56 protein-coding genes and 2 other annotated features (1 of these 58 cut by a window edge) are annotated in these 57671 nt (G+C 43.0%); of the genes, 49 read left to right on the top strand and 7 right to left on the bottom strand.

Annotation, left to right across the window (positions count from 1 at the left end):
- The 24 genes from icd to ACQKFG_RS12690 form a co-directional block, all read left to right on the top strand.
- Nucleotides 1-742, top strand: the 3' portion of a protein-coding gene (gene icd, locus ACQKFG_RS12575; protein ID WP_260398060.1) for an NADP-dependent isocitrate dehydrogenase. It extends 575 nt beyond the left edge of the window; the window shows 742 of its 1317 coding nt (coding positions 576-1317); the start codon falls outside the window, past its left edge; its stop codon occupies nucleotides 740-742.
- A gap of 117 nt (nucleotides 743-859) precedes the next feature.
- Entirely contained in the window at nucleotides 860-1795 is a 936-nt protein-coding gene (gene mdh / locus ACQKFG_RS12580; protein WP_192206036.1) for a malate dehydrogenase, read from the top strand.
- Between the two features lie 239 nt (nucleotides 1796-2034).
- A complete protein-coding gene (locus ACQKFG_RS12585; RefSeq protein WP_192206035.1) occupies nucleotides 2035-2754 on the top strand; it encodes a response regulator transcription factor in 720 nt (239 codons plus the stop codon).
- Nucleotides 2751-4526 (top strand): two-component system histidine kinase PnpS, encoded by a 1776-nt coding sequence (gene pnpS, locus ACQKFG_RS12590; protein WP_192206034.1) that lies wholly within the window; start codon nucleotides 2751-2753, stop codon nucleotides 4524-4526. Before ACQKFG_RS12585 ends, pnpS begins: the two co-directional genes overlap by 4 nt.
- Nucleotides 4527-4776: 250 nt before the next feature.
- Nucleotides 4777-5811 (top strand): FtsH protease activity modulator HflK, encoded by a 1035-nt coding sequence (gene hflK / locus ACQKFG_RS12595; protein WP_192207993.1) that lies wholly within the window; start codon nucleotides 4777-4779, stop codon nucleotides 5809-5811.
- Complete coding sequence (gene hflC, locus ACQKFG_RS12600) at nucleotides 5808-6740, top strand: protease modulator HflC (RefSeq protein WP_076364772.1); 933 nt, start codon at nucleotides 5808-5810, stop codon at nucleotides 6738-6740. Before hflK ends, hflC begins: the two co-directional genes overlap by 4 nt.
- A 128-nt stretch (nucleotides 6741-6868) precedes the next feature.
- Nucleotides 6869-9493 carry a DNA polymerase I gene (gene polA / locus ACQKFG_RS12605; RefSeq protein ID WP_427559337.1) on the top strand — a complete coding sequence of 875 codons (2625 nt, stop codon included), beginning with the start codon at nucleotides 6869-6871 and terminating at the stop codon, nucleotides 9491-9493.
- 19 nt (nucleotides 9494-9512) lie between these two features.
- On the top strand, nucleotides 9513-10343 hold the full coding sequence (gene mutM, locus ACQKFG_RS12610; protein WP_342614270.1) for a DNA-formamidopyrimidine glycosylase: 831 nt from the start codon (nucleotides 9513-9515) through the stop codon (nucleotides 10341-10343).
- 79 nt (nucleotides 10344-10422) lie between these two features.
- Complete coding sequence (gene ytaF, locus ACQKFG_RS12615; RefSeq protein ID WP_192206031.1) at nucleotides 10423-11055, top strand: sporulation membrane protein YtaF; 633 nt, start codon at nucleotides 10423-10425, stop codon at nucleotides 11053-11055.
- A 23-nt stretch (nucleotides 11056-11078) separates the two neighbouring features.
- Nucleotides 11079-11678 carry a dephospho-CoA kinase gene (coaE, locus tag ACQKFG_RS12620; RefSeq protein WP_427559340.1) on the top strand — a complete coding sequence of 200 codons (600 nt, stop codon included), beginning with the start codon at nucleotides 11079-11081 and terminating at the stop codon, nucleotides 11676-11678.
- 160 nt (nucleotides 11679-11838) lie between these two features.
- The gene (locus tag ACQKFG_RS12625) at nucleotides 11839-12876 is read left to right on the top strand and encodes a glyceraldehyde-3-phosphate dehydrogenase (protein ID WP_192206029.1); all 1038 of its coding nucleotides are present in this window, start codon (nucleotides 11839-11841) and stop codon (nucleotides 12874-12876) included.
- Between the two features lie 818 nt (nucleotides 12877-13694).
- Nucleotides 13695-14075, top strand: a complete 381-nt coding sequence (gene speD, locus ACQKFG_RS12630) for an adenosylmethionine decarboxylase (RefSeq protein ID WP_034311443.1) — start codon at nucleotides 13695-13697, stop codon at nucleotides 14073-14075.
- A 269-nt stretch (nucleotides 14076-14344) separates the two neighbouring features.
- Nucleotides 14345-14806 (top strand): transcriptional regulator NrdR, encoded by a 462-nt coding sequence (nrdR, locus tag ACQKFG_RS12635; protein ID WP_057911467.1) that lies wholly within the window; start codon nucleotides 14345-14347, stop codon nucleotides 14804-14806.
- Nucleotides 14807-14870: 64 nt separating this feature from the next.
- Nucleotides 14871-16283 (top strand): replication initiation and membrane attachment family protein, encoded by a 1413-nt coding sequence (locus ACQKFG_RS12640; protein WP_349727844.1) that lies wholly within the window; start codon nucleotides 14871-14873, stop codon nucleotides 16281-16283.
- Nucleotides 16270-17208 (top strand): primosomal protein DnaI, encoded by a 939-nt coding sequence (gene dnaI, locus ACQKFG_RS12645; protein ID WP_349727845.1) that lies wholly within the window; start codon nucleotides 16270-16272, stop codon nucleotides 17206-17208. The genes ACQKFG_RS12640 and dnaI overlap by 14 nt, the downstream gene beginning before the upstream one ends.
- Before the next feature lie 120 nt (nucleotides 17209-17328).
- Complete coding sequence (ytxC, locus tag ACQKFG_RS12650; protein ID WP_427559346.1) at nucleotides 17329-18189, top strand: sporulation protein YtxC; 861 nt, start codon at nucleotides 17329-17331, stop codon at nucleotides 18187-18189.
- Between the two features lie 389 nt (nucleotides 18190-18578).
- A complete protein-coding gene (gene thrS / locus ACQKFG_RS12655) occupies nucleotides 18579-20510 on the top strand; it encodes a threonine--tRNA ligase (protein WP_192206025.1) in 1932 nt (643 codons plus the stop codon).
- A gap of 106 nt (nucleotides 20511-20616) precedes the next feature.
- The gene (locus tag ACQKFG_RS12660; protein ID WP_427559349.1) at nucleotides 20617-20787 is read left to right on the top strand and encodes a hypothetical protein; all 171 of its coding nucleotides are present in this window, start codon (nucleotides 20617-20619) and stop codon (nucleotides 20785-20787) included.
- 53 nt (nucleotides 20788-20840) lie between these two features.
- Nucleotides 20841-21335: a GNAT family N-acetyltransferase gene (locus ACQKFG_RS12665; RefSeq protein WP_342614267.1), complete on the top strand. Its 495-nt coding sequence runs from the start codon at nucleotides 20841-20843 to the stop codon at nucleotides 21333-21335.
- 127 nt (nucleotides 21336-21462) lie between these two features.
- Nucleotides 21463-21599 (top strand) — a sequence feature (ribosomal protein L20 leader region).
- 98 nt (nucleotides 21600-21697) lie between these two features.
- A complete protein-coding gene (gene infC / locus ACQKFG_RS12670) occupies nucleotides 21698-22198 on the top strand; it encodes a translation initiation factor IF-3 (RefSeq protein ID WP_034309072.1) in 501 nt (166 codons plus the stop codon).
- A 34-nt stretch (nucleotides 22199-22232) separates the two neighbouring features.
- Nucleotides 22233-22433: a 50S ribosomal protein L35 gene (gene rpmI, locus ACQKFG_RS12675; RefSeq protein WP_034309070.1), complete on the top strand. Its 201-nt coding sequence runs from the start codon at nucleotides 22233-22235 to the stop codon at nucleotides 22431-22433.
- Between the two features lie 35 nt (nucleotides 22434-22468).
- Nucleotides 22469-22828, top strand: coding sequence for a 50S ribosomal protein L20 (gene rplT, locus ACQKFG_RS12680; RefSeq protein ID WP_034309067.1), 360 nt, complete (start codon nucleotides 22469-22471; stop codon nucleotides 22826-22828).
- A gap of 68 nt (nucleotides 22829-22896) precedes the next feature.
- Nucleotides 22897-23172 carry a DUF1294 domain-containing protein gene (locus tag ACQKFG_RS12685; protein ID WP_427559379.1) on the top strand — a complete coding sequence of 92 codons (276 nt, stop codon included), beginning with the start codon at nucleotides 22897-22899 and terminating at the stop codon, nucleotides 23170-23172.
- A gap of 60 nt (nucleotides 23173-23232) precedes the next feature.
- Complete coding sequence (locus tag ACQKFG_RS12690) at nucleotides 23233-23802, top strand: TVP38/TMEM64 family protein (protein WP_192206022.1); 570 nt, start codon at nucleotides 23233-23235, stop codon at nucleotides 23800-23802.
- A 54-nt stretch (nucleotides 23803-23856) separates the two neighbouring features.
- Here ACQKFG_RS12690 and ACQKFG_RS12695 read toward each other — a convergent pair whose 3' ends face one another.
- The gene (locus ACQKFG_RS12695; RefSeq protein WP_427559382.1) at nucleotides 23857-24237 is read right to left on the bottom strand and encodes a sigma-w pathway protein ysdB; all 381 of its coding nucleotides are present in this window, start codon (nucleotides 24235-24237) and stop codon (nucleotides 23857-23859) included.
- A 109-nt stretch (nucleotides 24238-24346) separates the two neighbouring features.
- Here ACQKFG_RS12695 and ACQKFG_RS12700 point away from each other — a divergent pair, with 109 nt between their 5' ends.
- On the top strand, nucleotides 24347-24835 hold the full coding sequence (locus ACQKFG_RS12700; RefSeq protein ID WP_342614265.1) for a dUTP diphosphatase: 489 nt from the start codon (nucleotides 24347-24349) through the stop codon (nucleotides 24833-24835).
- A gap of 64 nt (nucleotides 24836-24899) precedes the next feature.
- Nucleotides 24900-25985: a M42 family metallopeptidase gene (locus tag ACQKFG_RS12705; protein WP_260285379.1), complete on the top strand. Its 1086-nt coding sequence runs from the start codon at nucleotides 24900-24902 to the stop codon at nucleotides 25983-25985.
- Between the two features lie 56 nt (nucleotides 25986-26041).
- On the opposite strand, the gene ACQKFG_RS12710 is transcribed toward ACQKFG_RS12705, so the two are convergent.
- The 4 genes from ACQKFG_RS12710 to ACQKFG_RS12725 form a co-directional block, all read right to left on the bottom strand.
- Nucleotides 26042-26746: a LutC/YkgG family protein gene (locus ACQKFG_RS12710; RefSeq protein ID WP_349728546.1), complete on the bottom strand. Its 705-nt coding sequence runs from the start codon at nucleotides 26744-26746 to the stop codon at nucleotides 26042-26044.
- Complete coding sequence (locus ACQKFG_RS12715; protein WP_098370007.1) at nucleotides 26740-28170, bottom strand: LutB/LldF family L-lactate oxidation iron-sulfur protein; 1431 nt, start codon at nucleotides 28168-28170, stop codon at nucleotides 26740-26742. Before ACQKFG_RS12715 ends, ACQKFG_RS12710 begins: the two co-directional genes overlap by 7 nt.
- Nucleotides 28171-28193: 23 nt before the next feature.
- Nucleotides 28194-28910, bottom strand: a complete 717-nt coding sequence (locus ACQKFG_RS12720) for a (Fe-S)-binding protein (RefSeq protein WP_427559387.1) — start codon at nucleotides 28908-28910, stop codon at nucleotides 28194-28196.
- A gap of 181 nt (nucleotides 28911-29091) precedes the next feature.
- On the bottom strand, nucleotides 29092-29823 hold the full coding sequence (locus ACQKFG_RS12725; RefSeq protein WP_427559390.1) for a FadR/GntR family transcriptional regulator: 732 nt from the start codon (nucleotides 29821-29823) through the stop codon (nucleotides 29092-29094).
- A 255-nt stretch (nucleotides 29824-30078) separates the two neighbouring features.
- On the opposite strand from ACQKFG_RS12725, the gene ACQKFG_RS12730 reads away from it, so the two are divergent.
- From ACQKFG_RS12730 to ACQKFG_RS12760, 7 genes are all read left to right on the top strand, one after another.
- On the top strand, nucleotides 30079-31767 hold the full coding sequence (locus ACQKFG_RS12730; RefSeq protein ID WP_427559393.1) for an L-lactate permease: 1689 nt from the start codon (nucleotides 30079-30081) through the stop codon (nucleotides 31765-31767).
- A gap of 73 nt (nucleotides 31768-31840) precedes the next feature.
- Entirely contained in the window at nucleotides 31841-32953 is a 1113-nt protein-coding gene (locus tag ACQKFG_RS12735; RefSeq protein ID WP_427559396.1) for a PucR family transcriptional regulator, read from the top strand.
- Nucleotides 32954-33071: 118 nt separating this feature from the next.
- Complete coding sequence (gene glcD, locus ACQKFG_RS12740) at nucleotides 33072-34484, top strand: glycolate oxidase subunit GlcD (RefSeq protein WP_427559399.1); 1413 nt, start codon at nucleotides 33072-33074, stop codon at nucleotides 34482-34484.
- Nucleotides 34481-35806 carry a (Fe-S)-binding protein gene (locus ACQKFG_RS12745; protein WP_427559402.1) on the top strand — a complete coding sequence of 442 codons (1326 nt, stop codon included), beginning with the start codon at nucleotides 34481-34483 and terminating at the stop codon, nucleotides 35804-35806. The genes glcD and ACQKFG_RS12745 overlap by 4 nt, the downstream gene beginning before the upstream one ends.
- A gap of 233 nt (nucleotides 35807-36039) precedes the next feature.
- A complete protein-coding gene (locus ACQKFG_RS12750; protein ID WP_427559405.1) occupies nucleotides 36040-36969 on the top strand; it encodes a YsnF/AvaK domain-containing protein in 930 nt (309 codons plus the stop codon).
- A 169-nt stretch (nucleotides 36970-37138) separates the two neighbouring features.
- A complete protein-coding gene (locus ACQKFG_RS12755; RefSeq protein ID WP_427559408.1) occupies nucleotides 37139-37951 on the top strand; it encodes a general stress protein in 813 nt (270 codons plus the stop codon).
- A 337-nt stretch (nucleotides 37952-38288) separates the two neighbouring features.
- Entirely contained in the window at nucleotides 38289-38672 is a 384-nt protein-coding gene (locus ACQKFG_RS12760; RefSeq protein WP_192206010.1) for a general stress protein, read from the top strand.
- Nucleotides 38673-38688: 16 nt separating this feature from the next.
- Here the strand turns inward: ACQKFG_RS12760 and sspI are convergent, their stop codons facing one another.
- Nucleotides 38689-38898 (bottom strand): small acid-soluble spore protein SspI, encoded by a 210-nt coding sequence (gene sspI, locus ACQKFG_RS12765; protein WP_076364828.1) that lies wholly within the window; start codon nucleotides 38896-38898, stop codon nucleotides 38689-38691.
- 122 nt (nucleotides 38899-39020) lie between these two features.
- Between sspI and ACQKFG_RS12770 the strand changes: the two genes are divergently transcribed.
- The 4 genes from ACQKFG_RS12770 (at nucleotide 39021) to ACQKFG_RS12785 (ending at nucleotide 43936) form a co-directional block, all read left to right on the top strand.
- Complete coding sequence (locus ACQKFG_RS12770) at nucleotides 39021-39779, top strand: TrmH family RNA methyltransferase (protein WP_427559412.1); 759 nt, start codon at nucleotides 39021-39023, stop codon at nucleotides 39777-39779.
- A gap of 44 nt (nucleotides 39780-39823) precedes the next feature.
- Nucleotides 39824-40066 (top strand) — a binding site (T-box leader).
- 59 nt (nucleotides 40067-40125) lie between these two features.
- Nucleotides 40126-41166, top strand: coding sequence for a phenylalanine--tRNA ligase subunit alpha (pheS, locus tag ACQKFG_RS12775; RefSeq protein ID WP_377420022.1), 1041 nt, complete (start codon nucleotides 40126-40128; stop codon nucleotides 41164-41166).
- Nucleotides 41167-41194: 28 nt separating this feature from the next.
- On the top strand, nucleotides 41195-43609 hold the full coding sequence (gene pheT / locus ACQKFG_RS12780; RefSeq protein ID WP_427559416.1) for a phenylalanine--tRNA ligase subunit beta: 2415 nt from the start codon (nucleotides 41195-41197) through the stop codon (nucleotides 43607-43609).
- A gap of 63 nt (nucleotides 43610-43672) precedes the next feature.
- Nucleotides 43673-43936, top strand: coding sequence for an alanine-zipper protein (locus tag ACQKFG_RS12785; protein WP_427559721.1), 264 nt, complete (start codon nucleotides 43673-43675; stop codon nucleotides 43934-43936).
- Here ACQKFG_RS12785 and rnhC read toward each other — a convergent pair.
- Complete coding sequence (gene rnhC, locus ACQKFG_RS12790; protein WP_192206006.1) at nucleotides 43927-44886, bottom strand: ribonuclease HIII; 960 nt, start codon at nucleotides 44884-44886, stop codon at nucleotides 43927-43929. The genes ACQKFG_RS12785 and rnhC overlap by 10 nt on opposite strands.
- Nucleotides 44887-45058: 172 nt before the next feature.
- Between rnhC and zapA the strand changes: the two genes are divergently transcribed.
- From zapA to trxA, 12 genes are all read left to right on the top strand, one after another.
- Entirely contained in the window at nucleotides 45059-45319 is a 261-nt protein-coding gene (gene zapA, locus ACQKFG_RS12795; protein WP_048678967.1) for a cell division protein ZapA, read from the top strand.
- A 4-nt stretch (nucleotides 45320-45323) separates the two neighbouring features.
- Entirely contained in the window at nucleotides 45324-45869 is a 546-nt protein-coding gene (locus ACQKFG_RS12800; protein ID WP_192206005.1) for a CvpA family protein, read from the top strand.
- A 210-nt stretch (nucleotides 45870-46079) separates the two neighbouring features.
- Nucleotides 46080-47798 carry a DNA polymerase/3'-5' exonuclease PolX gene (polX, locus tag ACQKFG_RS12805; protein WP_427559421.1) on the top strand — a complete coding sequence of 573 codons (1719 nt, stop codon included), beginning with the start codon at nucleotides 46080-46082 and terminating at the stop codon, nucleotides 47796-47798.
- A 35-nt stretch (nucleotides 47799-47833) separates the two neighbouring features.
- Entirely contained in the window at nucleotides 47834-50188 is a 2355-nt protein-coding gene (locus tag ACQKFG_RS12810; RefSeq protein WP_349727863.1) for an endonuclease MutS2, read from the top strand.
- Between the two features lie 65 nt (nucleotides 50189-50253).
- A complete protein-coding gene (locus ACQKFG_RS12815) occupies nucleotides 50254-50661 on the top strand; it encodes a DUF350 domain-containing protein (RefSeq protein WP_061464317.1) in 408 nt (135 codons plus the stop codon).
- A 216-nt stretch (nucleotides 50662-50877) separates the two neighbouring features.
- Nucleotides 50878-51636 carry a GNAT family N-acetyltransferase gene (locus tag ACQKFG_RS12820; RefSeq protein ID WP_353872307.1) on the top strand — a complete coding sequence of 253 codons (759 nt, stop codon included), beginning with the start codon at nucleotides 50878-50880 and terminating at the stop codon, nucleotides 51634-51636.
- Between the two features lie 173 nt (nucleotides 51637-51809).
- Nucleotides 51810-53507 carry an AMP-binding protein gene (locus ACQKFG_RS12825; protein ID WP_427559426.1) on the top strand — a complete coding sequence of 566 codons (1698 nt, stop codon included), beginning with the start codon at nucleotides 51810-51812 and terminating at the stop codon, nucleotides 53505-53507.
- A gap of 199 nt (nucleotides 53508-53706) precedes the next feature.
- Entirely contained in the window at nucleotides 53707-54294 is a 588-nt protein-coding gene (locus tag ACQKFG_RS12830) for a TetR/AcrR family transcriptional regulator (protein ID WP_192206000.1), read from the top strand.
- Between the two features lie 123 nt (nucleotides 54295-54417).
- Nucleotides 54418-55191 (top strand): enoyl-CoA hydratase, encoded by a 774-nt coding sequence (locus ACQKFG_RS12835; protein WP_353872305.1) that lies wholly within the window; start codon nucleotides 54418-54420, stop codon nucleotides 55189-55191.
- A 123-nt stretch (nucleotides 55192-55314) separates the two neighbouring features.
- Nucleotides 55315-56088 (top strand): electron transfer flavoprotein subunit beta/FixA family protein, encoded by a 774-nt coding sequence (locus ACQKFG_RS12840; RefSeq protein ID WP_076364852.1) that lies wholly within the window; start codon nucleotides 55315-55317, stop codon nucleotides 56086-56088.
- A 70-nt stretch (nucleotides 56089-56158) separates the two neighbouring features.
- Entirely contained in the window at nucleotides 56159-57136 is a 978-nt protein-coding gene (locus ACQKFG_RS12845; protein WP_192205998.1) for an electron transfer flavoprotein subunit alpha/FixB family protein, read from the top strand.
- Between the two features lie 204 nt (nucleotides 57137-57340).
- Nucleotides 57341-57655, top strand: a complete 315-nt coding sequence (gene trxA / locus ACQKFG_RS12850) for a thioredoxin (protein WP_076364856.1) — start codon at nucleotides 57341-57343, stop codon at nucleotides 57653-57655.
- The last annotated feature ends 16 nt before the right edge of the window (nucleotides 57656-57671 follow it).

Genomic DNA, 57671 nt, shown 5'->3' on the forward strand with positions numbered 1-57671 from the left:
AAATATTCGTTTCCCTGAAACTTCTGGTATTGGTATTAAACCAATTTCTGAAGAAGGAACAAAACGTCTTGTTCGCTCTGCACTTAACTATGCGATCAAAGAAGGCCGTAAATCATTAACTCTTGTTCATAAAGGTAACATCATGAAATTTACAGAAGGCGCATTCAAAACTTGGGGTTATGAAGTTGCAGAACAAGAATTCGCCGAGAAAGTGTTCACTTGGAACCAATATGATCAAATTAAAGAAGCTGAAGGCACTGAAGCTGCTAACAAAGCACAATCTGCTGCTGAAGCTGAAGGCAAAATCATCGTTAAAGATTCTATTGCTGATATCTTCTTACAACAAATCCTAACTCGTCCTAAAGAGTTTGATGTTGTTGCAACAATGAACTTAAACGGAGATTACATTTCTGATGCACTTGCTGCACAAGTTGGCGGAATCGGTATCGCTCCAGGAGCAAACATCAACTACGAAACTGGACATGCCATCTTCGAAGCAACTCATGGAACGGCTCCTAAATATGCTGGTCTTGATAAAGTTAACCCATCTTCAGTTCTTCTTTCAGGCGTTCTTTTACTTGAGCACCTTGGCTGGAACGAAGCTGCAGACAGCATCACTAAATCAGTGGAACAAACAATCGCTTCTAAAGTTGTTACATACGACTTTGCCCGCCTAATGGAAGGTGCAACGGAAGTTAAATGTTCTGAGTTCGCAGACGAGCTTATCAAAAACCTTAAATAATTCATTACATGCTTTCTGGAAAAGTGCCTGAATGGGCTGCTTTTCCAGGAAGCTTATATTTCATGAGGATGTTAAAAGTATTCCAAAAGTATTCATATATTTTAAGGAGGAAATAACATGTCTAAACGTAAAAAAATCACAGTTGTAGGTGCTGGATTCACTGGTGCTACAGCAGCATTCTTAGCCGCTCAAAAAGAACTAGGCGATATCGTTTTAGTTGATATCCCGCAAGCTGAAAACCCTACTAAAGGTAAAGCCCTTGATATGGCGGAAGCAGGACCTGTCCTAGGTTTCGATGCTAATATCATCGGTACATCCGACTATGCAGAAACTGCTGATTCCGACGTAGTGATCATCACTGCCGGAATTGCCCGCAAACCCGGCATGAGCCGTGACGACTTAGTTCAAACTAACCAAAAAGTTATGATATCAGTAACAAAAGAAGTCGTTAAATATTCCCCTAACACAACCATCATCGTTTTGACTAACCCTGTAGATGCAATGACTTACACTGTTTACAAAGAATCAGGTTTCCCTAAAGAACGCGTTATCGGACAATCAGGTGTGCTTGATACAGCTCGTTTCCGTACTTTCGTAGCTCAAGAATTAAACTTATCGGTTAAAGATGTAACTGGCTTCGTACTTGGCGGACACGGAGATGATATGGTTCCATTGGTACGTTACTCTTATGCAGGAGGGATTCCTTTGGAAACATTGATCCCTCAAGATCGTCTAGAAGCAATCGTGGCTCGTACCCGAACTGGCGGCGGGGAAATCGTCAACCTTCTTGGAAACGGAAGCGCCTATTATGCACCAGCAGCATCTTTAGTGGAAATGGCTGAAGCGATCCTTAAAGACCAACGTCGCGTCCTTCCGTCCATCGCTTATCTTGAAGGTGAATATGGATTTGAAGGTATCTATCTTGGAGTGCCGACTGTTCTGGGTGCAAAGGGCATTGAACAAATCATCGAACTGGAATTGACTGAAGACGAAAAAGCGGCACTTTCAAAATCAGTTGAATCAGTTAAAGCAGTAATGCAAGTCCTTCAATAAGTGATCATGATCAGACTGTTCGGATATAGGAAGAAAAGGCCATGGTCTTTTTCCGATTCCGGACGGTTTTTTTCGCTTTAAAAGTCATGGAAACTTATGAACTCCCTGCTGAAGATAAGGAATAACTAACTTTCCGTTTTTTTTTATGTGTAAATTTCATATAATATTCTTTATAATGGAATTGGATGAGTAGACCAAGAAGTTGGTCTTTTGGGTAATACATAATTCAGGAGGATCTAATGTCAAAGAAAATTCTCGTAGTGGATGATGAACAATCAATAGTTACCTTACTTCAGTACAATTTAGAACAAGCAGGCTATTCGGTGATCACAGCTTTGGATGGAGAACAAGGGCTGGAGGCTGCCGTGGATATACGCCCTGATTTAGTGGTATTAGATTTGATGCTGCCTAAAATGGACGGGCTTGAAGTATGTAAGCAGCTTCGCCAGCAAAAAATCAATATACCGATCTTGATGCTGACAGCTAAGGACGATGAATTTGACAAGGTGCTGGGACTTGAACTAGGGGCGGATGATTATTTGACCAAGCCATTCAGTCCTAGGGAGGTAGTGGCCCGGATTAAAGCTATTTTAAGAAGATCCCAGTTACAAGCTAACGGCAGTGATTCAAGTCAGGATCTGGAAGATGGCCTCTTGAAATTAGGGGAATTGAAAGTGTTTCCGGAACGTTACGAAGCATTCTTTGATGAACAGCAATTAGAATTGACTCCAAAGGAATTTGAATTACTTTTATATCTGGCGAAGAATAAAGGAAGAGTGCTGACTAGGGATCAACTGCTCAGTGCGGTTTGGAATTATGATTTCGCGGGAGACTCACGAATCGTCGATGTCCATATTAGCCATCTTCGAGAAAAAATAGAAAAAGATACAAAAAAACCTTTATATATTAAAACGATAAGGGGCTTGGGGTATAAGCTTGAGGAGCCTAAAAAAGAATGACGACCTATCGTAAAAAGCTCTTATTTACCCTCATCACACTGGTGATGGTCGTCCTGATGGCCGTGGGCTTTTTATTAGGACACTTGTTTAAAAGCTATTATATTAAAACGTTCAATGACCGTATAAAGAACGAAACATTTTTCATTTCTACATATATTCAGGAGCATGGCGGGATTGACTCCTTTTTGGAAAAAGGGAAGACGGCAAAACTGACACCCCTTTTAGATTCGAATTTAACCATTCTCTCCACGAATGGGGAAATATTATACGATTCGACATCATCCAATGAAATATTTAAAGGCCATGCCAATGTCCTTCGTAAAATAACTTTGCAAAAAGGGCTTAAGCAAGGGGAAGGGTATGAAGTGGTCGAAGGCGAATCGGACCTCCATTATTATTGGAAGACGATTGAAAAGGATGGAAAGATTGAAGGCTTTGTCGTACATAGCAATGAAATCGAGGCCATCAATCAAGTGAATAAACAAATGTGGCAAATATTGATCATTTGTTTAGGGGTTGCCTTGATCATCATTCTCATGCTTGCGAGCAAAATCACTTCATATTATACGCGTCCAATTGAGGAGGCGACGATGGCGGCCATTGAACTGGCAAAAGGGAATTATGGAACCAGGACATTCGGGCGACATTCCGACGAAACGGGAATGCTGACAACTTCCTTGAACATATTGGCGAGGAATCTTCAGGAAACAGAGATAGCGAGGGAAATGAATCAGGATCGTTTGGAAACACTTGTTGAAAACATCGGTAGTGGTGTCTTGCTGATAGACAGTAAAGGGTACACTACATTAATCAACCGGGAATTCAAGAAAAGCTTTCGTGTGAACTCCGCTACGTTTTTGTTTCAGGAATATTATTCGGTCATTAAAGATCAGGAAGTCATAGCCATCATCGAAGAAATCTTTCGAACGGAAAAGACGATTAAACGACAGGTGAAAATACCTCTTGCCATAGAACGTAAGCATTTTGAGATTTATGGGGCTCCCATTATCGGGAATCATGATGAATGGAAGGGGATCCTCCTCATTTTCCATGATATCACCGAATTGAAAAGGCTCGAGCAGATGCGGAAGGATTTCGTGGCTAATGTGTCCCATGAATTGAGAACCCCGATCACTTCTATAAAAGGATTTTCTGAAACATTGTTGGATGGCGCCTTAAAGGACGAAAAGACCTTAAAACACTTTTTATCGATTATCCTGAAAGAAAGTGATCGGCTGCAGGAACTCATTCAGGAGCTTCTGAATTTATCCAAAATGGAGCAACAGGAGTTCGTTTTAAACGCAGGGGTCGTGGATATTACGAAAGTGCTTGGTGAAATACAAGAGATGCTTATAGGCAAGCTGAAAGATAAAGATGTATCCCTTGAAATTAAAACATCACCGGAACCAGTATTCATTGAAGGGGAATCTGACAGGATCAAGCAGGTTTTCATCAATTTGATTACGAACGCATTGACCTATACACCAAATGGCGGCAGGGTCACCGTTGATATCATTGAAAATGAACAGACGGTCGATATAGCAGTGCAAGACAGCGGAATAGGCATTGAAGAAAAAGAACTGCCGAGGATCTTTGAACGATTTTACCGGATCGATAAGGCGAGGAGCCGCGATTCAGGAGGAACGGGCATTGGACTGGCAATCGTCAAGCATATAATAGAAGTCCATAAAGGTAAAATCAATGTGGAAAGCACACCTGGAACCGGGACGACTTTTACAGTCACATTAAATAAAAGCTTAAAAGGAATGTAGCGGGTTTCTTATTTACATGTCCTTTACAATTCCTTAAAACGGACTTCATAATGCAGGGGTACAATGGTTATAACCCCTCATCCAAGGAGTTAAACATTGACAGAGACATAGTCTCTGTCTTTTAATTTTGTCTATATTTCCCAGGAGCGATTCCTCTATCCTATTTTCCTGGAAAAATATTTGATTTTTATGAAACTTTAGGCCCTTCCTTGCGTAAATAAGATATAACTGCAAAGAAGGGGTGATACATATCGTTAGCTTAAAAAGGATATATACGATCACAGGACTTGTCTTTCTTATTTTAATTTTAGGTGTAGTTGCGATATCGACCTGGTACACGGTTGATGAATCCGATCAAGCTGTCATCATGACGTTTGGTAAAGTGGAGCAAACGATAACGGAACCAGGGCTTCACTTTAAACTGCCTTGGCCCATTCAATCCGTCGAGAAATTATCTAAAGAAACATTCAGTCTTAAATTTGGATATAAGGAAGAGGATGGAGAGGTGAAGGATTACCCGAGCGAGACTAAAATGATTACGGGTGATGAAAATATTGTGCTGGCCGACCTGGTGGTCCAGTGGAAAATCACCGACCCTCCAAAATATCTATACAATGCAGAGGATCCAGAAAAAATATTATACGATACGACTTCAGCTGCATTACGGAGCATTATCGGCAGCACGAAAATCGATGATGCCCTTACATCCGGTAAAGCGCAAATCGAAGCGGATGTACGCGATTTATTATCACAGCTAATGGAGAAATATGATGTCGGCATTTCCATATCTGCGGTTAAACTCCAGGACGTGGAGTTACCGAATGAAGAAGTGCGGAAAGCATTTACCAATGTAACGGATGCCCGGGAAACGGCGAATACGAAAATCAACGAAGCGGATAAATATGAAAATAAACGTATGAATGAAGCGGAGGGGGAAAAAGATGCCCTCATTTCACAGGCTAATGGGGATAAAGCTGCCCGTACGGAAGCAGCCCGCGGGGATGTAGCGGTCTTTGAAAAATTACTTAGTGAGTATAAGGGCAATAAGGGGATTACGAAGGACCGCCTTATTATTGAAACCCTTGAGGAAGTAATGCCGAATGCAGAGATTTATATTATGAATGATGATGGAAACACCATGAAGTACTTGCCGCTTCGCTCGCTTGAAAAGGAGGAAACGAAAAAAACTCCTGCCTCCGATGAAGCCGCTATACCTGAAGAAGAAACGAACAAAGCGAATGCATCGGAAGAAAAAGCGACAGGGGAAGGGGGCACTAAACAATGAGCGGAAAAATAATAGATTTCTCTGAGTTGAAAAAAGGGGATTTTCATTGGAGGGGCTATGTGAGAATCGGCATTTTCCTGATTATTTTTATCGCGTTGCTGCTAATCATCCTCACCAATGTCTATATCGTCAAAGAGGGCGAATACAAAGTCGTCCGACAATTCGGTGAGGTGGTAAGAATCGATAAGACACCGGGATTGAAGGCGAAGGTGCCATTCATACAGAGTATCATGACCTTGCCGAAGTATCAGATGACTTCTGATGTTTCCGAAGCGGAAATCAATACGAAAGATAAAAAGCGGATGCTGATCGATAACTATGCAGTTTGGAGAATAGAAGATCCGAAGAAATTGATTACAAATGCAAGGACACTAGAGAATGCCGAAACGAAAATGGAAGAGTTCATCTATTCGGCAGTTCGTTCTGAGCTTGGCCAGCTGAATTATGACGAGATCATCAATGATGAGAAGTCATCAAGGGGAAGTTTAAACGACCGTATAACCGAAAAAGTCAACGATCTGCTGCAAAAGGACAGTTATGGAATCAGCTTGACGGATGTCCGGATAAAGCGGACTGACTTGCCCTCCGAAAACGAAGCATCCGTCTTCAAGAGGATGATTTCCGAGCGGGAATCGAAAGCGCAAGAATACTTATCCAAAGGTGATGCGAAGAAAAACCGTATCATTGCGGATACTGATCGGAAAGTGAAAGAATTGCTCTCTACTGCAGAGGCTGATGCAGAAGTGATCAGGGCTGAAGGTGAAGGGGAAGCAGCGAAAATCTATAATAAGTCGTTTTCCAAAGACCCCGAATTCTATAAACTATACCGGACTCTTGAATCCTACAAAAAAACGATTGGTGATCAAACGGTCATCGTTCTGCCTTCGGATTCCCCTTATGCCAGCCTGTTAATGGGAAATACTAAATAACCTTGATGCCGTCATTTTTCTTTCCGCTTCTACTCATGGTAGAATAGAGAAAGAAAATGAACGGCTTTTTTGCGTTTTTATATAGAAGCTATAATTACATAAACCTGTATGACTGGAGGAAGACGGATTTGGATAAAAAGTTAGTACTTATAGATGGAAACAGCATTGCGTACCGTGCGTTTTTTGCGCTTCCGCTCTTGAATAATGATAAGGGGGTCCATACGAATTCCGTTTACGGATTCACCATGATGCTCAATCGCATTCTTGAAGAAGAAAAGCCAACGCACATACTTGTGGCATTCGATGCGGGTAAAACGACATTCAGACATGCATCATTTAAAGAATATAAGGGTGGACGCCAAAAAACGCCCCCAGAACTGTCGGAGCAATTCCCTTTCATTCGCGAACTGCTTGATTGTTTTCAAATAAAAAGGTATGAACTGGAGAACTACGAAGCCGATGATATTATCGGTACGCTGTCCTTACAAGCGGAAAAAGATGGTTTTGAAGTGAAGGTCATTTCAGGTGATAAGGATTTAACACAATTATCCTCCCCTAGTACGACGGTTTCCATCACGAAAAAGGGGATTACTGAAATCGAGGAATACACTCCAAAGCATATACATGAAAAATACGGCCTGTCCCCTTTACAAATCATTGATTTAAAAGGGTTGATGGGAGATGCTTCCGACAATATTCCCGGTATTCCGGGTGTAGGTGAAAAGACTGCCCTTAAATTATTGCATCAATTCGAAACGGTTGAAAACCTTCTGCAGTCGATTGATGAGGTAAGTGGACAAAAATTGAAAGAGAAAATAGAAGAACATAGAGACCTGGCCCTATTGAGCAAAGAGCTGGCTACGATAACGAGGGAAGCGCCGCTTGAAGTTTCCGTAAACGAGACCGAGTACACTGGCATGGATCAGGATCGAGTCATCTCATTTTATAAGGAGCTTGGGTTTTCGACTTTGCTCGATAAATTGGATGTAACGGAAAGTGCACCGCTTGAACAGGAGAAGATAGAAGTGCACACGTCCGAAATGACAGAAGCAATGTTTGCCGATGAAAGTGCCTTATATGTTGAGATTTTAGAAGATAATTATCATCATGCCGATATAAGGGGAATCGCCATCAGTAATGAACAAGGTAATTTTTACTTCAATGGGGATGATGCTCTGAGTTCCGGGGCATTTAAATCCTGGGCAGAGGATGAAACAAAAAAGAAAACGGTTTTCGATGCGAAGCGTACGGTTGTGGCACTGCGTCATCGGGGAGTCGAAATAAAAGGCATCGATTTTGATGTATTTTTGGCATCCTATATCCTGAATCCCGCAGAGTCAGTGGACGAAGTGGCAGAAATTACGAAAACTCAAGGTACGACCCGTCTTGAAACAGATGATGTTTTTTATGGAAAAGGTGCAAAACGCAAAATACCTGAGGAAGCGGAAGTGAGGGAGCATATCGCCAGAAAATCGAAGGCAATCCTTTCTCTGAAAGAACCGATGATCGATAAGCTGCAAGAGTTCGAGCAATTTCACCTATTTACGGAACTGGAGCTGCCACTGTCGATCATTCTGGCCAATATGGAATGGCAGGGAATCAAGGTGGATATAGGCCGATTGAAAAACATGGGACAGGAGTTAGCCATTCGCTTAAGAAGCATCGAAGCCCGAATTTTTGATTTGGCTGGAGAGGCGTTCAATATCAATTCACCTAAACAGCTCGGGGCCATCCTGTTTGAAAAGCTGGAGCTTCCAGTCATGAAGAAAACCAAAACAGGATATTCGACTTCAGCCGATGTGCTGGAAAAACTGGAGAACAAGCATGATATCGTTAAGGAGATATTGCTGTATCGCCAGCTTGGTAAGTTGCAATCAACTTATATTGAAGGGCTGCTTAAAGTGGTCAATGGCAAAACGGACAAGGTGCACACCCGGTTCAACCAAGCGTTGACCCAGACCGGCCGGTTAAGTTCTACAGATCCCAATCTGCAGAATATCCCGATCAGACTGGAAGAAGGCAGGAAAATCAGGCAGGCCTTCATTCCTTCCGAAAAGGATTGGATCATTTTTGCTGCCGATTACTCACAGATCGAGTTACGCGTCCTGGCGCATATCGCCAATGACAGCGGATTGGTGGAAGCATTCCAGGCCGGGATGGACATCCATACAAGGACAGCCATGGATGTATTCCACGTACCGGCAGAGCAAGTCACGGCGAACATGAGGCGCCATGCCAAAGCGGTCAATTTCGGAATCGTTTATGGTATAAGTGACTACGGGCTATCGCAAAGTCTCGGCATCACGAGAAAAGAAGCGGGAGAGTTCATCGAGAAGTATTTAAGAAGCTTTCCTGGTGTTCAGGAATATATGGAAGAAAGCATACATGAGGCCCGTCAAAAAGGATATAGCACGACTCTGATGCAAAGAAGGCGCTATATACCTGAGATAACAAGCAGGAATTTCAACATCAGGAGCTTTGCCGAACGGACAGCGATGAACACGCCGATTCAAGGCAGTGCCGCAGATATCATCAAGCTAGCCATGATAAACATGAATAAGCGCCTGAAACGGGAAGGTCTTAAAACGAGAATGCTTCTTCAGGTGCATGATGAATTGATTTTTGAAACGCCTCCCGAGGAACTCGAAATCCTTAAAGTGATCGTTCCGGAGGAAATGGAAAATGCCATTGAACTGAACGTGCCTCTTAAAGTGGATTATGCTTTTGGGCCAACATGGTTTGATGCCAAATAATAAAAGATAGGTGATTGCAATGCCAGAACTTCCAGAAGTGGAAACAGTCAGAAGAACGTTAGAGCAGCTCGTGCTCGGAAAAGAAATCAAGGAAGTGTCAGTCTTCTGGCCAAAGATCATAAAAGCGCCTGAACCTGTCGAACAGTTTCAGGATGCTTTAAGGGGACAGACGATTACGGGAATAGGTCGTCGGGGCAAGTTCCTCATTTTCACCTTGGATGATTATTCGTTGGTTTCGCATTTAAGAATGGAAGGAAAATACGGCGTGCATCCAAAAGAAGAGCCTTATGATAAGCATACCCATGTGATCTTCACTTTCACGGATGGCAGTGAACTCAGGTACAGGGATGTCCGGAAATTCGGAACGATGCATCTATTTGCCAAAGGGGAAGAACTTGAGCGGCTGCCACTGTTGCATTTAGGGCCTGAACCGTTGTCTGAAGATTTTACTGTCGAGGGGCTAAGTAGCAAGTTGGCAAGAACCAACAGGAAAATCAAACCCGTTCTCCTTGATCAAACGGTTGTCGTCGGGATTGGGAATATATATGTAGACGAGTCGTTATTCCGTTCCGGTATCCATCCGGAGAGAATCGCTTCTTCACTCTCGTTGCAGGAAATCAAAACGTTGCATGCAGAAATCATCGCGACGTTAGGTGAAGCTGTGGAAAAAGGCGGGAGTACGATTCGTTCATACATTAATTCCCAAGGGCAAATCGGCATGTTTCAGTTGGAACTTAATGTTTATGGACGAAAAGGCGAGAACTGCAAAACATGCGGCACGCCACTTGAAAAACTGGTCGTTGCAGGACGCGGCACACATATTTGCCCGTCATGCCAGCCGTTAAAATAGGGAATGTTTTTTCAAACACATCGGATGGGCTCCATCCATATACTAGGGTAGCAACGAGTAGGGAAGGAGTATTATTCCGATGTGGCTACAAATTATTTTTCTCGCTTTTGCAGTTAGTATTGACGGATTTGGCGTAGGTATGACATTCGGTATGCGGAAGATGAAAATCCCCTTAAGGTCAATAGCGGTCATCTCGTTTTGTTCTGCATTGAGTTTAGGTATTGCGATGGTCATCGGACAATTCATCAGTCAGCTCATATCGGTCGGGGCGGCTGAAAAAACGGGTGGCATCATCCTCATTTTCCTTGGTGCCTGGATGGTATACCAGTATTTTAAGCCTGAAAAAGATTTGAAAGATGATAGATATCATGAAAAGATCATCTTTAATTTTGAAATTAAATCACTTGGGGTAGTCATTAATATTTTACAAAAACCATTGAATGCCGATTTTGATAAATCAGGTACGATTACGGGTGTTGAAGCGCTTGTTCTGGGATTTGCACTTTCGCTGGATGCGTTCGGGGCCGGAGTTGGTGCGGCTATGATCGGCATTTCACCGATTATCCTTGCAGGGTGCATCGCTATTATGAGTTCAATTTTCATTTGGAGCGGGATTCAAAGCGGGAAATTGCTTTCAAATAATAAAGTTGTACAGCAATTGACTTTTCTTCCAGGTGTACTGTTGATTATCATCGGGATATTCAAGTTATGATACATGGTTAAAAGGGGGAGCTTATGGGACAAATCATTGGAATCACCGGGGGCATCGCCAGTGGGAAAAGCACCGTCAGCCTTTATTTACAGGAACTCGGATTCACGATTGTCGATGCAGATCTGGCTTCCCGTGCCGTCGTTGAGCCGGGTGAAGAAGCCTATCATCAAGTTGTGAAGGCATTTGGTGAAGATATCTTATTGCCGGATGGGGGTATAGATCGCGTAAAGCTCGGGTCGATCATATTTAATGATCAGGAAAAGAGATTGCTATTGAATGGCATCGTGCACCCTGCCGTCAGGAAATGGATGCGCCTCAAAACGGAAGAGGCACTATCATCAGGGGAAGAAACGGTGTTCATGGATATTCCGCTCCTATTCGAAAGTAAGCTGACATTCATGGTGGAAAAGACGCTTTTGATCTATGTGGATGAGCAAGTTCAATTGCAGCGATTAATGAACAGGAATGGTCTTTCGGAGACGGAGGCACTAGCCAGGATCAATTCGCAAATGCCTTTGGCCGATAAAAAGGCTTTAGCGGATGCCGTCGTCGACAATAATGGGGACATTAATGAAACGAAAAGGCAAGTGAAGTCCATACTTCGCGAATGGCATGTCATATAATTATGATAAAAAAGAAGAAACCACCAGGTTTCTTCTTTTTGTGTTGAAAAAATAAACACAATCCGCATTTTTATTAGCACAATTCCTCTGAATTATGTTATACTAATTACATGTGGAAGGTAATAAGTATAACACTAATATTTTCTGGAGGGTCCGAACAATGAATTCAAGAATAGCGATTAACGGGTTTGGGAGAATTGGAAGAATGGTTTTCCGAAAGGCCATATTAGATGAGAGTTTGGACATTGTTGCCATAAATGCAAGCTATCCAGCTGAAACTTTAGCACACTTACTAAAATATGATACGATACATGGTAAATTCGACGGTATCATTATAGCGGAAGATGATTCACTAGTAGTGAATGGCCGCCGAGTAAAACTAATAAATAACCGCGATCCAAAGCTATTGCCTTGGAAAGAGTTGGACATAGATATTGTAATTGAAGCTACGGGCAAATTCAATGATCGTTCTAAAGCGGCTCTTCATTTAGATGCAGGGGCAAAAAGAGTTATTTTATCAGCGCCGGGTAAAAATGAAGACGTTACCATTGTAATGGGTGTAAATGAGGAAGTGCTGGAAATTGACAAGCATTTCGTCATATCCAATGCATCTTGTACAACCAACTGTCTTGGACCGGTTGCAAAAGTGCTTGATGAAAAATTCGGCATAAACAACGGTTTAATGACAACGATACATTCTTATACAAATGATCAAAATAATATCGATAACCCGCATAAAGACTTAAGACGTGCCCGTGCCGCTGCGGAAAGCATGATTCCTACGACCACAGGAGCTGCAAAAGCCATCTCGCTAGTGTTGCCGCAATTAAAAGGCAAGCTTCATGGAATGGCGATCCGCGTACCGACACCTAACGTATCTCTAGTCGATCTTGTTGTGGATTTAAACCGTGATGTCACGATTGATGAAGTGAACCAAGCCTTCATCGATGCTTCAGAAAATGAACTCAAAGGAATTATGGAATTCACGATGGAACCTTTAGTTTCCAGTGATTTCAAAACGAATCCTCACTCTGCAATCATCGATGGTTTGACGACGATGATGATTGGGGACAGGAAAGTGAAAGTCCTTGCATGGTATGATAATGAGTGGGGTTACTCCAACCGGGTAGTGGACCTTGTGAAATTGGTGGGATCCGAGTTGAAAAAAACTTCCGAAGTCGAACTATCAGTAAAATAATGAAAAGAAATCGAGCCTGCTAAAATTTTTTAGCGGGCTCAGTTTGTAGACAAAAAGGTTTCAAAATGGCCACAATCCGAAACCTTTTTTGGATTTGGAGCAGTTATAGAGAATAGTGACCCCACGCATATCATGTTTTCTTTTACATGCGGCTACTGCTCCTGGTTTTCCAACTTTCTCAATCACTTGTAAAACTAGAGGCTATAAGATATGACTAGCATACGTATTTACGGTTGTTATCATTGTCCCCAAAACAAATCCATTGCGGTTTGATGCCGCATGAAACGAATAGGCAAACTTGTTTTGTTCGTTCATCTTTCACATAGCAGCTATTCTAAGGTTCAGTTGAACTGTCCTTAATCTTCTTGGCTCCTTTCTTAAATAGACTGTAGGTAAAAGGAGATCTTACTGTTAAATCAACGGCCAAATATTAAAAAAATAGACAAACTTTATTGGGGTTTGCTTATAGTCTGAGCCTGCTAAAATTTTTTAGCGGGCTATTTTTAATGAAGTGACCCATCAATTCCTGGCTATTTAAGGGCGCTGAATAAACCCGGAAAACAGAATTTCCCTTACATTGGTACCTTCGCTATAGCCCTATTGCATATAAAGTTTATCTTTCCAAAATTTTAATTTGGAGTTGCAAAAAAAATTCAAACAATATATACTATGAATCGTGAACTTCTTCAAAAGCGGTTTGCATGATGGCTACTTAAAGGGTTAGGACCTCTTTGGACTAACTTTCCCCCGTGGTAGTTATCAGAACTTATTTTTAAATCATGGTAAGGGGGAAGCTTAATATGGAAACAGCTTACACTATGGAAACAATGGGTAGACATGTCATTTCTGAACTTTGGGGTTGTGACTTTGAAAAACTGAACAATATCGATTTAATTGAAAAGATTTTTGTTGATGCTGCTTTGAAATCAGGTGCAGAGGTACGGGAAGTTGCCTTTCACAAATTTGCTCCACAAGGAGTCAGCGGGGTTGTCATCATTTCTGAATCACACTTAACGATTCACAGTTTTCCAGAACACGGCTATGCGAGCATCGATGTCTATACATGCGGTAACTTGGATCCGAATATTGCGGCAGATTATATTGCAGAAGCTTTGAATGCGCAAACACGTGAAAACATAGAATTACCACGTGGTTTAGGTCCTGTACAAATGAAAAAAGCCAATATAAGTGCCCTATAAAAAACACGTATACACAGAGATGCCATGGGTGCATCTCTTTTTTAATGCAATGAATCGGCAGCCTGCTTCACATTATAGCTATGGATTGCCTTATAGCACAAAGACCTTGACAAAGGTGCTCCAAGGGCGGAACAAAAGTGCCTGCTGCTGGAAGTTACACTTTTTACTTGTACTGGCCGTTCCTTTTAATATAAGATTAAGATAGAGAAGTAAATCCTTGGGGAACATTTAGATAGGGGAGTCCTACATAAAATACGGAGCTGATAATGATGAAATGCCCATCATGTCAATATAACGGAACAAGAGTGCTCGATTCCAGGCCAGTCGATGAAAGTAAATCGATTCGACGACGCCGTGAATGCGAGGCATGTGGTTTTCGATTCACGACATTTGAAAAGGTGGAGGAAACACCGCTTATTGTAGTGAAAAAGGGCGGGACACGGGAAGAGTTCAGTCGTGATAAAATCCTGCGTGGCTTAATCAGGGCTTGCGAAAAACGCCCGGTTCCCTTGAAGGAACTAGAGCAAATTACCAGTTATGTAGAAAAAGAACTGCGCAACCAGGGCATATCGGAAGTGAAAAGCGACAATGTCGGCGAAATGGTAATGGACAAGCTGGCGGAAGTCGATGAGGTTGCCTATGTAAGGTTCGCATCCGTCTATCGACAATTTAAAGATATCAATGTCTTTATCGATGAATTGAAAGATTTAATAAATAAAGAAAGAAAGTAGAGCTGAAGATTCACTTTGGCTCTTTTTTCACTACATCTTTTGAAAGGTTTGAATGGAGATGTCAATGCATTGGCAAGAATTGCTCCCAGCGGATTCATATTTGGTCTCATCTGCGGGGCTGCTTCATGATTATGATCGGAAAATACTTACCCGACTATATCAACCTCTTATTGGACCTATCTGCATTAGCCTATATATGACGTTATGGAGTGAGCTGGAGGAAAACAGGCTATGGTCGGAAATCTCCTCACATTATCAATTAATGAATACCATCGGCCTTAAGTTAGGTGATATTTACGAAGCACGCCTTTTACTTGAAGGAATTGGTCTGTTGAATGTATATAAGAAATCGAAAAATGAAACGAAGGAATTCATCTATGAGTTAAACCCGCCGCTTTCACCCCAGCAGTTTTTCACGGATGGAATGCTGAATATTTACTTATACAAAAAAATCGGCAAAGCGCAATTCAACCGGTTAAAGAGATTCTTTTGTGATGATCATATCTTAACCGATCAATATGAAGGTGTGACTAAATCTTTTGCGGAAGTATTCTCATCAGATCATTTGGACTCTTTATATGTAACCGATGAAGCGAAAAACGAATGGAAACCGATGCCTGAGCAGCAATTCATCGATCGGACGGAAGGCGTCGAGCCATCGGGGTTTGACGACTTATTTGATTTTGACCTTTTACTTGCCGGGATGAAATCTTCGATCGTACCGAAAAAGGCCTTTACTCCGAAAATAAAAAGTACGATTGCCAAACTTGCTTTTTTATATGGCATTGATCCGCTGGAAATGCAAAAACTAGTAATGGATGCCGTTTCATTGGATGATGAAATCGATGAGGAAGTGCTCAGAAAGGCGGCAAGGGACTGGTATCAGATCGAACGGCAGGCAGATATGCCTTCCCTAGTCAATCGGGTGCAGCCGATTCGTGAACGGACACAAAAAGAAGAACCGAAAACACAGGAACAAGAGTTAATCCGTCATTTGGAGACGATTTCCCCGAGGGAGCGGCTGATGCAATTGTCTGGAGGTGCAGAGCCATCAAGCGGTGATCTGAAAGTGGTTGAGGGAGTGATGATCAATCAAAAGCTGAATCCGGGTGTCGTCAATGTCTTGATTGAATACGTCATGCTCAAAACGGATATGAAGTTCACGAAGGGCTACGTGGAAAAGCTGGCAGGCCATTGGGCACGGCTGAAGGTCTCTACGGTCGTCGAGGCGATGGAACTGGCTAAAAATGAACATAGGAAATATCAGGACTGGGCTCAAGGAAGCAGGAATGCTGCGAAGGGCGGCCGGAAAAAGGCGATACGGGAAGAAGTGGTTCCGGAGTGGCTTGAGAAAAAAGAAGAAGCACAGCAGGAGCAGAATGCAGATCAGCCTGAATTGAATGCCCAGAAACGCGAGCTTCAGGAGAAATGGAAGCAGTGGAAAGCAGGAGGTGAAATGAACGATGGAAAAGATTAATAGATCCCTTAATAAATTGGCCAATACAAACCAATTTCAACAGCGTTATGAAAAGCTGAAACAGGAGATTTTTGAAGACGAACAAGTGCGGTTATTTTTGAATGCCAACAGTTCGACGGTCACGAAGGAAATGATTGATAAAAATTTGGGGAAGCTTTATGAGTTCACTTCACAAAGCAATAAATGTGATAAATGTCCAAGCTTGAATGGCTGTATCAATATGATGCAAGGGTATTATCCCAAATTGGTGGTTCAAGGGAAGGCCCTGAACCTGAATTATGAAATCTGTCCGCGGAAGTTGGCAGAGGATGAAAAGCGGAAACGGGAAAAATTGATCCACAGCCTGTATGTACCGAAGGATATTTTAAAGGCGACCATTGAGGACTTTACCCAAACGGATAATGATAACAAACGCTTGGACGTTTTAAGTAAGGCGATGTCGTTCATTATGGAATATGAGCCAGGTAAAATGCAAAAAGGCTTATATATATATGGGAAATTCGGTGTTGGGAAAACGTACTTATTAGGTGCGATTGCCAATGAACTTGCAGAAAGGCAAATTTCCTCCCTTATTGTCTATGTCCCTGACTACTTGCGGGAACTTAAAGGATCGATCGGTGATAATACGGTCAATGAAAAAATTGAGATGGTGAAAACTGCCCCTGTCCTCATGCTGGATGATATTGGAGCGGAGTCCATGACGAGCTGGGGACGCGATGAGGTTTTTGGTCCGATTTTGCAATTTAGGATGCTGGAAAACCTGCCGACGTTTTTCACTTCGAATTTTGACCTGAATGGCCTGGAGAACCACCTAACCTTTTCACAGCGCGGTGAGAAGGAAGAAGTGAAGGCGGCCAGGATAATGGAAAGAATTCAATATTTAGCGGAGCCGGTCAAGCTGGATGGCGTGAATCGGAGAAGATGAAGGAAAGTGGTCTCTTAATGGAGGTCACTTTTTTCTTTTACAAGACTCATCCTACTTCTAAACACGTCCCCATCCCCATATACATGAACAAACAGGCAAGGGGGAAGGGGGGATGTCGTAGTGCAAATTTCGTTTCAAAACGATTCAGAGGCAATGAAATTACTGAATTTCGTTTCTGTCCATCCACTGGGGGCAGAATTTCAAGCATACATTCGATTTCTTCCGCAACAAGGCATGCATATGGATATGACGAAGTCTTCAGGTGATAAATGGCTAATTCTGCTTCGTGATGCATTTCATTCTTTTTTATTGGAAGAAAAGACGATTCCTGTTCTGGAGCAAATAATAGTCGGTAAATTTTTTTATAGGGAACGGGAAGAAATTGAAGCCATCATTGAAATTGCATCATCGATCATCGAGGCGGAAAGAGCCAGGGATCAAGATGGAGCATTCAATACGGAGAAACGATTGATTGAGGAAGGACTTCAAAGCATTTTGGCTGGAAAGGTATCTTTTTCATTCGATTCTTTTACGACCTTCCGTTTAAAATCATTTCAGCACACTTTGGAAAAGTATGTCGTTAAGGCGATTGATGAATACAAGCTGGAGCAGGACTATCAAAATTTCATTGCCACGCTCCGTGATTGCCTTCATGGGCAGGAGTCGAAATTAAGAAAGCTTCACCTCGTCAACCGGGATGGTTTTCATTTCTATGATCAGAAATTCAGCAAACTCGACCGGTCAAAAATCAATAGTATGATCGACAGGAGGCTTCTTGCCAAAAGTTCACTTTTTCTTGATACGGTGATACTTGCCCCGCTTTTATCGATTGCTCCTGAAAACTTGTGCATCTATACTGATGATAAGGAAGAAGGGCTGATCCAGACCATTTCAAGGATTTTCGAAGAACGGGCAACCATCCTGCCACTTTCGTCATTTTCGATGCATTTGAATGATCTTTCGTGGAAAAAAGAAAATTAACCTTGATTTTCACCGTATAACAAATTATAATTTCCTACATACTATTAAAAAACTAAAAGTTATGATGAGGACAAGGGTATTCTAGTCGCCGATTATCAGAGAGGGGAGCCAACAGGCTGTAAGCTTCCTATTCGCATGGAACACTTACCACCTTTAAACTTCGGCTCGGAAAGCAGGCATTCTGTGAATATGAGCTGACGGGAAGCTGCCGTTACCAAGTTACAAGTGCCATTTTGCCGTGAAAAGCAAGCTGGAACGAGGGTGGAACCGCGGGTTAATGATATTTATTACTAAGCTCGTCCCTGTTTTATACAGGGACGGGCTTTTTTGTGTTGTAATGGAATCAAAAACCTGTAATTTGTCCAAACAATAAGAAGGAGTGAAACTGAATGTCAGAATTACTGAAAATATCTTTTCCTGACGGAGCGGTTAAGGAGTTTGCCAAAGGCACAACAACTGAAGACATCGCTGCATCCATCAGTCCTGGTTTAAGGAAAAAATCCATTGCCGGAAAATTCAATGGTGAATTATATGATTTGAAACGTCCGATTGAACAAGATGGTACAATCGAAATCGTCACACAGGACGCAGCGGATGCTCTTGAAGTATTGCGTCACAGTACAGCACACTTGATGGCACAAGCAATCAAACGTTTGTACAAAAACGCTAAATTCGGAGTGGGTCCAGTCATCGAGGGCGGCTTTTACTATGATATGGATCTGGAGGAATCATTGACTCCTGAAGACCTTCCATTGATTGAAAAAGAAATGAAGAAAATCGTCAATGAAAACTTGGAAATTTCCCGCATCGAAGTGAGTCGTGATGAAGCGATTTCCCGTTTTAAAGAAATCGGCGACGAGTACAAGTTGGAGTTGATCGATGCGATTCCTGCCGATCAGCAGGTAACGCTTTATGAGCAGGGTGAATTCTTTGACCTTTGTCGTGGAATTCATGTTCCATCAACGGGGAAAATCAAAGAGTTCAAGCTATTGAGCATCGCTGGAGCATACTGGAGAGGCGATAGCAAAAACAAAATGCTTCAACGCATTTACGGTACGGCTTTCTATAAAAAAGAAGATTTGGCCGAACACCTGCGTTTCCTTGAAGAAGCCAAAGAACGTGACCATCGTAAAATCGGCAAAGAATTGAACTTGTTCATGAGCTCACAAAAAGTGGGACAAGGGTTGCCAATGTGGTTGCCAAAAGGCGCGACCATCCGTCGGACAATCGAAAGATACATCGTGGACAAGGAAGAACGTTTGGGTTATGACCATGTTTACACACCTGTAATGGGAAGCGTGGACCTTTATAAAACATCTGGACACTGGGATCATTACCAGGACGGCATGTTCCCTGCCATGGAGATGGAAAACGAACAGCTTGTCCTGCGTCCTATGAACTGTCCGCATCACATGATGGTCTATAAAAACAGTATCCACAGCTATCGCGAACTGCCAATTCGGATTGCCGAGCTAGGCTTGATGCACCGCTATGAAATGTCAGGTGCCCTTTCAGGCCTTCAGCGTGTACGTGGAATGACATTGAATGATGCGCACATTTTCGTCCGTCCCGACCAAATCAAAGAAGAGTTCAAGCGCGTTGTGAACTTGGTTCTGGAAGTATATAAAGATTTCGATATCAAGGATTATTCATTCCGACTGTCTTATCGCGATCCTCAGGATACAGAAAAATACTTCGATGATGATGACATGTGGGAAAAAGCACAAAGCATGTTAAAAGTCGCCATGGATGAACTTGGCCTGGATTACTTTGAAGCGGAAGGTGAAGCGGCATTCTATGGTCCTAAGCTTGATGTTCAGGTGCGTACTGCCTTAGGGAAAGATGAAACGCTTTCCACTGTTCAGCTTGATTTCTTGCTTCCTGAACGTTTCGATCTTAATTACGTCGGTGAGGACGGCAAGCAGCACCGTCCGGTCGTTATTCACCGCGGCGTCGTTTCCACAATGGAACGTTTTGTCGCTTACTTGATCGAAGAATATAAGGGGGCATTCCCGACTTGGCTTGCACCTATCCAAGCACAAGTGATCCCGGTCTCACCTGAAGTGCACTTAGATTATGCGAAAGAAGTACAGGAAAAACTTAAAGCGCAAGGCATTCGTGTCGACCTGGATACACGTGACGAGAAAATAGGTTACAAAATCCGTGAAGCGCAAATGCAAAAAATTCCGTACATGCTCGTTGTTGGAGACAATGAAGTCAAAGAAGGCAGTGTGAATGTACGTAAATACGGTGAACAAAAATCCGAAACAATCGCTTTTGAAGATTTCGTTTCAGCGATTAAGGCGGAAGTGAGCCGTTAAAAGCACAAAGAGGGGCACATATAGTTGTGTCCCTCTTTATAATTATGGCATGATAAAATGATACCATCATGTGAAAATATGTACAGCAATGAAAAGGAGGGTCAGCATGAAAAAGAAATTTTCTTATCTATTCGGACCGACATTCCTTGTCATCATCATCTTATTGATATTGGATGATTATCGACAATATGCCATTGTCCCGGTCCTGCTTTTTTGGATAGTCCTATTTTCCTGGGACACCATCGAGAAAAAGAAAAAGGCGAAAGAAAACTCCTAGCATTTGATGGCTTCGATCAGTATGGACTGTAATCAAAGGGGGAATGGGGATAAATGGAGATCAGAAAGGCTTCAAGGAAAGACGCGGGTAACTTGGCTGCTTTGTTCAATCATGTTGAAGATTCCGGGTATATGCTGTTCAACCCTGGGGAAAGAAATGCGACGGGGGAACAAATGGAAAAGCAAATGGAGCAAATCGAAAAAAATCCCCTTTCCGTTTTCCTCGTTGCTGCCAGCGGGCATGAGTTGATGGGTTACCTAATCTTATTGGGTAATCAAATGGGCCGAACGAGGCATTCAGCCAAAATCGTCATCGGCATCAACGAACAGGACAGAGGAAAAGGCATCGGTACGAAGCTATTTCAGAAAATGGAGGAGCATGCACGGACAAAAGAAATACGGCGCTTGGAATTGTCCGTGATCGCAAACAACGCCCCTGCGCTTTCCTTATATCGAAAGATGGGTTTTGAAAAGGAAGGAATAAAGCGGGAATCACTGTTTTTTGATGGAAAGTATCATGATGAATATTTTTTGTCCAAATTACTTTAAAAAACGTATTGTCAAATAACTGAATGTCTGATAATATTAATTTTGTTGTGAAAAACGAATAAAATTTAGCATTTGACAAGTCATCAGTGTTTATGATATATTTCTAAAGTGAATTGAATACGTGTTTGATGAAAAGAAGAAGCACCCGCTTCTCACCTGGTTGACGCAAACAATGCAGTTAACAGGTCATGATTTGATTATTTGGATCTTTCTGAATGAGTCTATCAGTGTGGGTGCAGCATGCATCCACACTTTTTTATTATGATTATATCCTGTAAGCGAGTTGTGAGCGTGACCGAATTTATTCAAATATTCGTATTCGCCAATATCTTTGGAGGTGGCTAACTATTAGTAAAGACGCGATGGTAAACGAGGGCATCCGAGCCCGTGAAGTTCGTCTTATTGACCAAAACGGAGAACAACTTGGAATTAAAACGAAATTCGAAGCATTGGAAATTGCCGCTCGTGTAAATCTTGATCTAGTTTTAGTTGCTGCAAATGCAAAGCCTCCGGTAGCCCGGATCATGGACTACGGAAAACACCGCTTCGAGCAGCAAAAGAAAGACAAGGAAGCACGTAAAAATCAAAAAGTCATCAGTCTGAAAGAGGTTCGTTTGAGCCCGACGATTGAAGAACATGATTTCAATACGAAGCTTCGCAACGGTATTAAATTCCTTGAAAAAGGCGATAAAGTAAAAGCTTCTATCCGATTCAAAGGACGTGCCATTACGCATAAGGAAATTGGTCAACGTGTACTCGTTCGTTTTTCTGAAGCATGTAAAGAAGTGGCTACAATCGAGCAACACCCAAAAATGGACGGGCGCAGCATGTTCATTATCTTAGCACCGAAAAACGAAAAGTAATTGTAAAGTAATTTGTAATGAGGAGGAATACCTTATGCCTAAAATGAAAACTCACCGCGGATCTGCTAAACGTTTCAAAAAGACTGGATCCGGCAAACTTAAGCGTTCTAACGCTTACACAAGCCATTTATTTGCTAACAAATCTACTAAGCAAAAGCGTAAGCTTCGCAAAGCTAGCCTTGTAAGCAAAGGTGACTTCAAACGTATTCGTCATATGCTAGACAACATTAAATAAGTTCGATTTATCGAGTTAAATAGGAGGGAAATAACATGCCACGTGTAAAAGGCGGTACTGTTACTCGCAAACGTCGTAAAAAGGTAATAAAATTAGCTAAAGGTTACTATGGCGCGAAACATATTCTTTTCAAAGTAGCTAACCAACAAGTAATGAAGTCAGGAAACTATGCTTTCCGTGACCGTCGTCAAAAGAAACGTGATTTCCGCAAACTTTGGATCACTCGTATCAACGCTGCAGCACGCATCAACGGTCTTTCTTACAGCCGTTTAATGCATGGTCTAAAGCTTGCTGGTATCGAAGTGAACCGCAAAATGCTTGCTGATCTTGCTGTTGCTGACGAACAAGCATTTGCCCAATTAGCAACTGCTGCTAAACAACAATTAGACAAATAAGTCTGACTGATACAGCCACTCTCTTTTCAAGAGGGTGGCTTTTTACATATTTAAAGGAGGGAATGGGAATGCAGGGAGTATGGTTCATTTCTGCTTATATGATCATCACGAACATCATCGGATTTGCCTTAATGGGAATCGATAAAAGGAAAGCGCGTAATGGGGAGTACCGGATCAGCGAAAGGACACTTTGGTTTTGGGCGGTCATAGGCGGGGGGACTGGTTGCTTTTTGGGGATGAAGCAATTCCGCCATAAGACGAAGCATGCCGCTTTTAAGTGGGGCCTGCCCCTATTGATGATTCTTCAGATGGCCTTATTGATCAAGATATTCATTCAATTGTAATATGTAGCCCGTATATTGTATATGCTTGTAGAAGCAGCAAAGAGTAGCTGGAGGGAGAGCATGAATGATAAACTGACACTTGTGATGAGCTACGTTCAATCTGGAAGCGTGTTTGCACCGTTGATTTTTATCACTTTTCATTTATTAAGGCAATTTTTATTCATTCCCGTCATTGTGGTTTGCATGTCTGGCGGAGTATTATTCGGGGCAGCCTTTGGAACCATCTATTCGGTAATCGGTTTGACATTGTCCAGTATGGCCTTTTATTTCGTGATAGGCAAATTTCCGAAAACAAAGGATAGGCTGCTGCGGCTTAAGAATAAGCTGTTTGGAAATCGAAAGCTAAATAGCCGGCAAATTGCAGTACTGAGGCTAATCCCGTTCATACACTTTTACTTACTGTCGCTTTGCTTATTGGAATCCAATAAAGGGCTGAAAAATTATTTTTATCTGTCCTTCATGACCAATCTCCCTGTCGCATTCGTATACACGGTTTTTGGCCACTATATTGCAGATTTCAGCCCAACGCTGATTGTCATCATTTTATTATCCTTAACCTTATTGATATATTTATTGAGGGAGAAGCAAACGGTCGTCCCTTGGAAGGAATTTTTTCGTTCAAATGATTAAAATAGAGCCTTGAGTCCATTTTTCTCAAGGCTCTTCATTACGTTTAATTTTTTTTCATTCCTGTAAAAATTCCTTAACTGGGCTCTTCCAATCAATAACGGCATCTGGATATTGTTTTTTTATGGCTGCCTCGATTTTTAAGAAATCATTTCGCTTCAAGCCTTTCAGGCCGGCCACTTTTTTAGGCCATATGAAGATGGAGATGACCTCGAAGGAGCGTTCCGTCGTCCCTAAATACTTTTCCCCTTCAAACATCACCCCGTTGTACGTCAATAAAAAATTCTTTCGTATATTGGCTGTATCATCGAGCAGAAAGAACTTTTTCTGTTCATGTGCCAGTTCTAATTTTCTTTTCGGATTAAATAGGTATTTGATGACTGTATATATTAAGAAAATGATGATGGCTAAAAGAATGAACCGCATGATCAATATCATGGCGCTGCCTCCTTAAACAGAGTGATACCCTTCATTTACGTATGGGTTTTTAATAAGTTTCATTTATTTGATATAATTTAAGGGAAGTCGATAGAAAGAAGTGATGAAATTGAACATAGGTAAATTAATGGAAATGCAGGCAGCTTTGGATGAGCATATACAATCAAAGCATGATTTGGGTGCTGAAGATTTAGTGGAACGGAAGATACTTGCTCTTTTGGTGGAGCTTGGAGAGCTTGCCAATGAAACAAGATGTTTTAAATTCTGGAGTCTTAAAGGCCCCTCTGATAAAGAAACGATTTTGGCTGAATACGTGGATGGCATTCATTTCATTTTGTCACTAGGAATCGAGCGGGGGTTTGTACCGGAAGTTCCATCCGCCCTCAAGGTGGATCAGGAGGATTTGACGGGTCAATTTACATCTATTTACGGCTACATCAGTGAATTTCGCACACAGTTGACAGAGTCATCTTTCCAAAAGGTTTTTGCTGCGTATTTACATTTAGGTGAGTTGCTTGGATTTTCAGCAGTGGATGTGGAAAAAGCATATGTAAGCAAAAATGAAGTGAATTACGAAAGGCAAAAGCAAGGCTACTGATTGTTAATGCAATCGGTTTTCTGTATAATTATTCTCGTAATGTAAATTATAGGGAGGTATGGGGATGGCTAAATTGGATGAAACGTTAAGGATGCTTGCTGACTTAACGGATGCTAAAGGCATCGCAGGAAATGAAAGTGAAGTAAGAAAAGTGATGACCGAATACATAACACCATTTGCGGATGAAATATCGACAGATGGCCTGGGAAGTTTGATTGCCAAGAAAACGGGTGATGAAAACGGACCGAAAATCATCGTTACCGGGCATATGGACGAGGTAGGTTTCATGATCACCCAAATTGATGATAAAGGATTTTTGCGTTTTCAGCCGGTAGGGGGTTGGTGGTCACAAGTAATGCTGGCCCAGCGCGTGACGATCGTTACAAGTAAAGGTGATCTAACTGGAATTATCGGTTCCAAGCCGCCGCACATCCTGTCAGCGGAGGCGCGGAAGAAGCCGGTTGATATTAAGGATATGTTTATTGATATCGGTGCATCCAGCAAAGAAGAGGTTAAGGAATGGGGCGTCAAGCCAGGGGATATGGTTGTGCCATATTTTGAATTCACGGTCATGAATAATGAAAAGATGCTGCTCGCCAAAGCCTGGGACAATCGAATTGGCTGTGCAATCGCAATTGATGTGCTTAAACAGCTGAAAGACAGCGACCATCCTAATGTAGTTTATGGAATTGGCGCTGTGCAAGAAGAGGTCGGCCTGCGTGGCTCCAAAACATCCACATTCAAAATTCAGCCGGATATCGGTTTTGCCGTCGATGTTGGCATTGCTGGCGATACACCGGGGGTTTCCGAAAAAGAAGCGATGAGTAAGATGGGGGAAGGCCCGCAAATCGTCATCTATGATTCATCGATGGTGGCACATAAGGGATTACGCGATTTCGTCACCGACACGGCTGATGAAATGAATATTCCTTATCAATATGAATCGATTCCTGGCGGCGGGACGGATGCCGGCTCCATCCATTTAACGGCAAATGGAGTTCCTGCACTGGCTATCACGATTGCCACACGCTACATTCATTCACACGCAGCAATGCTTCACCGGGATGATTATGAGAATGCAGTTAAGCTCATTGTCGAAGTGATCAAACGCCTCGATCGTGAAGCGGTTGATCGGATCATTTACGAGTAATATAGAAATAAAGAAAATGGAGAGGCCTAATCAGGTCCTCTCCATTTTCTTTATTTCTATTTATCTTCGACGATTATATAGACCGCTTTGATGGGACCATGGACGCCGACGACAAGGTCCATTTCGATATCAGCCGAATTGCTCGGCCCCGTTATGAAGTTGATGCAGGAAGGAACGACTTCGCCCCGGGTAACTTTTGAACGGATGGCCGCTGCAGCCTGTGTCATTCGTGGAACGATGGTGCTTTTTGGAATGATGGAAACATGGCAGGAAGGAAGGAAGCTGATGGACCGGCCATGGTCCTTGTCGCTGAACAAGACGACGGTAGCTGATTCTGCTAGTGTCATCTCACTGAATGTGATTCCGATGTTAGCACTTTCCGCTTTTTCGACATTTTCTTTCCCGGCTTGGTGATCCCATATATGGACATCTTTTTCCTGCAAGATACCCTCCAATCCATAGTCGGAAAATCGATCGTCCTTAGGGATGATCACGGGTCCGTTACCAAGTTCCTCGATCACCTGTTTTAAACAATGCATCACTTGCTTGGAGTCGGTAACGTGAAACTGAGTATGCACCCGTTTACATTGCTCCTTCAATTCCGCGACAAGGTCATTTGGTGTCGCATGTTTCAAAACTTCTTTTTGGGGTGCGTGCTTCCATTCAGGAACGGAGATGCCTTCCGTAATAGGAGCCCTTCCAAGATTTTTGGCTATATTGTTTAAAAATGTCCCTTCATTATGGATGGTTCCAATCATGATGGTTTCCCTCCTTTTTCCCGATTTTTGAACCAGTCCCGAAAGCTCTCTTTCCCTGGAGCAGGGAACTCGCGGCTTTCTGTCCAAGTTTTGAGTGGTCCCGGACCTTTCGAGATGATATCCCCTGTTTTAAAAGGAGACATCGCGGATGGGGCCATTTTGGAGCCGAACTTATAAAGCATAGGCGAGGCCGCACCGATTCCGAAGGCTTTCATGGCCATCTTTTCTGAAAATGGCGCCATTTTTTCCTTTTCAACGATGACCTCACGATGCTTCCTCAGTAAGTCATGGAGAGGAATCTTAACCGGGCAGGCATCTGTACAGGCTGCACAAAGAGTGGAGGCATATGGCAGTTCCTTGAAATCATCATATCCCCCGAGTAAGGGTGATAGCACAGCACCGATTGGTCCCGGATATATTGAACCATATGAATGACCGCCGACCTGGCGGTAAACCGGGCAGACATTTATACAGGCAGCACATCGGATGCATTGAAGAACGGATTGAAACTCAGTTCCTAAAATGGAGGAGCGTCCATTGTCTACGATCACAAGGTGAAATTCCTCGGGTCCGTCTACATCGCCTTCATCACGCGGCCCGGTAAGTGCGGTGATGTAGCTGGTCAACCTTTGGCCGACAGCGCTTCTTGTCAATAAGCTGACAAGGACTTCGAATTCATCGAATGTAGGCACAAGCCGTTCCATTCCCATCACGGTGATTTGCGTTTTCGGGAGGGCAGTGACCAAATCGGCATTTCCTTCATTCGTCACCAAACCGATCGAGCCCGTTTCCGCAATGGCAAAATTACAGCCGGTAATGCCCACATCGGCGCTTAAGAAATCTTTCCGCAGAATGCCCCGCACATGGGCGGTAAGCTCTTCCGGTTTTTCGGTTTGCGTATATGCAAGTTTTTCTTTAAAAACATCCCTAATCTGCTCCTTATTTTTATGGAGAGCAGGTGCGACGATATGGGAAGGTGGGTCATGATCATCCACTTGTAAAATATATTCACCAAGGTCCGTTTCAACGACATCGAGTCCAACTGCTTCAAGAGTTGCATTCAAATTGATCTCTTCCGTGACCATCGATTTGGATTTCACGACCTTTTTGGCGTTCTTTTTTACAATGACATCCTTAATGTAGCCGCTTGCTTCTTCAGCGGTTTCAGCGAAGAAGACATGACCGCCCCTTTTCGAAACGTTTTCTGCAAGCTGGTGCAAATAGAAATCAAGGTTACTAAGCACATGCTGCCGGATTTCTTCCCCAAGGGAACGCCAATCCTCCCAGCTTCCCAATTCATCAACGGCAGTCAGTCGCCGCCCGTGTAATCGTTCTTGGGCACTTGATACGGCCAATCGCATAAAATCATTATGTATTCCTTCATCCACCCGGTCTTTAAACTTGGCAGAACTGGTTTTCATAGCCATTAGTTTTTCCCTCCTCGCTTTCTTTAAATACTGTTCAGGACTTCCGCAATATGAAGCACTTTCACCGGTTGCCCCTTCCTTTGGATCCGTCCGCCGATATTCATCAAACATCCGGCATCCCCGCCAATTAAGAAATCGGCTTCGGTAGCTTCAATATTGCAGACTTTCTCCTCGACCATTTGTCCGGAAATGTCACCCATCTTAACTGAAAAGGTCCCCCCGAACCCGCAGCAGTTTTGGGCATCGGGAAGTGGTGTCATTTCCAGCCCCCTGACATGGCTTAACAAAATGGCAGGTGCTTCCTTCACCTTAAGCAGCCGTGTCATATGGCATGAAGTATGATAAGTGGCCTTTCCCTTAAAGGTCGCCCCGACATCGGTCACTTTTAGGACATCCACGATGAATTGGGTCAATTCATATGTTTTTGCCGCTAATGATTCCGCACTCTTTTCCCATTGGGCATCGCCTTTGAATAGGACCGGATATTCTTTGAACATCGCTGCGCAGGAACCGGAAGGGGTGACGATGTATTCAGCATCCGCGAACGATTTAATCATCTTTTTCATGGCTTCCTTCGATTCCTTCGTATACCCGCTATTATATGCGGGCTGTCCGCAGCATATCTGGGACTCCGGGAAATCGATTTCACAGCCTAATCTCTCGAGTAGCTCCACTGTCGCTTTGCCGACATTGGATTGAAACAAATCCACTAAACATGTTGCAAAGAGAGTAACTTTCAATTTGAACTCCTCCTTTTTCAAATAGGTTAACAGGTCATCTGATGACCAGTAAATGGAAAAAGGAAATGGTTTATGAGAATATACCAATTTCCAAGATTTTTTAAATGAAGTAATCGTTTTCAAAATAATATATCAATTTAATCCTTTTTTGTATAGGGTATTTTTGAAATTTTAAGGAAGATCAACTATGCTTTTGCTGATTTTTTTGGATGACCCGATCCAATGCTTCCTCGACGCTTTGAAGGTGAAATAGCATGGCACTGCGGGCTTCGTCTTCATCCTGTGCCACGATTGCATCATGGATCCTGGCATGCTGCTGGTAAAGCCGCTTAAGTGTCATCTCTTCTGAATAAAGCGCTATCCGGCGGATATCACGCATCTTTTCCGTCATTAATTCTGAAACGTGGTTCATCAATGTAATCAGCAGCTCATTTTGTGATGCGTTTGCCACTGCAACATGGAAGGCGATATCTGCTTTATCACTGAGTTCTTCATCGTCGGATACCTTTTCCATATTAAAAAGACTTTCCTTGAGTTCGCTCAGGTTCTCTTCCGTTCTCATCTTCGCTGCCACTTCTGCCGTACCGGACTCAAGTATTTTCCGGACTTCCAGTAAATGCTTGATATTGTCTTGATCCATCAAAAGGGCGGCAGACAAGGGATGGTTCATGATGGTGGGGTCGAAGGTTTTGACGAATGTTCCTTCACCTTGTTTTATTTCAATAAGACCCATTGAACTTAATGCACTTAATGCTTCGCGGATCGCCGGACGCCCGACTTGGAAATTTTCCGCAAGCTGCTGAATGGAATCCAATTGTTCACCTGGTTTCAGGCTGCCTGACCGAATCATTTCATAAAGTTCATCGCTGACTTCTTCATAAATTTTTTTCGGTTTTATTTTTTTATATGCCAAGTAGTAGCACCTCTATTTTCTATGAGTTTCTCTGGTTAATATTATATAACACAAATGTTCTTTGACACTTCCAGAAGGTTAAAAAAATCAACAAAAAATAAAAAAAATCTTGATTTTATATTTTTAATCATTTAATTTTAATGAGTACTCATCAAGTCATCTGATGACTTGGAATTTTCAAATATGTAAGGGGTTTCAATTAGCAGTTGAATTCTGAATTTTTTAAAAAATTTATAGAAAATGGAGTCGAAATGAATGACATGGACACAAAACTTTACGCCGATCACCGATAATTTAGTGTTATCATCTCTTGCCGCACTCATTCCAATTCTTTACTTTTTCTGGGCGCTTACCATCAAACGTATGAAAGGTTACATGGCAGGTATAACCACGTTGCTTGTAGCTCTTGCAGTGGCTGTATTGATATATGGAATGCCTGCAGGAAAAGCAGTGATGTCCGCTTCACAAGGAGCCGTATATGGGCTGCTGCCAATCGGATGGATAATCATCACTTCCGTATTTTTGTACAAAATGACTGTTAAAAGCGGACAATTCAATATCATTCGTTCTTCCGTGCTTTCGCTTACGGAAGACCGCCGTCTCCAGGCACTATTGGTGGCATTTTCTTTCGGGGCCTTTTTAGAAGGTGCCGCGGGATTTGGGGCACCGGTTGCCATTTCTGCCGCGCTTTTGGTCGGTCTTGGATTTAACCCGCTATATGCAGCCGGGATTTGCTTGATCGCGAATACCGCTCCGGTAGCATTCGGGGCGGTTGGAATACCGATCATCGCCATGGAAGGCCCAACTGGCATAGCCGCCATGGAGATTTCAAAAATGGTCGGCCGCCAATTGCCATTCCTTTCGGCTTTCATTCCGCTATATCTCATTTTAATCATGACTGGGTGGAAAAGGTCGCTTGAAGTCTTGCCGGCAATATTGGTTTCCGGATTTTCCTTTGCCATCACACAGTACTTAAGTTCAAATTTTCTTGGGCCGGAATTACCGGACATCCTTTCCGCGTTAGTGTCACTATTTGCATTGGCGATTTTCCTGAAATTCTGGAAACCTAAAACGATCTTTCGCTTTGCATCCGAGGAAACGGCTGCAGCTGTCGAACCTTTAACTACAGCCGAAGCGGAAACAAAATACACGAAATGGCAGATTTTTCATGCTTGGTCACCATTCCTTCTGTTAACGCTTTTCATAACAATCTGGGGGATGAACCCAATTAAACCGGCGCTCTCCGGACATTATGAAGGCAACAATGCATTGCTTGGCGGAATCAATGAAATCGGGAAACTATTAACCTTCCAAATCGAAGTCCCAGGTCTGCATAATGCGATAATCGGAAGCGATGGATTGCCGATTGCGGCTTTCTATAAAATAGAACTGCTCGGAGCAGCCGGGACTGCGATTTTACTGGCTGCCATCGTAACGAAGTTCATCGCACACATGTCTGCAAAAGACGTTTATAGCACCTTTGTTGAGGCGATGAAAGAGTTGGCAAAACCAATCTTGATGATTTCTGCCGTGGTGGCTTTTGCCTATGTAACGAATGCTTCAGGCATGTCGACCACATTAGGGATGACCCTTGCAAAATCGGGTGATTTATTTCCGTTTTTCGCACCGGTTCTTGGCTGGCTGGGTGTGTTCATTACCGGCTCGGATACATCAGCCAACCTCTTATTTGGCAGTCTGCAAAAAGTGACCGCACTTAAAGTGGGGATGGAGCCGGTCTTGGCACTTGGGGCGAACTCCTCCGGAGGGGTCACCGGAAAGATGATTTCCCCCCAATCGATAGCGATTGCATGTGCTGCCGTTGGATTGGCGGGCAGGGAATCGGAATTATTGAGATTCACGCTCAAACATAGTTTGTTTTTATTGCTGCTTGTTTGTGTGATTACCTTCTTGCAAAATGGCGTCCTTTCCTGGATGATTCCATAAGTAGAATGAGGCTCCCTTTTCATAGGGGAGCCTCGAAATATTTTCAAGGCCAATCAAAAAAGGAGGACATATCATGCAATTGACAGCTGTGGCAGGAAAATTGGTTCATGAGGTTAGGAAACTGATTGATGAGGAAATCATCATTATTGATCATGCTGGAACGATTATCGCCAGCACCGATAATAGCCGTATTGGAGCTTATCATGAAGGAGCTATCCACGCTTTCAAAAATCGTGAGAAATTGATCATCAATAAACAGGATGAACGAAGTTGGAAAGGCGTGAAGGCAGGTATAAATCTACCTATTTTCTTCAACCAGGAAGCAGTTTGTGTGATTGGCATTACAGGCGACCCCAAACATGTTTCCCCCTATGCGGAACTTTTAAAAAAGATGACGGAGATGTTCATTCAGGAAAGCTATCATATCGAACAAGCAGAATCCCAATCACGTCTGATGGAATTCTTTGTATTTGAATGGCATCAGCTGCAGACGTTCAATGAGCTTTTCCTTCAGAAGGCCAAGTTGCTTGGGGTCGATGTTCATGCAGACCGGATCATCACCCTTGGTGAATTTAAGACTGAGGAAATCATTGAACCTCATGTGTGGAGAACGCTTCAGATATACGTAGGACAGCAGCACCCCAATGACATCGCAGTCCGATGGGGGAGGAATCAATTCATCATTCTTTCTATAGCCGATTTCATCGGTTCAAAAATCCAGCAATTAAAGAAATTAAGTAAACTCCAAAAAAAGCTGGAAGAGAGCTCGGGTTATAAAGTGTGTGCAGGAGTTAGTTCGCGTGCATCGGGATCCGCTTTCAGGTCAGCGTTTTTTAAAGCGGAACGTTCTTTGAAAATCGCGCTTCCTTCATCGGGAATCATATTTGACGAGGACTTGAAGCTTGAGGTCCTGCTTGATGAAGTTACCGCTGAAACAAGACAGGAATATTTATCCCGGACGATTCAGGAGTTGCTTCCTAATGAGGAGCTGCTTAAAACCCTTTCCATGTATTTTGCATGTGATTTATCCTTAAAGGAGACCGCTAGAGCCCTGCATATCCATATCAATACCCTCCATTACAGGCTCAAGCGCATAGAAGATTTGACCTGCCTGAATCCCAGGAAGCTAGACGATTTAGTCACTATGTATCTAGCATTAAGTATATTGGATAAACATACAAATTAATTCTATGGAAAGCTCTAAATTCTATATGTTCATACATAGATGATTGAGTGTTTTCTTTCTTATACTTACATCATATAAAAAATCTCGAATTTCCTATGTTTATATGAGGAGGATGTACATGTTAACAAAACAGGTTAAGCAGCTACTTCTTACCATCGTCGGTCAGGAGAATTTCGATGACTCGAAAGTGGAATGCCTAGTCTATTCATATGATGCAACACCAGGGTTTCAAGCGATGCCTGATGCTGTCATTAAACCGGGCTGCACAGCTGAAGTCGCAGCCATCGTCAAAGTTTGCAACGAATACCATGTTCCGATCGTTCCACGCGGGTCTGGGACGAATTTAAGCGGAGGCACTTGCCCGACAGAGGGGGGGCTTGTCCTTTTATTCAATCGAATGAATTCATTACTTGAAGTAGATGAGGAGAACTTGACGGCGACCGTACAGCCTGGGCTTATCACATTGGACTTGATTTCAGCAGTTGAAGAGAAGGGATTATTTTATCCGCCGGATCCCAGTTCGATGAAAATCTCCACTATTGGCGGAAACATTAATGAGAACTCTGGTGGACTGCGAGGATTAAAGTACGGAGTCACCCGTGATTATGTCATCGGGCTAGAATTGGTCCTTCCGAATGGGGACATCATTCGAACAGGGGGCAAGCTTGCCAAAGATGTAGCCGGATATGATTTAACGAAACTTTTTGTCGGGTCAGAAGGGACCTTGGGCATCGTTACGGAAGCGATCTTAAAGCTGATCCCAATGCCTGAAACGACAAAGACGATGCTTGCCTTATATCAAGATCTGGATGCCGCAGCCCAGTCAGTGGCTAAAATCATTTCAAATAAAATCATTCCTGTTACATTGGAATTTCTGGATCGGCCGACGTTGATCGTGGTTGAGGACTTCGCGAAAATCGGTTTGCCCACCAATGTGGAAGCCGTCCTGCTGATTGAACAAGATGGTCCGAGTGAAGTAGTGGAACGCGATATGAAAAGGATGGCCGATATCTGTCTACAGGAAAAGGCGGTTTCCGTGGAAATTGCCGAAACGGAATCTGACGCTGCCGCCTTGAAAACCGCAAGACGGACAGCCCTCTCTGCACTGGCACGCCTCAAGCCGACGACCATTTTGGAAGATGCCACCGTTCCACGGTCGGAAATTGCCAAGATGGTCAAAGCGATTAATGAGATCGCTGTCAAGCATAACGTGGACATTTGCACTTTCGGCCATGCTGGGGATGGGAACCTGCATCCAACGTGCATTACCGACGCTCGTGATCATGACGAAATGGAGAGAGTGGAGCTCGCTTTTGCCGACATTTTTGCCGCGGCTATCGACCTTGGCGGGACGATTACCGGTGAACATGGTGTAGGGGCGATGAAGGCCCCTTATCTTGAATGGAAGCTGAAGAAAGAAGGGATTGATGCCATGAGAGCGATTAAACAAGCTTTCGATCCCAATAACATCATGAATCCCGGCAAAGTATTTGCCAAAGAAACCAGGAAAAGGGTGGTGGTTTCTTCATGACCACAGTTCAAGAAAGGGAAACCATCGCCATGCAATTCGCTGAAAAAATGAACGAAGATGAATTGTTGAATTGTATGCGCTGCGGCTTTTGCTTACCCCACTGCCCGACATACATGGAATCGGGGCTGAAGGAATCCCATTCACCAAGGGGCCGGATTGCACTTATGAAAGCGGTGGCGGATGGTGTGATTGAGCCCGATGAAGATGTAGAACGTTCATTGAGCCTTTGCCTCGGCTGCAGGGCTTGTGAACCTGTGTGTCCTTCAGGTGTGAAATATGGGCATCTTCTTGAAGAAGCAAGGGATATCATCCATCAGAATAAAAAGCACAGTTACCCTGTAAAAACGATCCGTAATGCCGTTTTTAGTGGATTATTCCCGCATCAGGAGCGAATGCAGGCCATGACGAGTTTGCTTGGCTTCTATCAGAGATCAGGTCTGCAATACATGGCCCGAAAAACGGGAGTCCTCAACATGCTTCCGAATAATTTGGCAACCATGGAAAAGGTGCTGCCGAAAGTCCCGAAAAAATCAGAAATGAAAAATAGGCCAACCGGGCTGCCTGCAATCGGAACGCCGCTCAAAAAGGTGGCTTTTTTTTCCGGCTGCTTGATGGATACGATGTTTTTGGAAACGAACAAGGCCACACTAAAGCTTCTTCAGCTGGCCGGATGTGAAATCGTGATTCCGAAATCCCAGGCATGTTGCGGGGCGCTGCATGGGCACAGTGGTGAAAAAGCAGGTGCAAAGCAACTGGCCAAGCGTAATATAGAAGCTTTTGAAGCGGAGGAAGTTGATTATATCATTACGAATGCAGGCGGCTGTGGAGCTTTTCTCATAGATTATGACCATTTGCTCCAAGGCGAATCGGAATGGCATAACCGTGCAATCGCATTTAAAAATAAGTTGAAAGATATAAGTCAGATTCTTGTTGATTTGCGTTTTCAGGAAAAAGTTCGCTTGAAACTGCCGGCTCAATCGGTCACTTTTCAGGATTCCTGTCACTTACGGAATGTTATGAACACCTCCTTGGCTCCGCGAATTCTCCTTCAATCGATAGAAGGGATTGATTTCAGGGAAATGAAGGATGCCGATCGATGCTGCGGCTCCGCTGGGATTTATAATATTGTTGAATCAGAGATGTCCATGAATATTCTCGACTCCAAAATGGAGCACACGAAAACGACACAGGCCGATATTGTTGTCACGGCAAACCCGGGCTGTCTATTACAAATGCAATTGGGGATTGAGAGGGAAAACTTGGGGGAATGTACGAAAGCGGTGCATATTGCAGACCTGCTAATAAAGGCTGTGGCTTTATAATAGAAGAAAAGAAAAATGAAATAGCATTATTTGGTTAACATTACATTTTTATAAATGGGGAAACCCTTGAAAAGGCTGGATTTCAATTGAAAAAGTGTTCTGTGCTGAGAACGAATTGTAAATGATATAACAAAAATGAAATATTGATTCCTCGTTTACATAGGTTCATAGCGGGTAGAGTTTATACATAGCATCCACTAATCGAAACAACAAAACCTAAGGAGGAATGTAAAATGAATAAAACAGTATATGGAGTATATGAATCAAATGCAGAAGTGATCCAGGCAATAAATGCACTTAAGGCAAAGGGCTTTGAAGGGGACGATATCACGGTCGTCGCAGACAAGGAAGAAACATTGGATTTCACTAACACTCAACGCGAAACGGATGTTCATACAATGACGAATGTTCCTAATGACGAATCATTTATGGACAAGGTGGCACGTTTCTTCATGCCGGATGATACGGCAGACCTTTCGACAAGATTGGCGAATGCAGGACTTTCGAATAGTGAAGCGGCTGAACATGTCTTTGATGTGGAAAATGGAAAAGTCCTGGTTCTGGTAGAAGAAGGTGAAGGCCATCTTGGAACGGCAAGAGATAAATTCACGACCGGAAATATGGATACTGCCGCTACACGGCTTGATACAAATTCCACCAACCAACTTTATAATGGCACTGAAAGAACAGATGCATTAAATAAAGCAGATGTTTATGGAGTCAACGGACAAGGACGTGAATTGCCAGAGGATGAAAGGACGCTTAAACTTCGGGAAGAACAGCTGAACATTGATAAAGAAAGAGTACAGACTGGTGAAGTCGTCATTAACAAAGAAGTCAATGAACAGCATAAAACGATTAATGTCCCTGTTGAACACGAAGAAGTGACAGTCGAGCATAGATCAGTTTCAGGGCGTGAACCGGATCTGGAAACTGGAAGCATTGAAGATGGGGAAACATTACGGATTCCCGTTGTTGAAGAAAAATTGGAAGTTTCGAAAAAACCAGTCGTCACAGATGAAATTGTCATCAAGAAACATGCTGTACAAGAAACGGAACAAGTTCAGGATACTCTTAAAAAGGAAGACATCCAGCTTGATAGTATTGATGATTCGATCGTAAATGAGAAACAGGCAGCTGAACGTAGAACCGACCGCTTCTAAGAGTGAAGGAAAGTGGCCTGCAGTTTTATAACTGCAGGCTTCTTTTGGGTTTTAAAGACTTATTAAAAGTACGAGCCCAGGAAAGGCAAACCTTTTTGTTTAATTGGCACCCATCAGGGTATAAATACACATAAGAAGAAATTTCGGAATAATAGGAGGAGGAAGATGCATGGGAAAAACATTATATGGTGTTTTTAATACGGAAAGAGAAATAATCCAGGCTATTCAATCCCTCAAGGAAAAGGGGGTCCGTGAAGGAGAAATAACGGTAATGGCAGATAAGAAAGAAGATTTGGATTTCGTCAATCAAAAGCGTGATCCGGATGTCGACGTCGTTACTAACTCTAATGAGGATTCCTTCATTGATAAGATGAAACACTTTTTCCTGAATGAGGGTTCTGAAGATATAAGGAACCGGCTAGGTGAGTTAGGGCTTGCCGATAGTGAAGCCACCGCTTATATAAATGAAGTGGAGGCAGGAAAGTTCCTGATTCTGTTAGATGAATCGGAAACCGTATCAGCAAGTGAGAGCATAGCTTCCAATCGCATGGAGGATACGGACGAACCTTTAGAGAATCCGCTTAAAACAGGGGTGGTGAACAATCCGGATCCGAACCTTTTTCCTGAAACAACAGCGAATGCCTATCAAACAGGGGAAGTGGAAGCACAGCCAGGAAGAAGCGAAGAACTTCATGGGAATTCTGCGAACATCTTTGAAAATGAGGAGCTCGATACAAAACGAGCTCAACAAAGGGAAATCCGGGGGAACTCCACAGAAAAATTCAAGAAGAAAAAAACAGGGAATCATGAAGGGCAACTTGCAAGCGACCCTCATCCAGACCCGTTTTCTGCCGATACTGATAATGCCCTTGATGCTCAAGGATCACTGGAACGGACCATGAGCCCGAATGCCAGCAGGCAGCAAGAGGAAGTCTTGCAGGATGAATACATCAAAAATCGAATCAATACCGACAATCTGTAATACGCAAAATAACTGCCTGCACAAGGCTGTTCAGACTGTAGACAAACTAGATGAAAATCGAGTTTGTCTACAGTTTCTTTATGGCTTGTAAAATTGGGATGATGATTTTCTGGCACTCGCTTTCCTTGCTTTGGTTCAGTTGGTTCGTTTGATGAAGGATATATTTTCCCAACCCTTTTATCTGCAAACTGAACCAGGCATTTTTTTAAAAAAAACCTTTAGGCAAAGGGTTAGTCAGGAATTCTCAATGGACTATTTGCTTGTTTATTGTTAAAGCTGCAAGGTATAATGACAAAGGTATTTTATTTTAAGTAGAGTAACAAGGAGGGGAAGAAACATGGAAAAAAACGTATATGGTGTTTTTGACTCTAATCCGGAACTACTTGCTGCAATTCAAGACTTAAAAGCTAAAGGCGTATCTGGCACCCAAATGACAGTAGCAGCTAATATAAAAAATCATGTGCAGCTTGGAAATGAACATACGGATATCCTGATCATCGCCAATCAGGATAAGGAGGACACTCTTTTTTTAAGAATCTTCCACTACTTCACAGATGAAGGATCTGGAGATTTACGCAGCTTTTTCACGAAATACGGCTACTCTTATGATGAGACAAAAACGATGCTTGAAGAAGTGAGCGCAAAAAAATTCATCTTGCTGCTTGATGAAGAAGTCTCCATCGAAGAACTGAAGGCTTGCGAAGCGAAATCAAAAAAATAACAGCCTCTGAAGGCTGTTATTTTTTTAATCCTGATTCGAGAGCAGTGATCATTTCCTGTTTTTCCTGCTCAGATGAATTTTGCCAGATGACCTCGAATAATACTCCCAATCCAGGAAGCATTTTTTCCTCGCCATTTTGTATGGCATCGACAATCGTGTCTTCCAGCTGCTCTTGCGAATTTCCAGATACATTTTGGATGATCGCATTACGCAAGTTTAAATTCATAATTATTCCTCCTCTAACACATAATGACTGACATTCATAGCATTTCACAAACTCACATGCAATATGTATGTGAATTGCGTTATAATAGGAAAATCAGTGTGAAGTTAAAGGAGCGTTTACCCTTGAAATATATTGAATCCTTAAAAAACCCGCAAGTTAAACAATGGAAAAAACTTTTGACGAAAAAAGAACGAGATAAAACAGGTAAATATTTAGTCGAGGGTTTTCACCTAGTTGAAGAAGCCTTAAAAGAAGAAATCGTCTTGGAAGTGATCATCAATGAAGAAACTGAAATGCCTGCCCATTTTAAGGTGGAAGGCACAGAACTCATTTATGTGAAAAATGATATTATGAAGGCGATTTGTGATACCGAAGCTCCTCAAGGAATTGCTGCGGTTTGTGAACAGAAATCAACGAGCATGGCGTCCATCAATCCGGATAAATTATTGTTGATCGATGCCGTACAAGATCCGGGGAATATTGGAACGATGATCAGGACAGCGGATGCAGCTGGAATCGATGCGGTCATACTTGGCGAAGGGTGTGCTGACTTGTATAATCCCAAAGTGGTCCGTTCGACGCAAGGGAGCCTCTTCCATATGCCTGTCATTAAAGGGAACCTTTCCGAAGTCATCGATGAGCTGAAGGAAAGCGGCACACCGGTATATGGCACGGCATTAGAAGGCGCATCGCCATTTGAAGAAGTGGAAAAGTCTTCCCGATTTGCCCTGCTGGTCGGTAATGAAGGCCAAGGAGTATCGAAGGAATTACTGGAGAAAACGACTAAAAACCTTTATATTCCCATCTACGGAAAAAGCGAATCATTAAATGTGGGGATCGCTGCCGGGATTTTAATGTACTATTTACGAAAATCGATTTGAAACGGCCGAAGAATTATAATATAATAAAACAGAATTTTATAATGAAAACAACGATGACAAAGAGTAGTAGCTTAAGTTAACCATATCCAGGGAAAAAATGCCTTGACTGAAAGCATTTTTATGGCACTGCTTAAGGGAATTCACCTTTCGAGTTGGCATTGGGAAGACATGATGTCTGAAAAATGTTCCGGTGAAGAGCCGTTATTTTTTAATGAAGTGAGTGCAGAAGTTTTTTTGTTCGTGCACTAATAAGGGTGGTACCGCGATACATAAACCTCGTCCCTTTAGGGATTGGGGTTTTTTTGTGTTCATTTTTTACAAAAGGAAAATAAAGGAGGAAGACATGATGCAGGAACGTTTACTAGAACTGCAGGAAGAAGCGTTGCAAAAAGTTGCCGCCGCTTCCGAATTAAAAGAACTGAATGAAGTCCGAGTTGCTTATTTAGGGAAAAAAGGGCCAATCACTGAGGTATTGCGCGGCATGGGTAAATTATCTGCCGAAGAACGCCCAAAAATCGGGGCACTGGCCAATGAGGTAAGGGAAGCGATTGCAACAAAGATCGAGGAGAAACAAAAAGCACTTGAAACTGCGGCAGTCAATGCAAAGCTGGCAACTGAAACGATTGACGTCACACTTCCTGGACGTCCGGTTAACAAGGGGAATCTACATCCATTAACACGTGTCGTGGAAGAAATCGAAGACTTATTCATCGGTATGGGCTATACCGTTGCGGAAGGTCCTGAAGTCGAAAGCGACTACTACAACTTCGAGGCACTTAACTTGCCGAAAAGCCATCCGGCACGTGATATGCAGGATTCCTTCTACATAACGGACGAAATCCTGATGCGTACGCACACTTCACCTGTTCAAGCCAGAACGATGGAAAAACATAAAGGTCAAGGACCTGTTAAAATCATTTGCCCAGGAAAAGTATATCGCCGTGATAACGATGACGCTACACACTCCCATCAATTCCAGCAAATTGAGGGCTTGGTCATCGATGAGAACATCAGCATGAGCGACCTGAAAGGGACGCTTGATGTATTTGCGAAAAAAGTATTCGGGCAAGACCGTGAGATCCGTCTTCGTCCAAGTTTCTTCCCATTTACGGAGCCTTCCGTCGAAGTGGATATTTCTTGTAAAATCTGTGGTGGTAAAGGCTGCAGCGTATGTAAACAAACAGGCTGGATAGAAGTGCTTGGCGGCGGGATCGTTCATCCGAACGTCCTTGAAATGGCTGGCTTCGATTCCAAGAAATACTCTGGATTCGCATTTGGAATCGGCGTGGAGCGGATTGCCATGTTGAAGTATGGTGTGGATGATATCCGTCATTTCTATACGAATGATGTTCGATTCTTAAAACAATTCAACCATCATGAAGCATAAATTTTTATTTTAAAAAGGAGGACCTACCATGTTTGTGTCATATAAATGGTTACAAGATTATGTTGACCTTTCAGGCATCAATGCGACGGAGCTAGCTGACAAAATTACGAAAAGCGGCATTGAGGTTGAAGGGGTGGAAAAGAAAAGTGAAGGGCTAAAAGGGGTCGTCATCGGGCATGTCATTGAACGTGAACAGCATCCTAATGCGGATAAATTGAATAAATGCCAAGTTGATATCGGGGCCGAAAATCCCGTTCAGATCATCTGCGGAGCACCGAATGTCGATAAAGGCCAAAAAGTCGCAGTCGCTACTGTTGGCGCAGTCCTTCCAGGTAATTTCAAAATTAAGAAAGCGAAACTTCGTGGAGAGGAATCGCACGGGATGATTTGCTCGCTTCAGGAATTGGGCTTCGAATCCAAGCTCGTTTCCAAGGATTATGCTACAGGTATCTTCGTCTTCCCTAATGATGTGGAAGTAGGGAAAGATGCATTGGAGGAACTTGGTTTAAGTGATGAAGTGCTGGAACTTGGGCTGACTCCGAACCGTTCAGATGCATTGAGCATGCTTGGTGTTGCATACGAAGTGGCAGCCATTTTAGGCCGGGAAGTGAAATGGCCGGTTGTCGAGAAAGAAGAGGCAGCTGAAAAAGCAACTGATTATATCAGTGTCAAAGTTGAAGCGAAAGAAGATAACCCGATATACATTGCTAAAATCATCAAGGATGTCAAGGTCGGACCTTCACCGCTTTGGATCCAGACTAGGTTGATGTCTGCAGGTATCCGACCTCATAATAATGTGGTGGATATCACGAACTACATTCTACTTGAATACGGCCAACCGCTCCATGCTTTTGATTATGACCGCTTTGGTTCAAAGGAAATCGTCATCCGCAGAGCGAAGGATGCTGAAAAAATCGTAACATTGGATGAAGCGGAACGCACTTTGACACCTGACCATTTAGTGATCACAAATGGCAGCGAGCCAGTAGCGATAGCTGGTGTGATGGGCGGAGCGGATTCCGAAGTGAAAAATGATACGACGAACATCATCATTGAAAGTGCATATTTTGCAGGTACAGTGGTTCGTAAAGCCTCAAAGGACCATGGATTACGCAGTGAAGCTAGTGCCCGCTTTGAAAAAGGTGTCGACCCGGCCCGTGTACGTGAAGCTGGAGAACGTGCTGCACAATTGATTGCACAATTTGCAGGCGGAACAGTCTTACAAGGAGCAGCAGAAGTTGATGAATTGACAATGGAACCTGCGGTCATTAGCATCACTCTTAAAAAAATCAACACACTTCTTGGAACAGACATGACCGCATCAGTTGTGGAATCGATCTTCAAGCGTCTGCAATTTGGCGTGGAACTTGACAATGAAACATTCACAATCACCGTTCCGACGCGCCGTGGCGATATTACGATTGAAGCTGATTTAGTCGAAGAGGCTGCACGTCTATATGGATATGATAATATTCCCGCTACACTGCCGATCGGTGCTGCTGTCCCAGGCCAATTGACTGATTATCAAATTAAACGGCGGAAAGCACGCCGTACACTTGAAGGCGCAGGCCTTTATCAAGCGGTAACCTATTCACTGACAAGCCAGGAAAAAGCGTCCCAATTCGCTTTGGAAGCAAGAGAATCCATTCGCTTAGCAATGCCAATGAGTGAAGAAAGAAGCCAGCTGCGTTTAAGCATCGTGCCCCAATTGCTTGAAGTCGTGAAATATAACAATGCCCGCCAAATTGATTCACTGGCACTGTATGAAATCGGTTCGGTATTCTTTAAGCGTGACGAACAAGAACTGCCTGAAGAAAAAGAACATATTGCTGGAGCAATCACCGGTCTATGGGAGTCACATCTATGGCAAGGTGAAAAGAAACCAGTGGATTTCTTTGTAGCCAAAGGCGTGATCGAAGCATTATTCGACACACTTGGATTAGCTGATCAAATCAGTTATCGCCAAGCGAAAATCAACGACATGCATCCAGGACGGACAGCGGAAGTACTATTGAATGGTGAAGTGATTGGCTTTATCGGCCAAGTGCACCCAACAGTCCAAAAAGACTTGGATATTAAAGAAACATACATTTTCGAACTTTCCTTAAAAGCATTGGCCGAAGCCGAAGTCGCTCCGATTGCGTACCAAACCATTCCGCGCTATCCATCGACCACGCGCGATATCGCGCTCGTAGTGGATCAAGCTACGAAAGCCGGGGACATTCAGGAAATTATTGAAGAAGCCGGTGGCAAACTGCTGAAAGAAGTAAGCATCTTCGACTTATACGAAGGTGAAAGAATGGAGGAAGGCAAGAAATCCATTGCCTACTCACTGAAATACTTCGACCCGGAACGTACTCTAACGGACGAGGACATTACAAAAGCACACGATAAAGTTCTTGAAGCCGTTAAAGAAAAAGCTGGCGCAGAACTAAGAGGATAAAACCAAAAAGACAGCTCCCTGAAACATGGGGAGCTGTCTATTTTGATTTTACGAGTAAATGGGGTGAACTCACGAGTAAACAGCGCAAACTCACGAGTAAATGGCGCAAACTCACGAGTAAACAGCGCAAACTCACGAGTAAACAGCGCAAACTCACGAGTAAATTGCGCAAACTCCCGAGTAAACAGCGCAAACTCACGAGTAAACAGCGCAAACTCACGAGTAAATGGCACAAACTCCCGAGTAAACAGCGCAAACTCACGAGTCACAAACTCACAAGTTAAAGGCGGCTGTTCCGGAAGGTCAGCCGCTTTCTTCTATTTATGATATTTCTGTTGAAATAGTCGCTTCGCTTTTTCTGTGTTGGCAAAGTGGGTTTTCGTGAATTCGTGTAATGAATCGATTCCTTTTTCATGAATCAATCTTGCAGCTGCTTCATCGACTGCAAATCCGGCACCTTTAGGGATTTTGAATCCGGCTTTTTCACTCAGCAAGTCAAAGCGTTTGACGAATGCATATCGGGCAATGATGGATGCGGCTGCTACTCCAAGATGAATGCCTTCCGCTTTTGTACATAGATAGGTGGCATTAGCCTGGAATAGTTCTTGGCCTTTGAGGTAATTGAAAAATACCTCTGGTTGAGCGAATTGATCAATAAGGACCGCTTCCGCTTGTTCCGGCTGGATTTTTTGCATGAGATGCTTGATTGCTTGGTTATGGAGGAGTGCTTTCATTTTACCTTGTGACATTCCCTTTGCCTGCAGCGCATTATATTTCGGGTTGTCGCATGTGAGCAGGCTGAAGGGCACTACATCCTTAATCTGTTTGGCAATTTCGATGATCTGTGGATCTTTCAGATTTTTGGAATCCTGGACACCGAGCTCCTTCAATAGTGAGAGTTGCTCCTTTTTTGCATATACGGCTACGACGGTGATCGGGCCGAAATAGTCTCCTGTCCCGACCTCATCGGAACCGATCACTGACATGGTTCCGATATTTGCAGGCGGCGAATATCGATGGGCCTTGACCGATGCAGAGGATGCCGTTTTTTTCTTTGGAGCCGCAGCAGTGGTTCCTTTTTGCCATTTTCCCGCTTCTAGTTCGGCATTCTTACCTTGAAAAAGGACCTTACCGGATTTATAGGCCGTCACCGTACATAGCGGCGGTTTTGCGGAAAAGATGCTCCCCGGCGGCAGCTTGGCGGCCAAGGATGAAGAATAATGGGCCTTCATCGCTTTTATTTGTTCAGGATTGATAAGTAAAACAACATGGGACATAATGGGTTAGCTCCTAACTTCATTTTGTTTATTAGGTGATCTTCTTCCTAAATCCGCTTTCGTTTGACAAATTATTGAAATTTTTATGCGAGAAATGACGATGTACTCTCTTTCGTGACGAAAAACTTCATGATATGATAGAATTAGGATTGTTTAGATTGGGGGCATCATTTTGTCAGACGATAAACGAAATAAAACAACAGTTGATATATACGGACAACCATATACAATCGTCGGCACAGAAAGCGCAAGTCATATGCGCCTGGTCGCTTCGATGGTTGACGAAAAAATGAGAGAGATCAGGATGAAAAATCCATACTTGGATACAAGCAAGCTAGCGGTGCTAACGGCCGTGAATACCATCCACGAATATATTAAATTAAAAGATGAACTAGACCAGCTTCAACTGGAATTAAAGAGAGAGAAGGACTGAGTACATGCTTGATTTAGCAATTCTGGCCATTCTTTTAATCGGTTTATTAATCGGTTTAAAGCGTGGCTTCATTTTACAAGCGGTTCATATGACAGGGTTCATTGTAGCCTTCATCGTCGCTTATGTATTTTACGGAGATCTTGCTCCCAATTTGAAATTGTGGATTCCGTTCCCAACGATGGGTGATTCCTCGACCCTTAATATGTTTTTCGATACAGTCGGGCTTGATACGGCGTATTACAATGCAATTGCCTTTGCTATCATTTTCTTTGCTGCCAAGATCCTTTGGCAAATGATAGGATCCATGCTCAATTTCATCACCCACCTACCGATATTAAAGCAGCTGAATCGCTGGGGTGGAGGGATATTGGGTTTTCTCGAAGTCTATCTTATCATGTTTATTATATTATATATAGCTGCCATGCTGCCAATGGATTCCATCCAGAAACCATTAACTGGCTCATTTCTGGCAGAATCGATCGTGAAACATACGCCGTTCCTTTCCGAGCAAGTGAAGGAACTTTGGTTTCAGGGTGTAAAACAATCTTAATGTCAGTATAAGAGGGCCTGTCTCCCTTTCTCAAAGTCCTGGATTCCCATACTTTGAACGGGGGAGGCCCCTTTTTATGTGGCAGGATGTAACTTCCCCCTATTTGATTCGAAAGTTAAGAACCTGACTGCTTGTACTTTACCTCCAAGAAAGGTATCTTTAAGAAAGTGAACAATGGACACCCTACTAATTTTTTTGGCGGTGAATTATATGACAATTAATAAAAAAGATATCATTAAACTATTAGAAAAGATTGCAATATATATGGAACTAAAAGGAGAGAACCCGTTCAAGGTTTCAGCTTTCCGAAAGGCAGCGGGCGCCTTGGAAACGGATGACCGGAGCCTTTCGGCCATCGAGGATTTTACCGCTTTAAATGGAATCGGGAAAGGAACGGCCTCCGTTATCGAAGAGTATATGAATGAAGGGAAATCGACCGTGCTTGAAGAGCTGCAGGAGCAGGTGCCAAAAGGATTGATTCCGCTTCTGCAGCTTCAAGGTCTGGGCGGGAAGAAAATTGCCAAGCTTCATAAAGAGCTGCATGTCAATGATGTGAATGATCTTAAAATCGCCTGTGAAGAAGGCAGGGTCGCGGCGCTTGCCGGTTTCGGCAAAAAGACGGAAGAGAAGATCCTATCTGCAATTGCCGAGGCGGGTTCAAGGCCCGACCGGCTGCCCCTTGCCTTCATGAGGCCGATTGCGGATGATATTGAAACGGCCCTTGCTAACATGGAATACATCATCCGTTCTTCCAGGGCCGGCAGCATCCGGCGTATGAGGGAAACCATCAAGGACCTCGATTTCATCATCTCGACAGATCATCCCGAAGAAGTTAAGGATCAACTGCTTGCATTAACGGGAATAAAGCAGGTGATTGCAGCAGGTGATACAAAAGTATCGGTCGTGCTTGATTATGAATATGATATTTCTGTCGATTTCCGAATCGTGAAGGATCAGGAATTCATCACGACACTCCATCATTTTACAGGTTCGAAGGATCACAATGTGCGGATGCGCCAGCTTGCTAAAGATCGCGGCGAGAAAATCAGCGAATATGGGGTGGAAGTGGCTGAAACCGGTGATATATTGACGTTTGAAACGGAAGAACAATTTTATAATCATTTTGGTCTTCCTTTCATTCCGCCAGAACTGCGTGAAGACGGAACGGAAGTGGAGCATTATGATGCTAATGAACCTCTCATATCTTTAGAGGCCATCAAAGGTGACCTGCATATGCATACCACATGGAGTGATGGTGCCCATACGATTGAAGAAATGATTGAAGCATGCCGTGCAAAAGGGTATCGGTATATGGCCATCACTGATCATTCGCAATATCTGAAAGTGGCGAACGGCTTGACCGCGGAACGTTTGCGTGAACAAAAACGTATCATCCATGAGCTAAATGAAAAATACGCTGACTTTACCGTTCTTTCAGGGATTGAAATGGATATACTTCCTGATGGGACCCTTGATTATGACGATGAGCTGCTTGCAGAGATGGATTTGGTGATTGCATCGATTCATTCAAGCTTTTCACAGCCTCGGGAAACGATCATGGAGCGATTAAAAACGGCTTTGAATAATCCGCATGTAGATATCATTGCCCATCCAACGGGAAGGATCATCGGCAGACGAACCGGATATGATGTTGATATAGAGATGCTGATCGAACTGGCCCGTGAAACGAATACTGCCTTGGAATTGAATGCGAACCCGAACCGATTGGATTTGGCACCTCCCCATCTGCGCAAGGCACAGGAAGCAGGCGTTCCGATCGTGATCAATACGGATGCCCACAGCATCGACATGCTTGAACATATGCCTGTTGGGGTTTCATCAGCCAAAAAAGGCTGGATTAAAGAATCAACGGTTCTTAATGCAAGGGATACGGACGGATTATTGGCGTTTTTAAAGAGAAATGATTAACTATTTGCCCATAAATAAGGAGGAGCTTTAACTCCATGCATAATAAAGCTTTAAAGACATTGGAATTTCATAAAATAAAAGAACAATTAATTTCACACGCATCCTCATCCATAGGAAAAGAGAAGGCAGAGCAATTGATGCCTTCCACGGATTTTGAAGAGGTGTCGAGATGGCAGGAAGAAACGGATGAGTCAGCCAAAATCGTCCGGTTGAAAGGTAACTTGCCATTGGGCGGGATCTTTGATATCCGTCCGCATGCAAAAAGGGCACAGATTGGCGGAATGCTCTCACCGATGGAATTGATGGAACTTGCGAGTACGATTCGTGCCGGCAGGATCTTAAGCCGTTTCTTTGAAGAACTTGCAGAGCAGGAAATTGATGTTCCGCTTTTGGCCGAATATATCGATTCCCTTCATCCATTGATAGATTTGCAGCAGGAAATTACGTATGCAGTAAGCGAACATGGCGAAGTGATGGATTCTGCCAGCGACAAGCTTCGCACCCTAAGAAACCAAATTCGGACGAACGAAAGCCGCGTCAGGGAAAAACTAGAAAGCATGATCCGTTCTTCCAATGCATCAACAATGTTATCCGATGCCATCATCACCATCCGGAATGACCGTTTCGTCATCCCGGTAAAACAGGAATACCGGAGTGTGTATGGCGGAATCATCCATGATCAATCCTCATCAGGACAGACGTTGTTCATTGAACCACAAGCAATCGTTCAGCTGAATAATGCCCTGCAGGAAACCCGAGTGAAGGAAACGCAGGAAATAGAACGGATATTGGTCGAACTATCGGAAAAAGTCGGTGCGTACACTCCTGAATTGCTTCATAATGTCAAAGTGCTTGCCCATATCGATTTCCTTGTAGCCAAGGCAAAGTATGCAAAAGCGATAAAAGGATCCAAGCCGATTCTGAATGATGAGGGGCGCGTGAAATTATTCAAAGCGAAACACCCGCTCATTCCGAGTGATGTTGTCGTGGCCAATGATATTTTTCTTGGTGATGAATTTACGACAATCGTCATCACCGGTCCGAATACAGGTGGTAAGACGGTTACCCTGAAAACGATTGGCCTCTGTACGTTAATGGCCCAGTCCGGTCTGCAAATCCCTGCGCTGGATGGTTCCGAAACGGCTGTGTTTTCCTCCGTTTATGCCGATATTGGCGATGAACAGTCGATTGAACAAAGCTTAAGTACATTCTCCTCGCATATGGTCAATATTGTCGATATCCTTAAGCATGTCGATTTTGACAGCCTTGTTTTATTCGATGAGCTTGGAGCGGGAACTGATCCACAGGAAGGTGCTGCTTTGGCCATTTCCATTTTGGATGAAGTGTATAAGCGCGGAGCACGTGTGATTGCAACGACACATTATCCGGAATTAAAAGCGTATGGATATGATCGGGAAGGCGTCATTAATGCAAGCGTTGAATTTAATGTGGAAACCTTAAGTCCCACCTATAAACTTTTGATCGGTGTACCAGGTAGGAGTAATGCGTTTGAAATTTCCAAACGGCTTGGTTTGGAAGAAAGCGTGATAAGCAGCGCTCGCAGCCATATTGGTGAGGATACGAATAAAGTTGAGAATATGATAGCGTCCCTTGAAGACAGCCGCAAAAAGGCCGAGGAAGAAGAACAGGAAGCCAAGAATCACCTGGAACAGGCGGAAATTCTTCATAAAGACCTTCAAAGGCAAATTGGTGAATACCATGAAGAACGGGATGCGATGGTTGAAAAGGCAGCAAAAGAGGCAGCGGCAATCGTTGAAAATGCACAAAAGGAAGCGGAAGCGATTATTGCCGACTTACGTAAACTGCGACTTGAAAAGCATGCCGATGTTAAAGAGCATGAACTGATCGATGCTAAAAAGCGGCTTGAAGAAGCAGCGCCAAAAGTGAAAAAAACGTCAAATAAAGCTGCAAGGCCGCTGGATAAAAGCTTGAAACCTGGAGATGAAGTTAAGGTCGTAAGCTTTGGTCAAAAAGGTCACTTGATCGAGAAGGTCTCAAATAATGAATGGCAGGTTCAGATCGGCATCATGAAAATGAAGGTGAAGGAGTCTGACCTGGAATTCATCAAGGCCACAAAAGTAAAAGAAACAAAGCCCCTCACCACGATCAAAGGCCGCGATTATCACGTTAGCGTCGAACTTGACCTCCGTGGAGAACGCTTTGAAAATGCAATATCAAGAGTTGAAAAGTACATTGATGATGCTCTTTTGGCCGGTTATTCGAGTGTCTCCATCATTCATGGTAAAGGAACGGGTGCTCTTCGGTCCGGGGTCCAGGAATACTTGAAAAATCACCGCTCTGTCAAAAGGATTCGCTTCGGTGAAGCCGGTGAAGGCGGAACAGGTGTTACGGTGGTGGAATTTAAATAAAGGAAAGCGGTCACTCCGGCCATTCAGTCAAGCCGGGTGGCTAGTTACCATTCGGGAGTTGGACCATGGAGAACATGTGGGAAAATGAATATGTATATATAGCTGCTCGTTACAGTGTCGTTATTCTGTGCATGATTGTTTTTTTAGCCATTTTTGAACTTGTCACAAAGTACAAGAACTGGGAGGAAATCAAACAGGGAAACCTTTCTGTCGCGATGGCAACTGGCGGTAAAATATTTGGGATCGCCTATGTATTTCAACAGTCCATCCTCCATCAGAATTCGCTTCTTACCATGATTGGCTGGGGCGTATACGGATTTGTCCTTCTGTTGATCGGTTATTTCATTTTTGAATTTATGACTCCTCGATTTAAAATAGATGAAGAGATACAAAAAGATAATCGGGCAGTTGGATTCCTATCGATGATCATTTCAATCGCATTATCTTTTGTCATCGGCGCAGGGATTTCTTAATGCCCTTCATGAGAGGGAGTAAGCTGTGGAGAAACTAGCAAAAGTCCTAATTGTTTGTTGCGGAATCTTTTTTCTGTTTGGAATCATTTATATGACATTCTTCAACTGAAGCGGCCATGATGCCGCTTCTTTTATTTGATTTCAATTAAAAAGAGTGGGTGGTGGCATGTATAATAATAATGGTCAAATAGACTTTTCTAAAAGAGGAGGAGGATTATGGATCAGTCCCAATTGATACAAAAGATAGAAGAATTATCGCTGAATGCTTTACCGGCCATGCAAACCCAAATCTATGACGGATGGGTTATCCGATTTGCGGATGGATATATGAAACGGGCGAATTCTATCGCTCCCATCTATTTATCGAATGAAAATGTGAAAAAGAAAGTATTGAATTGTGAACAATTATATTTTGCTAGGAATGGTAAGGCAATATACAAAATGACTCCACAGTCAAAGCCCAACAACTTGGATAGTGTATTGGAAGAGTCTGGGTATGTCCTGGAGGGAACAACGAGTGTCCAAGTATTGAATTTGGCAGAAACTGAATCACTTAATGAAATCAATGTCATAAAGTATGATCATTTACATGATCACTGGTTTCATGATTTCTGCCTACTAAGTAAAATGAATGATCATGATCAAACCATTTTGAAAAAGATGTTAGGGAATATCATTCAAAAAAAATGCTTTATGTTGTTGACTGATGAGGGTGGAACCGTGACAGCATGTGGACTGGGCGTTTTGGAAGACGAATACATAGGCCTGTACAATATCATAACCCATGAAAATTTTCGAAACCAAGGCAATGGTGCCATCCTCATTCGTAATTTATTGCATTGGGGTAAAGAAAATGGAGCAAAAAATGCTTATCTTCAGGTGATAAAAACAAACGCGCCCGCTCTAAGCTTGTACGGAAAGTTGGGGTTTGAAGAAAAATATAAGTATTGGTATAGAATTAAAACTAAGGAGTAGAACCACTCCTTTTTTTGTTCCCCTTTTTAAGTGTTGCATCCAATATTCCCTGTGGGGTATAGGGCATTTTTCTCATCAGGGGGTCTTTTTACACTGAAATTCTGCAATTGTAAGAAAATCCCGATTGTATTATAATGAAAAGAGTATTGAGAATATTCAGAAGGAGGGGGCAAATGAGCAATAAGCCATGGCAAGCTATTTATCCGGAACAGATACCCGCTGTTTTGTCTTACGAAGATAAACCTCTTTATTCCTTTTTAAAGGAATCAGCCGAAGAATTCCCCGATAAAGTATCGATTCATTTCCAGGGAAAAGAATTAACTTTCCGGGAAGTGCATGAATCTGCTGTAAAGTTTGCAGCCTATTTAAAAAGTATCGGTCTTCAAAAAGGGGAACGTGTTGCCGTCATGCTTCCTAACTGCCCACAGGGTGTCATAGGCTTTTTTGGGATATTGATGGCCGGCGGAGTCGTGGTTCAAACGAATCCAACCTATACTGAACGTGAATTAGAATATCAAATGAAAGATTCCGGAGCGAAAATAATTTTGGCGATGGATATTTTATTTCCCCGTGTTGCAGCAGTGGCATCAAGAACGGATATAGAACATATAATTGTAACCGCTATCAAGGAATATTTACCTTTTCCAAAAAATCTTATCTATCCTTTTATTCAAAAAAAGCAATACGGCATTGTTATCAATGTGGAACATGAAGGGAATCATCATTTATTTTCCGAAATCATGAAACGAAAGATGACCGAAGAAGTCACTGTGCCGATCGATGTGGATAATGACCTTGCCCTTTTGCAATATACTGGTGGGACAACAGGCTTTCCCAAAGGGGTCATGCTTACCCATAAGAATATGCTTGCGAATACGAAAATGTGCAATGCATGGCTTTATAGAAATAAGCGAGGTGAGGAAAGGATCCTTGCAATTCTGCCTTTCTTCCATGTGTACGGTATGACTACAGTCTTGGTTCTTTCCGTCATGGAAGGAAACACCATGATCATCATGCCAAAGTTCGATGTTTTAGCGACGCTTAAAACCATCCAAAAACAGAAACCGACCATGTTTCCAGGAGCGCCCACGATGTATATCGGCCTCTTGAACCATCCGGATATCGCTAAATATGACCTTTCTTCCATCAATGCCTGTATAAGCGGTTCTGCATCATTGCCCATAGAGGTTCAAGAGCAGTTTGAGAAAATTACCGGCGGGAAACTTGTTGAAGGCTATGGACTTTCTGAAACCTCACCGGTGACCCATGCTAATTTCATCTGGGATCAGCCGCGTGTAAAAGGAAGCATTGGGCTGCCGTGGCCAGATACTGACTCGGTGATTCTGTCCCTGGAAACCTTTGAAGAGCTTCCCCCGAATGAAATAGGCGAAATTGCCATAAAAGGACCACAGGTAATGAAAGGATATTGGAACCGTCCGGAGGAAACGGAAAACACCTTTAGAAATGGCTGGCTGCTTACAGGAGATCTGGGCTACATGGATGAGCAGGGGTTCTTTTATGTGGTCGAGAGGAAAAAGGATACAATCATTGCAGGCGGATTCAATATATATCCACGAGAGGTGGAAGAGGTGCTATACGAGCATGAGGCCATACAGGAAGTGGTTGTGGCAGGTATCCCTGACCCCTATCGCGGTGAGACCGTTAAGGCCTATGTCGTACTGAAAAAAAATGCCAATGCCACTGAAGAGGAATTGAATGAATTTGCCAGAAAGAACCTGGCTTCCTATAAGGTGCCGCGCAGCTATGAATTCAGGGATGAACTTCCTAAAACGACGATAGGAAAGATCCTGAGAAGAGTCCTTATCGAGGAAGAAAAGAAAAAAATATCCGAGGAAAGAAAAGAAGCTTAAACTAGCACCCCCTTTTAACGGAGCAGCAGAAGAAAGCTCCGTGTTTTGCAGAACGGCTGGACAACCTATGGATGGGGGCTGTACAATGAACTGAAGTGAATGTCAGGACCCTAGAAGTTTTTGCTTGACAGTAAAGGGACGTCATTTTATGATAGAAATATGAATGATGATTCATTCATTTTCTGAAAGGGGACATCCAGTGAAAAGCAACAGACCAAAGTATAATCAAATTATTGAAGCGGCCGTTATCGTAATTGCCCAAAACGGTTACTATCAAGCCCAAGTATCCAAAATCGCCAAGCAGGCAGGCGTAGCGGATGGCACCATATATCTATATTTTAAAAATAAAGAAGATATCCTAATATCATTATTCCATGAAAAGATGGGCTCATTCGTGGAACAGATCGAAGAAGAAATAAAAGGAAAGACCACTGCTTCGGATAAACTGAGTGTGCTCATCCAAAAACATTTTAAAAACCTTTCAGAAGACGTGAATTTAGCAATTGTCACTCAATTGGAATTGAGACAGTCGAATAAAGAATTGCGCCTTAGAATTAATGATGTGTTAAGAGGATATTTAAATTTAATCGATCAGATCATTATTGAAGGAAAAGAGAACGGCGAATTCCTGCCTGATTTAAATAATTTACTTGCCAGGCAGATGATTTTTGGAACGATTGACGAAACAGTGACGACTTGGGTCATGAATGAGCAAAAGTACTCTCTTCCTGACCTTGCACCAGACGTTCACCGCCTGCTAATTGGCGGCTGTGGCTTGAAAAGTTAAATATTTAAATAGAGGATGGCTAGCCATCCTCGAAAGAATCGATTAATTCTGCTTCCCCTTTATCGGGAAGAATACATATTGAATTTTCAAAAAAGTTAGACTAGCATGCCTGGAGGGATTGATATGGAATATCTTAAGCTTTCTGTCGAAGATCATGTGGCTTTTATAACGATTGATCATGCACCTGCAAATGCGCTTTCTTCTGCTATCATCGGAGAGCTTTCACAGGCCTTCGATCAAATTGAGAAAGACGAGGCCGTACGGGTTGTCCTTCTTCATGGTGAAGGAAGGTTCTTTTCTGCAGGAGCAGACATTAAAGAGTTTACGGAAGTGGAGAACGGGAAAGCTTTCGAGAAGCTGACCAAGAATGGTCAATCTGTATTTGAGAAAATCGAATCTTTTCCAAAACCGGTCATTGCAGCCATCCATGGAGCAGCGCTTGGCGGAGGATTGGAGCTGGCCATGGCCTGTCACATCCGATTGGTCACCGAAAGGGCTAAACTTGGTTTGCCTGAGCTGCAGTTAGGCTTAATCCCTGGATTTGCCGGGACCCAACGTCTTCCTCGTTATGTAGGCATGGCAAAGGCTGCTGAAATGCTGTTTACAAGTGAACCGATATCGGGTACGCAAGCTGTGCAATGCGGATTGGCGAATCATGCCTTCACGGATGAAGAACTGATTCCAAAAGCAAAGGAACTAGCCAATAAAATTGCCAAGAAAAGCCCGCTGGCTTTAAAGTCGGCCATTGAGTTATTAAATTATTCTAAGCATGATTCCTATCATAAAGGTGTGGAAAGGGAAGCCGCCCTCTTTGGCCAGGCTTTCGATACCGCTGATGCACAAGAAGGAATAAGCGCTTTCATTGAAAAAAGGGAAGCTGTATTCAAAGGGAAATGATGATTTTCGTATAAATAACTATTTTTATATATTATGCAGGATTTTGATGAAATCTGTAGAACAATACTATATATCAATAAAATTCATAATCTTCAAAACTCAAATCATTCGGGAGGTATTATCGTGAACATTTATGTACTGCTGAAAAGAACATTTGATACAGAAGAAAAAATTACACTATCCAATGGGAAAATTAATGAGGATGGAGCAGAATTCATCATTAATCCATACGATGAGTATGCGGTTGAAGAAGCAATCCAGGTACGTGATGCACAAGGCGGCGAAGTAACGGTTATTTCTGTCGGAACCGAAGAGGCTGAAAAGCAATTACGTACAGCGCTGGCAATGGGTGCTGACAAAGCCGTATTGATAAATATAGAAGACGACATAGAAAATGGCGACCAATTCACGACTGCCAAAATTATAGGTGAATACTTAAAAGGTAAAAATGCCGATTTAATCATTGCAGGAAACGTAGCAATCGATGGCGGTTCTGGTCAAGTGGGGCCACGCGTTGCCGAAATTTTAGAAATTCCTTATATTACAACCATTACTAAACTGGACATAGCAAATGGAAATGTAAGCGTTATCCGTGATGTCGAAGGGGACTCCGAAACGATCGAAGCATCCCTTCCATTGTTGGTGACAGCTCAACAAGGGCTTAATGAGCCGCGTTACCCTTCATTGCCAGGAATCATGAAAGCGAAGAAAAAACCGCTTGAAGAATTGGAATTGGATGACCTGGATTTGGAAGAAGAAGATGTTGAGGCAAAAACAAAAACGATTGAAATTTACCTTCCTGCTAAAAAAGAAGCTGGAAAAGTATTGGACGGAGAAATCAGTGATCAAGTTAGCGAACTTGTTCAATTATTACGCAGTGAAGCAAAAGTGATTTAATCTTAAACGGTACTTTTCAAAACAATACACACGACAAAAATGAAAAATAGAGCACAGGAGGTTTTTATAAATGGCTAGAAAGTTTCTTGTATTGGGCGAAGTTCGTGACGGTTCACTAAGAAATGTATCATTTGAAGCTATCGGTGCGGCTAAACTTGCTGCAGATGGCGGGGAAATCGTAGGTGTTTTAGTTGGTGACAGTGTTCAAAATTTCGGGAATGAATTGATCCAGTATGGCGCGGACCGGGTTGTGGCAGTGGAAAATGACCAATTGAAACAATATACTTCAGATGGATATGCGCAAAGCTTGCTTGCCGTCATCGAGCAGGAAAAGCCAGAAGGCATTTTCTTTGGACATACGGCCCTAGGAAAAGACCTTGCACCTAAATTGGCTGGAAAGCTTGAATCAGGTTTGATCTCGGACGTTACATTTATTGAAGAAGAAGGCGGAAATATCGTTTTCACCCGCCCGATATATTCTGGTAAAGCATTTGAAAAGAAAATTGTTACGGATGGCGTGATTTTCGCGACAATCCGTCCGAACAATATCGAACCATTAGCTAAAGATGAGTCCCGCTCTGGTGATGTTTCTACATTAAGTGTGGACATTAAGGATTTACGCACAATCATTAAAGATGTTGTCAGAAAAGCTAGTGAAGGGGTCGACCTTTCAGAAGCGAAAGTAATCATCGCAGGTGGACGGGGCGTGAAAAGTGAAGATGGTTTTGAACCATTAAAGGAACTTGCACAAGTTCTTGGCGGAGCGGTAGGAGCTTCCCGCGGAGCATGTGATGCGGACTATTGCGATTACTCTTTGCAAATCGGGCAAACGGGTAAAGTCGTAACACCTGACCTTTATATCGCCTGCGGAATTTCCGGTGCGATCCAGCATTTAGCGGGTATGTCCAACTCCAAGGTTATCGTTGCCATCAATAAAGATCCGGAAGCTAACATATTCAATGTAGCTGATTACGGAATTGTCGGAGACCTTTTCGAAGTCGTTCCATTACTTACGGAAGAATTCAAAAAACTAAAAGTTAACGCTTAAAATAATACAAATTAGGGGGCAAGGCATTTGGCATAAGCCGATACATGTCTTGCCCCTTTCTTTGGGCTAAGAGGAAAGGACTTCGGCCTGCATATTTATTCTTTTTTTGGACATCCTACCACTGAAGCAAAATATTAGCATCGATTCGAGCAACAATGGTATACTGTCTTTAGTTATTTGAGTAAATTTGAGGAGGAAATATATATGGCTATTGTAAATGCAACTGACCAAACTTTCACAACAGATACTAGCGAAGGTGTTGTTCTTGTAGATTTTTGGGCTCCATGGTGCGGACCTTGTAAAATGATCGCTCCAGTTCTTCAAGAGCTTGATACTGAAATTGGCGATAAAGCAAAAATCGTAAAAGTGGATGTAGATGAAAACCAAGAAACAGCAGGAAAATTCGGTGTAATGAGCATCCCGACATTAATCGTCCTTAAAGACGGTGAAGTGGTTGATAAGGTTGTTGGTTTCCAACCTAAAGAAGCACTTGCTGAACTTATTGCAAAACACGCGTAATAGTAAGATAGCTAAA

It is taken from the genome of Peribacillus sp. NPDC076916, from assembly GCF_050269675.1.
Classification (GTDB): Bacteria; Bacillota; Bacilli; order Bacillales; family DSM-1321; genus Peribacillus; species Peribacillus aracenensis.

Excerpts from the sequence above, each read along its gene's own strand:
- mdh (WP_192206036.1), top strand. The coding sequence starts at position 860 with ATGTCTAAACGTAAAAAAATCACAGTTGTAGGTGCTGGATTCACTGGT.
- ACQKFG_RS12585 (WP_192206035.1), top strand. The coding sequence starts at position 2,035 with ATGTCAAAGAAAATTCTCGTAGTGGATGATGAACAATCAATAGTTACC.
- pnpS (WP_192206034.1), top strand. The coding sequence starts at position 2,751 with ATGACGACCTATCGTAAAAAGCTCTTATTTACCCTCATCACACTGGTG.
- hflC (WP_076364772.1), top strand. The coding sequence starts at position 5,808 with ATGAGCGGAAAAATAATAGATTTCTCTGAGTTGAAAAAAGGGGATTTT.
- mutM (WP_342614270.1), top strand. The coding sequence starts at position 9,513 with ATGCCAGAACTTCCAGAAGTGGAAACAGTCAGAAGAACGTTAGAGCAG.
- ytaF (WP_192206031.1), top strand. The coding sequence starts at position 10,423 with ATGTGGCTACAAATTATTTTTCTCGCTTTTGCAGTTAGTATTGACGGA.
- coaE (WP_427559340.1), top strand. The coding sequence starts at position 11,079 with ATGGGACAAATCATTGGAATCACCGGGGGCATCGCCAGTGGGAAAAGC.
- ACQKFG_RS12625 (WP_192206029.1), top strand. The coding sequence starts at position 11,839 with ATGAATTCAAGAATAGCGATTAACGGGTTTGGGAGAATTGGAAGAATG.
- speD (WP_034311443.1), top strand. The coding sequence starts at position 13,695 with ATGGAAACAATGGGTAGACATGTCATTTCTGAACTTTGGGGTTGTGAC.
- nrdR (WP_057911467.1), top strand. The coding sequence starts at position 14,345 with ATGAAATGCCCATCATGTCAATATAACGGAACAAGAGTGCTCGATTCC.
- ACQKFG_RS12640 (WP_349727844.1), top strand. The coding sequence starts at position 14,871 with ATGCATTGGCAAGAATTGCTCCCAGCGGATTCATATTTGGTCTCATCT.
- dnaI (WP_349727845.1), top strand. The coding sequence starts at position 16,270 with ATGGAAAAGATTAATAGATCCCTTAATAAATTGGCCAATACAAACCAA.
- thrS (WP_192206025.1), top strand. The coding sequence starts at position 18,579 with ATGTCAGAATTACTGAAAATATCTTTTCCTGACGGAGCGGTTAAGGAG.
- ACQKFG_RS12660 (WP_427559349.1), top strand. The coding sequence starts at position 20,617 with ATGAAAAAGAAATTTTCTTATCTATTCGGACCGACATTCCTTGTCATC.
- ACQKFG_RS12665 (WP_342614267.1), top strand. The coding sequence starts at position 20,841 with ATGGAGATCAGAAAGGCTTCAAGGAAAGACGCGGGTAACTTGGCTGCT.
- infC (WP_034309072.1), top strand. The coding sequence starts at position 21,698 with ATGGTAAACGAGGGCATCCGAGCCCGTGAAGTTCGTCTTATTGACCAA.
- rpmI (WP_034309070.1), top strand. The coding sequence starts at position 22,233 with ATGCCTAAAATGAAAACTCACCGCGGATCTGCTAAACGTTTCAAAAAG.
- rplT (WP_034309067.1), top strand. The coding sequence starts at position 22,469 with ATGCCACGTGTAAAAGGCGGTACTGTTACTCGCAAACGTCGTAAAAAG.
- ACQKFG_RS12685 (WP_427559379.1), top strand. The coding sequence starts at position 22,897 with ATGCAGGGAGTATGGTTCATTTCTGCTTATATGATCATCACGAACATC.
- ACQKFG_RS12690 (WP_192206022.1), top strand. The coding sequence starts at position 23,233 with ATGAATGATAAACTGACACTTGTGATGAGCTACGTTCAATCTGGAAGC.
- ACQKFG_RS12695 (WP_427559382.1), bottom strand. The coding sequence starts at position 24,237 with ATGATATTGATCATGCGGTTCATTCTTTTAGCCATCATCATTTTCTTA.
- ACQKFG_RS12705 (WP_260285379.1), top strand. The coding sequence starts at position 24,900 with ATGGCTAAATTGGATGAAACGTTAAGGATGCTTGCTGACTTAACGGAT.
- ACQKFG_RS12715 (WP_098370007.1), bottom strand. The coding sequence starts at position 28,170 with ATGGCTATGAAAACCAGTTCTGCCAAGTTTAAAGACCGGGTGGATGAA.
- ACQKFG_RS12730 (WP_427559393.1), top strand. The coding sequence starts at position 30,079 with ATGACATGGACACAAAACTTTACGCCGATCACCGATAATTTAGTGTTA.
- ACQKFG_RS12735 (WP_427559396.1), top strand. The coding sequence starts at position 31,841 with ATGCAATTGACAGCTGTGGCAGGAAAATTGGTTCATGAGGTTAGGAAA.
- glcD (WP_427559399.1), top strand. The coding sequence starts at position 33,072 with ATGTTAACAAAACAGGTTAAGCAGCTACTTCTTACCATCGTCGGTCAG.
- ACQKFG_RS12745 (WP_427559402.1), top strand. The coding sequence starts at position 34,481 with ATGACCACAGTTCAAGAAAGGGAAACCATCGCCATGCAATTCGCTGAA.
- ACQKFG_RS12750 (WP_427559405.1), top strand. The coding sequence starts at position 36,040 with ATGAATAAAACAGTATATGGAGTATATGAATCAAATGCAGAAGTGATC.
- ACQKFG_RS12755 (WP_427559408.1), top strand. The coding sequence starts at position 37,139 with ATGGGAAAAACATTATATGGTGTTTTTAATACGGAAAGAGAAATAATC.
- ACQKFG_RS12760 (WP_192206010.1), top strand. The coding sequence starts at position 38,289 with ATGGAAAAAAACGTATATGGTGTTTTTGACTCTAATCCGGAACTACTT.
- sspI (WP_076364828.1), bottom strand. The coding sequence starts at position 38,898 with ATGAATTTAAACTTGCGTAATGCGATCATCCAAAATGTATCTGGAAAT.
- pheS (WP_377420022.1), top strand. The coding sequence starts at position 40,126 with ATGCAGGAACGTTTACTAGAACTGCAGGAAGAAGCGTTGCAAAAAGTT.
- pheT (WP_427559416.1), top strand. The coding sequence starts at position 41,195 with ATGTTTGTGTCATATAAATGGTTACAAGATTATGTTGACCTTTCAGGC.
- rnhC (WP_192206006.1), bottom strand. The coding sequence starts at position 44,886 with ATGTCCCATGTTGTTTTACTTATCAATCCTGAACAAATAAAAGCGATG.
- ACQKFG_RS12800 (WP_192206005.1), top strand. The coding sequence starts at position 45,324 with ATGCTTGATTTAGCAATTCTGGCCATTCTTTTAATCGGTTTATTAATC.
- polX (WP_427559421.1), top strand. The coding sequence starts at position 46,080 with ATGACAATTAATAAAAAAGATATCATTAAACTATTAGAAAAGATTGCA.
- ACQKFG_RS12810 (WP_349727863.1), top strand. The coding sequence starts at position 47,834 with ATGCATAATAAAGCTTTAAAGACATTGGAATTTCATAAAATAAAAGAA.
- ACQKFG_RS12815 (WP_061464317.1), top strand. The coding sequence starts at position 50,254 with ATGGAGAACATGTGGGAAAATGAATATGTATATATAGCTGCTCGTTAC.
- ACQKFG_RS12820 (WP_353872307.1), top strand. The coding sequence starts at position 50,878 with ATGGATCAGTCCCAATTGATACAAAAGATAGAAGAATTATCGCTGAAT.
- ACQKFG_RS12825 (WP_427559426.1), top strand. The coding sequence starts at position 51,810 with ATGAGCAATAAGCCATGGCAAGCTATTTATCCGGAACAGATACCCGCT.
- ACQKFG_RS12835 (WP_353872305.1), top strand. The coding sequence starts at position 54,418 with ATGGAATATCTTAAGCTTTCTGTCGAAGATCATGTGGCTTTTATAACG.
- ACQKFG_RS12845 (WP_192205998.1), top strand. The coding sequence starts at position 56,159 with ATGGCTAGAAAGTTTCTTGTATTGGGCGAAGTTCGTGACGGTTCACTA.
- trxA (WP_076364856.1), top strand. The coding sequence starts at position 57,341 with ATGGCTATTGTAAATGCAACTGACCAAACTTTCACAACAGATACTAGC.